The organism is Paraburkholderia phytofirmans, assembly GCF_046028095.1.
Taxonomy (GTDB): domain Bacteria; phylum Pseudomonadota; class Gammaproteobacteria; order Burkholderiales; family Burkholderiaceae; genus Paraburkholderia; species Paraburkholderia phytofirmans_A.
The window spans coordinates 514,518-571,374 of the sequence record NZ_JAQQDJ010000003.1 but is presented as its reverse complement, the minus strand read 5'-3'; the positions used below and the strand labels follow the sequence as shown (position 1 = coordinate 571,374).

The following is a 56,857-nucleotide window of genomic DNA, read 5'->3' as shown; positions in this document are numbered from 1 at the left end:
TTCCTGCGTGGTCGGCTTATGATTCAGCGCATTGAACACCTGCGTGGTCGCGTCGATCCCCTGCCCGACCGCCTCCTGCAAAAAGATGCCCTGAATCGCGCCGTCGCGCAGCAGCTTGATCGTCGTCGGGCTGCCGTCGGCCGTGACGACCGCCACCTTGCCAATGGCACCGCGCGTTTGCAGCGCCTTGGCGGCGCCCGTCGCGGCTTCGTCGTACATGCCGTAGATGGCTTTGACATCGGGGTGAGCGGTCAGCACGTCGTTGGCCTGCTGCACCGCTTCGTTGACCGTGAGTCCGTGCGTCTCGAGCACCTGCACGAGATCGCAGCCATCGGCCTTGAACGACTCCTGCGCGCCCTTCATGTACTTCTGCGCATTCTCGCGATCCTGCGGCAGGGACAGCATCGCCACCTTGTTGCTGCCGCGTTCTTTCGCGAGCTTGCACACATAAGCGCCCTGGGCCTTGCCCGTATCGTAGTTATTCGCCGTGACGGCCGACGTATAGTCCGTCTGCCCCGCTTGCGGCCCGATGCCCGTGAAAGCGACCGGCACGGACTTCGACTTCAGAAGACGCAGCACGGGTGGCGTGCTGGTCGAACTAACCGGCCCGATGACGATCGCGTTGACGCCGCGCGTCATGGCCGTGCGCACGTTGTCCATCTGTTTGGCCGGCGAGTTTTCCGAGGTGAATTCGACGTAGTCCATGCCGAGTTCATGCGCCCGTTGTTTGACGCCATACGCGACCCACTGCCAGTACGAAATATCCAGCGACGGCGCGATATACGCGACCGTCTGCTTGTCCGCCGCCCCCGCCATCTGCGAGGCGAATGCCGAGGCGAGCGCGACGATCGACGCCATTGCGATCCGTGCAACCGGCTGCTTCGTATAGGCGCCGGCCGACCTGAATATGCGCTTGTTCATGAGGTGTCTCCTTCCTGATAGTTTTAGCGAACCCGTGCTCAACGCCGGGCTTTGGTAACACGGTCCACGAGAACCGCAATGAGAATCACGACACCGGTCACGGTGCCTTGCCAGAAACTGTTCACGCCGATCAGATTCGCGCCGTTCTGAATGATCGTGATCATCAGCGCGCCGAGCAGCGCGCCAATGGCCGAACCCGTCCCGCCGAACAGACTCGCGCCGCCGATCACCACGGCCGCGATGGCCTGCAGCATCAGGCTCGATCCCGCGGTGGCCTCGGCATTGCTGATGTACGACACGCTGACGATGCTCGCGAACGAAGCCAGCAAACCCGAGAGCACATACGCGCCGAGCCGCACGCGATTGACCGGAATTCCGATCACCCGCGCCGACGAACTGCTGCTGCCGATCGCATAGAGCCAGCGGCCCGCCACCACCTTGCGCAAACAGAATTCGATCGCGACGAGCAGCAGCACGCACCACAGCGCGTAGTTCGGCAGGCCGGGAATCAGCGTTCCTGAATCGAGCAAGTAGTAGTCGGGATTGGAGATCGGCAGCGAGTGGCCGTCGGTCACGATGAACGAAAGGCTGCCCGCAATCGCATACGTACTGAGCGTCACGACGAAGGGCGCGAGTCCGACGAACGTCACGAGCGCACCGTTGAGCGCGCCGATCCCGACGCCGACCGCGAGTCCGGCGACACTGCTTGCCACCGCGCCGTAGCCATGCGCCATCGCCAAGCCGGTAACCATGCCCGTCAACGAAAACACCGAACCGACCGACAGATCGATGCCGCCGGTAATGATCACCAGCAGCACGCCGAACGCCATGATGACGAGCGGAGCGGCAGCCTGCGTCACGTTGGAGATATTGCCGGCCGACAGCGCCGCCGGCACGATCATGCCGACCGCGAGTTCGATCACGATGATCGCAATGGCAATCGCGATTTCAGTGCGATATGCCGACAGCAAACGGCGTCCCGCGCCGCTGCGTTTCGGCTTCGCCTCCGCGATCGGATGAGTGGCTGATTTCATGACTGTCTCCAGATTGATGATGTTTTGGCGCGACGCGGCGCTAACCGACGTCAGGCGGCCATGCCCGTTGCGGCGGCGAGTTGTGTTTCGTTGACGTCGGCGTGACGCAAGACTTCGGTCGGTTTGCCGTCCAGATCGAACGCGAGCACGGTGTCGCACAACTCGACCAGTTCGATGTATTCGGTGGACCACCAGACGATCGTCGTGCCCTGCTGCGCCATCTTGCGAATCAGCGCGTAGATTTCGCGCTTCGTGCGGATGTCCACGCCGCGGGTCGGCTCTTCGAGCACCAGCAGCCTCGGCCGCAACAAAAGCCAGCGGGCGATCAGCAGTTTTTGCTGCGTGCCGCCGCTGAGTGTGGCCGGCAAGTCCCAGAGTGAACCGGCGCGAATCTTCAGGGCTTCGAGCAACCGCGTGCTCTGCTCGATCTCGTCGCGCTTCACGATACTGCGCCGGTTGACGACGCGTGCCGCGGCGACGAGGTTGTCCACGATCGGCAGCGTAGCGAGCACGCCCTTGTTCGAGCGGTCGCCCGAGACGAAGCCGACGCCGTCGCGCGCGCCTGCCGACGGATGCGAATAGCTGACACGAGCGCCGTCGCGCGTAATGGCCCACGCACCGGCGGGCGCGATACCGGTCAGCGCATCGATCAGCGAAGACGGGCCGACCGGCGCACCCGCGAGACCGACAATCGCGCCGGCCGGCACCTCGATCGCCACACCGTCGCGTTCGATCCGCAATGCGCCTGCGTGGATGCGATCGCCGCCGTCACCGATCTCCTGCTCCCCCGCCGGGTTCGCCTGCCCCAATTCCGCTGACTCCGCGACGCGTGCCGCCGCTTCATCTACCACGACGCTCTGCCCCATGCATTCGATAATCTCGCGGTCCGTGATCGCATCGAGCGCGACGCGATCGACGGCCGTCTTGCCGTCGCGAATGATCGTGCAGACATCGGCGATCTGGCGAATCTCGCGCATGCGGTGCGAAACGAACAGCACCGCGAGTCCCGTATCGGCGATGAGACGCCGTAGTACCGCGAAGAGCCGGATCGTTTCCGCAGCGGTCAGATTGGCGGTCGGTTCGTCGAGCAACAACAGCTTCGCGCCCGAACCGAGCGCGCGAGCGATCTCCACCAGTTGGCGCTCGTGCAAGGTCAGATCGCCGACCAGCCGTCCCGACGATTCACGCGCGAACTGCGGATCGATCAGCGACAGCGCTTCGACCGCAATGTCCATCGACGCGCGTTCGCTATATTTCGCCGCCCCGCGCCGCAGCCGCGGCATCGCGATGTTCTCGGCCACGGACAGATGCGGCAGCAGCGCGAGTTCCTGATTGACGACCGCGATGGTGCCGGCGGCAAGGTGCCCGCCTACGGAGGCGCCAATCGCTTGCCCGTCGAATTCGAGCGCGCCGCCGTCGCGTTCGAACTGACCGGAGATGATCTTGATCAGCGTCGACTTGCCCGCGCCGTTGCCACCGAGGAAAGCGTGTACTTCACCGGGTGCGATCGAAATATCGAAGCCCTTCAATACGCTGGTCGGTCCAAAGCTCTTGACGATTGCGCACGCCGTCAACAAGTAACGCTGCTCAGCCATGTCCTTTCTCCTTTCGCGTTTTCCGCGCATCGCGCATGTTTTGCGAGTGCGTGGTACGACGTTCACCAGTGCGCCGCATAGGCGTTAACCAGTGAAATGCCTTTACTCGATATGGAAGCGAACAGGACGAGAGCGCTGCGTGTGAGCGTTTGCTGTTCGCGCGCTCACCGGGAAAGTCGGATAATCCATTACTGTCTCCTGCGCAGTTGTTGCACTGCGCAACCTATGTTTATGATTAGCCGCCTGGCGGCAGTGAAACTGCCGGGTTAGTACCGAGAGGACTTCATGCATCCCTGGCTGCGCGGCTTGTCGACAGAATGGCAGTGCGAATGGCGTGCGAACAAGGCGGTTTCATTCAACTGCATCTGAAAAAAATTTCACTATGCGCATACCACCGGTCAAGGCCATCGTCGCGTTCGAGAGCGTGGCCAGAACGAAAAGCGTCAACCGGGCCTCGGAAGAGCTCGGGCTGACCGCGTCGGCAGTCAGTCACCAGATCAGCAATCTGGAGTCGGTGATCGGCCAGCCGCTCTTCTATCGCTCGGGCCGCGGACTTGTCCTCACGCCAACCGGCGAGCGTTATCTGTCCGATGTGACGGGCTCGCTCGCGGATCTGAGCCGCGCCACTGAGCGCGCGTCGAGCCGCACCGACGTCGATATCCTGCGAGTGCATTCGAGTCCCAGCTTCGGGCTCATGTGGCTGTTGCCGCGGCTTGCGTCGTTTCAGGAGGCCAATGACGATATCCAGTTGAATCTCGCCTGCTCATACGAGGACGTCTCGTTTACCAGCGGTTATTACGACATCGATCTGCGCCACGGCTACGCGAATTGGCGCGACCTCGAAGTCAGAACGCTGCGCGGCGAATTCATCGCGCCGCTCGCGTCGCCGAAATATCTGGAGAGCAATCCGGTCAATACGCCTGAGGATTTGCTGCAACATCGGCTGATCTACTCGGAGACGCCGCTCGTGCAGTGGAAGCAGTGGTTCGGGCGCACCGGCGTGTCGGCCGCCCACAAGACCTTCGACTTCTCGTTCGACCGCTCGTACATGTCGCTGGAAACGGCGGCGCTCGGCCTCGGCATCGCGCTCGAAAGCGTCATGCTTGCCTCGGTCCGCATCAAGGAGGGCGCGCTCGTGCCGGTCTTCGACGATACGCACGCCGTGGAGGTCGGCGCGCATCATCTGGTCTATCCGCCGCAAAACGCCGAACTGCCGCGCGTCGCGCGCTTTATCGCGTGGATCGAGCGCGAAGTTGGACGTATGGAACGCAAAGCCTGAGAGCCGCTTCGGTCCTTGCCAGGGTTTTCCAGCACCACGCTCGCACGTGATTCCGAATGCGGCGTCGCACCATGCAGCAGCGGCTTTTGAAGCAGCACGTCACCTGAAAATTTCTCAAACATAGTTGAGCAGTACGTCGTTGATGCGACCGGCCGCGCAGTAGACACTTCGGCCATCACATCAACACTCAGGAGACAATCATGCTGCTCGAGAACAAAGTCGTCATCGTGACCGGGGCCGCTTCACCGCGCGGAATCGGCAAGGCAACCGCTAAAGCAATGGCCGCCCAAGGCGCCCGCATCGTCATTCTCGATCTGCGCGAAGAAGACGCGCAGCGTGCCGCTGCCGATCTCGGCGACGAGCATCTGGGCCTCGCCTGCGACGTCACCGACAAAGACGCGTGCGTCTCGGCCGCCAAAGCGACACTCGAGCGCTACGGCCGCATCGACGGCCTGATCAACAACGCCGGCATCACGCAGCCGGTGCGCACGCTGGACATCACGTCCGATAACTTCAACGCGATCATCGACGTCAATCTGCGCGGCACGCTCTACATGTCGCAAGCTGTACTGCCGGCGATGAAAGAACAGAAAAGCGGCAGCATCGTCTGCATGTCGTCGGTTTCCGCGCAACGTGGCGGCGGCATCTTCGGCGGCCCGCATTACAGCGCGGCCAAAGCCGGCGTGCTCGGTCTCGCGCGCGCAATGGCCCGCGAGTTCGGCGGCGACAGCATTCGCGTGAACTCGATCACACCTGGCCTGATTCAGACCGACATTACCGGCGACAAGCTCACCACGGAAATGCGCGCCGACATCATCAAGGGCATTCCGCTCGGCCGGCTCGGCGATGCGAGCGACGTGGCGAACGCGTGCCTGTTCCTCGTCAGCGGCCTGTCGACCTATCTCACGGGCATTACGCTCGACGTGAACGGCGGCATGCTCATTCATTGATTGATCGTGACGCGGGGCTGCTCGCTGGGAGCGGCCGCGTGACCGGCATCCGGGCCAACCCGGAGCCATGGAAGGAGACACACATGAAACCAAAATACCCCGCGGCATCCATTGCCGCCGACATGCTGCCGCAAACCGACTCGACGAGCTTAGAGTCGAAGACCTACGCGAAAGTGAGCCGTCGCCTCATCCCATTCCTGATGCTGTGTTATCTCGGCGCTTATTTGGACCGCGTCAACGTCGGCTTCGCGAAGCTGCAGATGCTCAACGACCTGCGCTTCAGCGAAACCGTGTATGGCATGGGCGCGGGGATTTTCTTTCTCGGCTATTTCCTCTTCGAGGTGCCGAGCAACCTGGTGCTGCATCGAGTCGGCGCGCGCAAGTGGCTCGCGCGGATCATGCTGACGTGGGCGGTGATCTCCGCTTCGTTCATCTTCGTGAAGTCGCCTACCACCTTCTATGTGCTGCGCTTTCTGCTCGGCGTCGCGGAAGCGGGCTTCGCGCCCGGTGTGATTCTCTACCTGACCTACTGGTTTCCCGCTGCGCGCCGCGCCAAAGCGTTGTCGCTGTTCTTCATGGCGATTCCGCTGGCCGGCATTATCGGCGGCCCGCTGTCGGGCTGGATCATGCACTCGCTGCAAGGCGCGATGGACATGGCCGGATGGAAGTGGCTGTTCCTGCTGGAAGCGGTGCCTTCGCTCGTGCTCGGCGTCGCGATCCTGCTCTATCTCGACGACGGCATCACGAAAGCGAAGTGGCTGACGGACTCCGAAAAGACGCTGCTCGCCCGCAATGTGGCCGGCGACAACGCGCATAAGATCGCCCACGTCTCGGTCAAGTCGTTCATCGGCGACCGCCGCTTGTGGCTGATGGCGGCCATCTACTTCTGCGTGGTACTCGGCCAGTACGGCCTGACGTTCTGGCTGCCCACCATCATCCGCAAATCCGGCGTGGCCGATCCGCTGTGGATCGGCGTGTTTACCGCGATTCCTTATCTGTGCGCCATCATCGCGCTGCCGCTGCTCGGCATGAGTGCGGACCGTCATCGCGAACGCCGTCTGCATCTGGCGATTCCGATGCTGATCGCCGCAGCGGGCTTCATTCTGCTGCCGGCCATCGGCAGTGTGCCGGCCTCCATCGTTTGTCTGAGTATCGCCGCCGCCGGCATTCTCGCGTCGTCTTCACAGTTCTGGTCGTTGCCGACCGCGTTGCTCGGCGGCATGTCGGCCGCGGCCGGGATCGCGGCGGTGAACTGCGTCGCCAATCTCGCGGGCTTCTTTTCTCCGGCGATCGTCGGCTGGCTGAACGATCTGACTGGCAAATCGACCGCTGGACTGATCTTCATCTCGGTGGCCGTTACGTTCGGCGCCTGCCTCGTGTTCCTCGTGCCCGCCAAGTCGGTGAACCGTTGAACACTTTCTATTCTTCACGACTGATCACAGGAGACAACATGAACAGTCCAGAACACGTACCGACGGCAACCCTCGCCGAACACGCATACCGTATCCGTAGAAACGCGCTGTTGATGGGTGAAGTGCAGGGCCAGGGTTATATCGGCCAGGCGCTCGACATCGCCGATGTGCTCGCTGTCGCTTACTTCGGCGCGATGCGTTATCGGCCGGAAGATCCCGATTGGGAAGAGCGCGACCGCTTTCTCCTGTCGAACGGGCATTACGCGATTGCACTGTATGCGGCGCTCTTCGAAGCCGGCATTCTGCCGCCCGAAGAACTCGAAACCTACGGCAGCGACGACAGCCGCTTGCCGATGTCAGGCATGGCGAGCTACACGCCCGGCATGGAGATGTCCGGCGGTTCGCTCGGCCAGGGTTTGACGATCGCGGTGGGCCGCTGCCTTGGATTGAAGCGCAAAGGGTCGAAGTCTTTCGTGTACACGCTGTTCTCCGACGGCGAACTGGATGAAGGCGCGATCTGGGAAGGCTTGATGTCGGCGAGTCACTGGAAGCTCGACAACCTGATCGCCGTGATCGACGTGAACAACCAGCAGGCCGATGGTCCGTCGACGCAGATCATGGCGTTCGAGCCGCTCGTCGAAAAACTCGAGGCATTCGGCTGGTTCACGCAACGCGTGGACGGCAACGATATCGCCGCCGTGGCCGCCGCGTTCGATGCGGCTCGCACCCATCCTGAAGCGCAGCCGCGCATCATCATCGCCGACACGCGCATGGGTTGCGGTGTGCCGTTCCTCGAACAGCGCGAGAAGAACCACTTTATCCGCGTCGATGCCGATGAATGGCAATTGGCGCTGCAAGCACTCAAAGAAGGGAGACAAGCATGAGCAACGCAACCGCGAGCAAACCGCGCCTGAAGACCTCCGCGATGATCGCGTCGATCGCGAGCGAAGGACAGGTCACACGTTCCGCGCCCTTCGGCCACGCGTTGGTGGAACTGGCTCGGCAAAAGCAGAACGTGATCGGCATGACGGCCGACCTTGGCAAATACACCGACCTGCACATCTTCGCCAAGGAATTCCCGGAGCGTTTCTACCAGATGGGCATGGCCGAGCAATTGCTGATGGGCGCGGCAGCGGGATTCGCGCATGAAGGCGCGCAGCCTTTCGTCACCACTTATGCGGTGTTCGCCACGCGCCGCGCGTACGACTTCATGCATCAGGCGATCGCCGAAGACAATCTCGACGTGAAGATCGTCTGCGCGCTGCCGGGCCTGACGACCGGCTACGGTCCGAGTCACCAGGCCGCGGAAGATCTCGCCGTGATGCGCGCGATGCCCAATATGACCGTGATCGATCCGTGCGACGCGCTCGACATCGAGCAGATGGTGCCCGCGATCGCCGCACATAAGGGTCCCGTCTATGCCCGCCTGTTGCGCGGCAACGTGCCCGCCGTACTCGACGAATACGACTACACCTTCGAGCTCGGGAAAGCGAAGCTGCTGCGCGACGGCGCCGAAGTGCTGGTCATCTCGTCGGGCATCGTGACGATGCGCGCACTCGAAGTGGCGAAGGCATTGGAGAGCGACAAGATCGGCGTAGCCGTGCTGCATGTGCCGACCATCAAACCGCTCGACACGGAAACGATTGTGCGCGAAGCGAAGCGCTCGGGACGTCTCGTGGTGGTGGCCGAGAACCATACGGTGATCGGCGGCTTGGGCGAAGCAGTCGCTGCGGAGTTGATGCGCGCGGGCGTAGCGTGCCACTTCCGGCAAGTGGGATTGCCCGATGCGTTCCTCGATGCCGGCGCGTTGCCGACACTGCACGACCGCTACGGCATTTCGACCGCCACGATGTCCGAGGCGATCAAGGGCTGGCTGAACTGAGCGTGTCTTGATGGACGACGCCGGCATGCTGCCGGCGTCGTCTCATCGGTACGGCGCGACCGAGCCGACCGACTCGCCCACAGCGCCACGCCGATGATAAACAACTAACTTCAGCCGGCGGAGACCACATCGATCCGCAAAGCTTCCCCACCCGCGGCAATCGCGAGCAGGATGTCGACGTTCGGATGCGCGCCCGGACGGTTACGCGCATCGGCCGTGTGCTCGGCGAACACGACGAGGCCGTGCTCGGCCGCTTTGGCGTCGAGCGTGCCGAAGGTCTGCTGCAGGTAGTTGTACACCGCGAGCGATCCCTGCTTGCCCGGTTTGTTCTCGATGCTGGCCACCACGGCGCCCTTGCCGTCCACCAGATCGATACGCGCGATTGCGTCGATGCCCGGCATCTGCGCGAGGTTGTCCTTGAATACGTTGCCCGGTTGAATCATTGAAACCACTCCTTGTGTTCGAAAAATTGCGGCGCGGGCCGTATCTTATCCGATAGGGTGGCATGGCAAGCCTGAGCGCACGGCCGTCACGGCGTCCAGCGATACACCACGATGCTCGACCCGTTGTAGTTGTCTTTCGTGATCACGTACTCGCCCGCTGCCCTCAGATACGCGCGCAGGCCGTACATCGAATCGACGTCGTTGCCGACATCCACGGTGCCGGGACTCGAATTGATCAGCGTAGTAACGAGCTGGCCCGTGGTGAGATTGAAGGCGTCGATATTGGGCACCGTGTGCACGTAGCCGACGAACAGATAATTGCCCGCCGCCGTGATCGACTTGGGATTGGCGCTGGTGAGCGTGATTACCGGATCGGGCCGCGTGGTGTTGCCCGCGCTCCAGCCGTGATAGACCTCGATGCGCGACTGCATGGCGGTCCAGTCCCAGCTTCCGGCAATGCCTTGCGCGAGGATCATGGTGTCGCTCTCCGCGAGGTAGAGGATGCGCGTGAGCGGCCGGATGCTCTGCGGTATGGAGATCGTGACCGCCGGTCCCCATGACGGTTTGCCGTTGCCGTCGAAGCCGGTGAGCGGATAGTGGTAGATGTGATTCGTCCGGTCCAAACCGGCCCACACGTCGCCCCGGCTGTCGATACTGAAGCCGCCCGTGACCTGCAGGTTCGTATTGAAGGCCGTCCCCGGAATCGACGCGTCCGGAATCGCTATGTAGCCGCTCGCGGGGTTGAAATGAAAAAAGTAGAAGATGCCCGGGTTCTGTCCGGACGCCACCAGAATCCGGTTGCCGCCAACCGTGACGAGTTGGCCGAAGTGTTGGCCGCGTTGCGTGTCGTTCATGTTCAGGCGCGGATCGGACGGATACGTGAACGGATCGACCGTGTTCGCGACGAAGGTGCCGCCTGCTGTGCCGGTGTAAATGTGCATGCCGCTGTAGAAGTAGGCGGCGTCCGTCGACGGATCCGGCGCGGCGATCGCCTCGAAGTTGAGCGACTGCAGCTTCCATTCGAGGTTGCCGGCGCTATCGTACGCGTGAAGGTCGGTGGCGCCGTTGCGGCCGAGATCCCAGCCGCCGCCCCACGGATTGTTGAGCACGTACAGATTGCCGGCGACGTCCCTGCCGATGCCGACCACGCGTGTGAAGCGCTTGTCGCCCACCTGCCCTTTGATGCCGCTGGTGGTGTCGAGATAGCCGCCCTGAATGCCGAACGTGCCGGCGAGCGTCGGCGTGCCCGCGATCGTGTAGCGCTTGACGTTCATGTCCGGCCCCTGGTCGCCGACCATGAGTTGCCCGGACGCGGCATCGAAATACAACGCGGAAGGCCGCGACGCCGCCGGCATCTGGATCGTATTCAGCAGCGCGCCGGCCGGGCTGAATTCGACGATCGTGCCCGCGCTCTGCTGCGCGACCCAGAGGTTGCCGGCGCTATCCAATGCCAGTGCACCAGGACTGGATACCTTGATGTCCTGCTGCCAGACGCCGTCGGTCGTGAAAACGCGCACGCGATTGCCGAAAAAGTCGCTTGCATACAGCAATGAGCCCGCGGTCGCGAGTCCGGTGATGACATCGGCATGCGGTATCGACGTCCACACGCTGACGGGGATGATCAGGTCGCGCGTCTGCGTGGCGCGGTTGTAGCGTCCCACTGAGCCGCTGCCGAACGACCTGTTGTATTGCAACGCTGCGAAGATCGACGTGGCATTGCCGGTAATGGCGCTGCCCTGGAAGTCGGCGTGCGTGCCGATCGAGCCGAGGCTCTGGCCGTTCTGATAGATCGCGACGCCGCCCTCGTTTTCGTCCCACAACGAAGCCGTGTAGATCACGCCTTCGGGCGCGACCCACAGCGAACGCGCGGTGTTGCCCACGTGCGCGGCGAGCGTGCCGAACGTATTGCCCAGCCAGTCGGTGGTGTATTGCGCGTAGCAGGTTTGCGCGAACATGGTGATCGCCGCGCATAGAAGCGCGGCATGGAGGCGGTGCCTGACCATGGATGATGCTCCCCGAACAATCGTCCTCGACAATGTACCTCGCCAGATATGAAATGTTGGTGATTAGTATGAAGATATGGTTGGCGCACAGTGATTGAACGATGCAGCGTGCATGTAAAACGAAAACGGGCCACCCGCTAGCACGCGGAACACCCCTGTTTTTCGCACTTTACCGACCACTAATCTCAGGCGCACAATCTCTGCGGACAGGACGGTCCGCCGTCTTTTCCGATCATTCGAATCGTTCGCGCCGATACCGCATCCGGCCGCGAGTTCACCCCAGCGCGCAATACGCGCGCTCCATTCGGAACGCTCCATGGGCAACAAATCGTCAAGCAGACCCGAAGACCTGGTGGCGGGCGGCAGCCGTCATCATCAGATTTTCCCAAGGCTCAATGAAAAGCAGTTTGCCGTGCTCGAACGATATGGCGAACGCCGGCGGCTAAAGGCAGGCGATGTCCTGTTCACCGAAGGCGATCGGCACATTCCCATGTTTACCGTTGTCTCCGGCTCGATCGAGGCGACCCGGGGCATCGGCGACAAGCACCATGTTTTGGGCACGCACGGCCCCGGTTGCTTCACCGGCGAAGTGGGAACACTCGCGGGTCGCGGCGCGGTCGCAACGGCACGCGCCACCAGCGACTGCGAAGTGATCGTCATCGACGAGGAATCGCTGCGGGCGCTCGTCGTCGCGGAAGCGGAACTGAGCGAAACGATCATGCGCGCCTTCATCCTGCGGCGCGTCGCGTTCATTCAGGATCAGCACGGCGGCACTCTGGTGATCGGCAGTTCGGCTTCGTGGAGCACGCTAGTGTTGCGGCATTTCCTGAGCCGCAACGCACAGCCTTTCGCCTACTTCGATATCGTCGAGCACGAGGAAGCCAAGGGCTTGCTCGAACGTTATGACGCAACCGAAGCCGACATACCGGTGATCGTCACCCTGCAAGGCAATGTGCTGAAGCAGCCGACCAACCGCGCGGTGGCCGATGCGATCGGTCTGAGCCCCGACCGGCTGAACGGCGAACGGTTCGACGTGGTCGTGGTCGGCGCGGGACCGGGAGGCCTCGCGGCCGCGGTGTACGCGGCCTCAGAAGGGCTGCGAGTCGCGGTGGTCGACACCAAGGCGCCCGGCGGCCAGGCCGGCACCAGCTCGAAGATCGAAAATTACTTTGGATTCCCGACCGGCATTTCGGGGCAAGCGCTTGCCGGCCGTGGACTGTCTCAATGCCGCAAGTTCGGCGCGGAAGTCGGCGTACCGATCGAAGTGCTCGGCATCGAATGCGAGAACGCGCCGCCCTTTCACTTGCGCCTCAACTACGACGAGCACGTGTATGCCAACGCGGTCGTCATTGCGACCGGCGCGCGCTATCGGAAACCGCAGTTGCCGCGCCTCGAAGAGTTCGAGGGAAGCGGCATCTATTACAGCGCGACCTATATGGAAGCCGCGTTTTGCAACAACCAGGAATTGATCATCGTCGGCGGGGGAAATTCGGCTGGGCAGGCCGCGGTGTTCCTGTCGGGATTCGCGCGTCATGTGCATATCGTGATTCGCGGCGACGGACTCAGCGCGAGCATGTCGAACTATCTCATCCGGCGCATCGAAGCGGCGGCGAACATCAGCGTCCATGTGCGCACGCAAATCGTCGAACTGAACGGCGAGACGCAGCTCGAATCGATCAAGTGGGACAGTCAAGGCCGCATCGAAGAGAAGCCGATCCGCCACGTGTTCCTGTTTCTCGGCGCACAGCCGAGTACCGGCTGGCTTGGCGATTGCGTCGCGCTCGACAAACACGGCTTCGTGCTCACGGGTCCTGATGCGATTCCGCAGTGGTCGTCGGACCGGCCGCCGCATTATCTGGAGACGAGCCGGCCCGGCATCTTCGCCGTGGGCGACGTGCGCAGCGGCTCGGTCAAGCGGGTCGCCGCCGCCGTCGGCGAAGGAGCGGCCGCGATTCAGTCGCTGCATCAATATCTGGCGCTGAACCGCTGAACCGCTGCACAAGGCGCCTGGCGGTCCGCGACGGCCGCTACGCCTTGCGCAGATTCCTCAACGTCAAGCGGGCTTCCAGACCGCCGCCGGAACGGTTGTGCAGCGTGAGGGTCGCGTCCATCGCCATGGCCAGTTGCCGCGCGATGGCGAGGCCCAGCCCCGTGCCGCCCGTATCGCGATTGCGTGACGCTTCGAGCCGGTAGAACGGCTCGAACACCGCTTCCAGCGACTCGGCCGGTATGCCGGGACCGCGGTCGAGCACGGCGATCGCTGTCTCGCCGTTGGGCAAAGTAGCTGCCGTGATCTCGGCCGCGCCGCTGAACTTCAGCGCGTTGTCCACCAGGTTGCCGAGTATGCGGCGCAAGGCCTGCGGACGCGTCACCAGCGAATCGCCGAGCCGCCCTTCCAGGCTGACCGCCTGGCCGGCGTCGACATAGTCGCAGACAAGACTGTCGAGGAGCGCGTCGGGATCGACACGGCAAGGAACTTCCGTCGCGCCGTGCAGCGTACGCGCGTACGTCACGCCCTCCTTCACCAGGCTTTCCATTTCCTGCAGGTCCTGGCGCAGCTTCGCGCCCTGGGCGTCGTCGTCCATCACGTCGACGCGCAGGCGCATGCGCGTGATCGGCGTTTGCAGATCGTGTGAAATCGCCGCCAGAATCTGCATGCGTTCGGTCATGTAAGTGGCGATGCGATCCTGCATCGCGTTGAAGGCGCGCGCGGCGCGCGATACTTCGGACGGCCCGTCCTCCGGCAAGCGCGCCGCCTTCAGGTCGGGGCCGAGCGTATCCGCGGCGAGCGCCAGTTGATGCAACGGCCGCGTGGCGACCCGCACCGCCAGCCAGCAGCATGCGACCAGCACCGCCAGTTGCAACGCCAGCACGAGCGGCAGCCAGCGCGACAGCGGCGCGCCCGACATGGGGCGCATATCGATGGTCAGCGGCGTGCCGTCGCTCAGTTGCAGATGCACCTGCAGGCGCTCATTGTCGCCGGGAACGGCATTCACCGTCAGCGGATAGTGCCTGCCGATGCCGTCCGCGATGGACTGCGCCACACGCTCGGACAGATGCGCATCGATCGGGGTGCCCGTGATGCCCGGCCCCAGGATGAACTCATAGCTGCGCCGCGCGAGCTGCGGCAACCACTGCGCGCGTTCGTTCGGCGGCAGATGATCGAGCAGCGCCACCGAGCTGCTCACTTCGCGCTCGATGTAACCCATCATCACGTTGGTCATGGTCTGGTCGCGCTCGGTCAGCGTGAGCCAGAACGACAAGGTCTGCGCCAACGCGAGGCCGACGAACAGAATCAGCGCGAGCCGCGCGAACAGCGTGCGCGGCCAGTGCAGCCAGGACCAGCGGTTCATTGCGGATCCTCGATGGCCGTCACCGCCGCGGAAAACACGTAACCCTCGCTGCGCAGCGTCTTGATGTAACGCGGCTCGCGCGCGACATCGCGCAAGCGTTGACGCAGACGGCTCACCATCAGATCGATCGAACGGTCGAACTGATCGGCCTGGCGGCCCTGCGTGAGATTGAGCAGTTGATCGCGCGTCAGCACCCGCTGCGGATTGTCGAGAAACACGCGCAGCAAGCGGTATTCGGCACCGCTCAGCGCGACCATGGTGCCTTCGGCGTCCAGCAGATGACGCGCGGTGGTGTCGAGGCGCCAGTCGCCGAAGGCCAGCATCGGCGCCGATTCCGTCACTTGCATGCCGGGCGGCAGCATGCGCGCGCGCCGCAGCACGGCGCGGATGCGCGCGAGCAACTCGCGCACGGCGAAGGGCTTGGGCAGGTAGTCGTCCGCGCCCATTTCCAGCCCGACGATGCGGTCCGCCTCTTCGTTGCGGGCCGTCAGCATCAATACCGGCACAGCGCGGAATTTGCCGGCGCGCAGTTCGCGGCACAGCACCAGACCGTCCTCGCCGGGCATCATCAGATCCAGCACGATCAGATCGGGCGCGCCCTGCTCCAGCGCCGCGCGCATCTGGCGCCCGTTCGCCGCGAGCGAGACGCGCATGCCGTTTTTCTCGAGATAACCGGCCAGCAATTCGCGGATGCCACGGTCGTCGTCGACAATCAGTACGTGATCGATGGTTTCCATCAATGCATCATCTCTTTTGGCGTTTCAACTGCACCCGGCTCGCAACCATCAATGAACACTGCACCGGATGCGCCAGTTCGGCGGCAAGGCCGCCGGTCAGGAATACGACGATAGCCAGCAGGCGTTTCATGCGTCCTCCAATACGGAGAGGCTCGCGCCGTCCGCGACTCCCGCTTCCAGACTATACGGATCGACGCCTTCCAGGCAACCGATGTTGACTCGCCACGACTGCGGGTCTTTACGCGTCTGATGAAACGGATAGACGCCGCAATGTTTGCAGAAATAGTGCCGGGCTACCCGCGTGTTGAACTGGTAAAGCGTCAATGAGTCTTCGCCGCTCAGGATCTTCAACTGGCTTGCCGGGAACAATGGCGTCATCAACGCGCCTTTACGGCGGCACAGGCTGCAATTGCAACGACCAGCCGGCGTGATCGAGGTACGCACTTCGAATTTGACAGCCCCGCAATGGCAGGATCCGTGCAGCAAGTCGGCGCTCATGGTGCTCTCCGTGTTTTGGCAATGCCTGCTTTATAGCCTGGCTCGCACGGGGAATTGTGTCGCAGTGTATCTGGACCTCGTACAGATACACAACATTGCACCCACACGGCTTGGGCGACACATGCCAGATACCTGCGGACGCTTCAATACAGTCATTCGCGGCTGATACGCGAATTGCCGTTTCTAGCCTCTTCCTGAAAGGACCCTGACATGCTCTCCGCATCCAAGATCAAAACGCTTGCCGTCGCAACCGTGATCGCCGCCGCAGCCGCGAGCGGTATCGCCGCTTTCGCGGGGTCGCCCGAACCGGGCGCGAGTGTGCCCGCGCTCGGGACCAACGCGGCGGCTCCCGACTTCACCGGCATTTCACAATGGCTCAACAGCGATCCGCTCACCTTGCAGCAACTGCGCGGCAAGGTGGTGCTGGTCGATTTCTGGACGTACACCTGCGGCAACTGCATCAACACGCTGCCTTACGTGAAAAGCTGGAACCAGAAATACAAGGACCAGGGGCTGACGGTTATCGGTGTGCATACACCCGAATATCCGTTCGAGCGCGACACCGACAACGTGAAGACCGCCATCAAGCGCTTCGGCATCACTTACCCGGTCGCGCAGGACAATCGCTATGCGACCTGGAACGCGTACAACAATCAGTACTGGCCGGCCTTCTATCTGCTCGACAAGCAAGGCCGCATCGTCTACACGCATTTCGGCGAAGGCGACTATGCGAAGACGGAAGCGAAGATTCAAGCCCTGCTCGCGCAGCAAGGATAGCCGCGCGTTCGTATCGGAATGTATCCGCGGATTGCGGCGATACACGACGTTGCAATTCGCCGCTTTTCCGACACATGCCAGATACGCCCGCGCGGTTCAATACGTCAACGCCGCTTCTCTGACCAAGAATCCCATCGCAGCAAGTCCTGGTCGACCTCTGCTCATGCATTCAGATTCGCGGACGTCTCTTATCCAACCGTTCAAGGAGAACGATATGAAAGTTTCCATGATTGCTTTGACCTTTGCTGCCTGCGTGATCGGAAGTGCTGCTCACGCTGCGGTTCCGGCGCCCTCGAACGCTAGCGTCGATTCTTCGCAGATCGCACAGGCAGCGCAGCCGCTATGGTCCGCGAGCACGGCCAGTGCCGCACAGAAAACGCGTGCACAGGTTCGCCAGGAACTCGTGCAAGCCGAGAAATATGGTCAACTTGCCAACCTGAATCGTTCGCTTTATATGGGTAGCTGAGTGACCGTTTGGCGTCGACGTTGGCGTCACAAGGAGCGCTCCGGGCGCTCCTTGTGACGCGGGTGACCAATGATCTGCCGGGCCGATGCCCGTTTGAATTCACGCCAGCGAAGACCCGCGTTCGTCACGCAGCTTGAGTGGTTCGCGCGATGAGCGCTTCCACCGCACGAAGGTCCGCGGCTGAGGCCGGCGCAAAGACGACCAGGCTCAGACCGTCGCCGCCATCCACGGCGAAGGCCGAATACTCGAGCGTGATCGGTCCGGCCTGCGAGTGACGCAGACGCTTCGTTCCAATCCAGTGAGTGCGCACGTCGTTCTCCGCCCAGAGGCGCCGGAAATCCGCGCTGCTCGCCTGCAGTTCGGCGACAAGCGCCGCGGCTTCCACAGACCCGCCGATGCGCGCGATATCGATGCGAAACACGGCCAGCGCGGCACGCGCGCTTTCCTCCCAGTCCGGCTGGCTTTCACGCACTGCCGGGCCGCCGAACAGGCGTCTGAGCACGTTGCGCTCGCGCGCCGGCACAGCGGCGTAGTCGCCGAGCACCGCGACCGCGGCCGCGTTCCAGGCCACGACGTCCCACGTCGGCGTCTTCACAATGGCGGGACTGCTGGGCATGCCATCGAGTACTCTCTGCAAAGCCGGCGTGACCTGCCGCGGCGCGAGCGGGGTGAGCGGCGGCGGCCGCTGCTGGGCCAGCAGGAACAGCATCTCGCGGCTCGCGGCGTCGAGTTCGAGTGCGCGGACGAGCCGCTCCAGCACCTCGTTCGATGGCAAGCCGCCACGCCCCTGCTCCAGCCACGTGTACCACGCGACGCTGACGTTAGCCCGCGCCGCCACTTCTTCGCGCCGCAGACCCGGCGTACGACGACGGCTCGGCGCGTCCGGTCCCGGTTGCAAACGCGAGCGGCGATCGCGCAGGAAACTGCCCAATGAAGTGCATGCAGCGCCGAGCGGATCAGGCGGAGTGTTGACAGGCATAAGGGATCTCGACAATTTTCTCGTGCGTCGGAATCCGTGTCATTGCGGCGACGCTACTGTCGATACTCTAGCGCGAAATGAATGCCTGGATGCTTCGGGTCCTGCTTTGGGCCTTCCTCCGCCCGCGTCAACTCAGTACTCGACGAGAATCGTCACGCGACGATTCGCGGCGCGCGCCGCCGCGTCGTCGCCGATGATCAAGGGAAAATTGTCGGCCCGGCCGATCGCGGCCATTCGGTGCGCTTCGATGCCTTTGTCCGCGAAAAAGCGAACCACAGCGCCGGCCCTTGCGGAAGACAGCTCCCAATTGGATTCGTATTTCGCCGTTGAAATAGGCACATTGTCTGTATGCCCTTCAACGAGAATGTTGTGCTTCGATCGGTCGCGCAGCACGCCGGCAATCTGAGTCAGCACGTCGAATGATTCCGGCAACAAACGCGCATCGCCCGAGTTGAACAGAATTTTGGCGTTGATGGCGATCTCCACGCCTTGAGCCGCGTTTGAAATCGTGATCTGGCGATTGTCTCGAAGCGGCTCCAGCAGAGAAAGGAGCTGCTTCTTCGAGGCATCCGGCGTAGCGGGCGCCGCCTCTGTCGTCACATGACGCTCCAGCGCCTTGATTTCGAGCTCCCTCGTTTTGGCCAACTGCAGCACATAGAGCGCAAGGAACAACACCATCAGCGTGGTGATGAGGTCGGAGTAAGAGATCAGCCAGCGCCCGGACTGCGCCTCGCCTTCATCGTCGGCGTCGTAGCCGGTCTTGTCCGCCGTGAGGCGCTTGTTACCCGAGGAGGTGTTCATATCCGAAAAGTTTGCGCCCGAAATTACCTGTGATTGCCGTCAAAGCACATTAGCCCAGCAACTCGGCCGATCTTTCCCGCACGTCACCCGCGAGCCGCGTCTCGATGGTGTGAGGCGACTCTTTGCGCGAAATCGCGAGCAGGCCGTCGAGATATAAACGCCTGAAGCGCAATTCGCTGTCCACCTGCGCCCTGATCTTTCCATACAACGGCAGAAAGACCAGATTGGCCAATGCAAGACCGTATAGCGTCGCGACAAAAGCCACCGCGATACCTTGCCCGAGTTGCGCGGGCTCGAGCATATGGCCAGTCACCTGAATCAGACCGAGCACCGCGCCGAGAATGCCGAACGTCGGTGCGTAACCGCCGGCCTGTTGCCAGATCCGCGCGGCCAACATGTGATTGCGCTCATACGCATCCAGCTCCCGCTGCAAGGCGTCTTCCAGCACGGCCGTCGACACACCGTTTGCCAGCAACTCCAAGCCTCGTTTGGCAAACGGATTGATGCCGCCCGCCTCGATCGACTCGAACACCAGCATGCCATTCAATTTGGCTTGATCGCCCCATTCGAGCAGGACGGACAGGCTCTCGCGATCGACCTGCCGCGCCTTCACAAAAGCAAGGCGCAATTGCTTGATGCCATCGAAAAACCTTGCCCAGGTGTTCTGAATCATCACCGCGCCGAAAGTGCCGCCCAGAACGATGACGAATGCCTCCAACTGAAACAGCGAAGTAAAGTGCCCGCCCTCGAGCGAGAAACCCGCGACGATCGCCGTCACGCCGAACACCGCGCCAAATAGCGTCAACAGATCCATATGTCCTCTCGAATGGCCGGCCGCGACTTCGAACCTCGAAGCCGACGCGGCCTGCCGTTTGCGTGTCGCGCGTCAGGCGTCCAGATTGGAAAGCGGCGCAGCCGTGGCGGCCGGAGCTTTGATTGCTCGCACGATCTCGAGAAAGCGCTCTTCGATCTCGGCGATTTCGAGTGGATCGATCTTGATCTCCCGACGCATGACCCACGAGACTTCTTTCTTTCTCGCCTCGGTCATCACCGAGAGCAGCCGCTCGGCGATCGGCTGGCCCGTCACGGCGGAAAGCAGTTTCGCGAGGTCGTATGTATCGAACGCGCTCACCGCTTCGAACAAGGTTCGCTGGTCGACAAACTCCAGATCGTCGAGCGACTTCAGGTCGGTCAAACCGCGGGTACTGCGGCGCGAGAAATAGCTGATGCCTTTTTCCTCGACGTAATTCAACACCTTGGTCTTGCGAAACGCAAAAAGGTCTTCCGCGATTTCCGCGTGGGACAGCTTGTTGAGAATCACCTTCTTCTCGACGCCGATCAAAGCTTCCAGGTCGTCCAGTTCGATCAGTTCCAGTTCGCTGCTGATGGAGAGATCGAGATCGTGGTCCGCTACCTGTTGCGCACGCTCGGTGATTCGCACGGGATCGAACGTGACCAGTTGCCGGCTCGTTGCGCCGTCCTGCGCGGAATAGCGCGCCGAGGTGGTGCTCGGGCGATCGGACCGGCCCGGTTCGAGCGAAACGAGATTGAGTTTCTCCATTCGTTTGAGCATGGCCATCACATGCGGACGCGAATGGCCGGCAATGGCATGGCACTTTCTGATTACGTCAGGCAGAGGCACCGAGAATTCCTCGCTTTGCGCGCGACGCATGCGGCCGTCCGGCCTGTCGGCATTCTCGCCGCCCGCCATCAACGAAAGGACGTGCGCGTAGGACACGACGCCCGGCAGAAAGTCCGCGTGCGTATTGGTGGCGAGGACATCGTCCTTCTTTTTCACCCGCCGGATCAGCGTGCGTACGATATGGCGAAGCAACGGCGAGACACGTTCTAGCTCCTCCTCCACTACGCCCGCCGCGATGACGGTCAACTGGCAGAAGCTCAGTGCTTTCGCGGTGTGCGCTCGCGGTTCGGGCGGCAGCAAAGCCGCCTCGCCAAAAAACTCACCTTTGCCCAGCGTGGCGAGAATCACCTTCTTCTCGTCGCACTGGGTGGAGATTTCGACTTTGCCATCCGCAATGACGTAGACGACGGCGTCGCCCGCAAAGCCTTCGGAATAGATGACTTCGCCCGGAGCCGCTGTACGCGACCATGGCGATCGTTGGTGATTCAAGATGATTCCCCCGAAGAGCGATTTCCTCGTCAGCGCTTGCCGTGCAGAAGGCTTGCGCATGTCGATGGTCCTGATTATTTGACTGGATAACGACATGCAAAACGCAAAGCTTTAATAAATGTAATCGTCAGACTTAACGCCGCAAACGTTTGGGAGCCTGACTGGATAAGGCTTTGCGCGATGCTGGTTTCTTCGTTCCATGGCGGCAGCGCGAGCCGCATGCGCGTCAAACGTTCATGAAAATGTAAGGTCAAAAATTCTTTTTGGCAGTCGCGAAAAAAATTTGGAATAAGAGGAAACCCGATGTGTTCGCCCCTACATGACAGCGACAAACGCTGCAAGGTAGTGACGAAACAGGCATGTACGCGCGGCTCTCATTGCAAGCGGGTCATGTCGGTGGATAAGCAAAGAGGTAGCTTCACTTAATTCACAAGGCATCTTCAATCTCTAACTATTTAGGCATCCCGATGAAACGCAAACTCTCTCTCATTTTCTCGCTGATCGTTCTCGCTTCAGCAGGTTTCGCTACCCAAGCCTCGGCGAAGGAACATATGCACACGAACACGCAGCAGTGTGTCGGCCCCGCAGGTTTCTGCACGCCGTACTTCGGCAGCTAAATCGGCACGCTTCAGGCAATCGTTGCCTCTCTACTCATCGCATTGATCAAGGAATTTTTATCATGAAAAAAGCTCTCGTTTGTTTCGCTCTCGCCGTCGGCACGTTGGCCGCCCCTGTTGTGAGCTTCGCACAATCGAATGGCCCCGTCACACGTGCTGAAGTGCGTGCCGATCTGGTGCGCCTCGAACAGGCTGGCTACAACCCTTCGCTTGGCGACGACGCTAATTATCCGGCCGCCATTCAGGCAGCCGAAGCAAAGGTCGCCGCGCAGACCGCTCCGCAGACGACGCAGTCGTCGTACGGTGGCGTGGCGCAAAACGGCAACTCTTCGTCCGGCATGCGCAAGAACGCGTCGACCGATTCCAGCTGCGTCGGCCCCGTCAGTTTCTGCAATGTCTTCTTCGGCAGCTGAATGACACGTATCGGGAATCCTGTTTCGCCATTTATATCAACAGGATTCCTACTTTTATCAAGCAATTTGAAAACATCTTTTTAAGAATAGTTACTTACTTATAAACCGGAGTGTGTCATGAAAGTTTTGCCTCTCGTCGCCACGGCCTTGTCGTTGTCTGCCGCCCTTTTCGCCTCTACTGCCGCGATGGCGCAAGACGCTAAACCGCAAACCGCGCCCGTCCACAACATTGTTCTCGTACACGGCGCATGGGTGGACGGCTCCGGCTGGAAGCCGGTCTATGACAAGCTGACCAGGGACGGTTATCACGTCACCATCGTGCAGGAGCCTCTGACATCGCTCGACGACGACGTCGCCGCCACGAAACGCGTGCTCGATCAGCAGAACGGCCCGACGATTCTCGTGGCTCACAGCTACGGCGGCTCGGTCATCACTGAAGCAGGTGTGCATCCGAACGTCGTGGGCCTGGTGTATGTGGCCGCGCACGCACCGGCCGTCGGCGAAGATGAAAGCGATCTTGGCAAAGGCATGCCGAGCTATACATCGAAGCAACCGGGCGCCATCGTGAAGACCGGCGACGGATACACTTATCTGAATCCCGCGGATTTCCCTAAGGATTTCGCTGCCGATCTGCCACTCAAGCAAGCGCAGTTCGAATCGCACTCGCAAATTCTGACGGCCGCGAAAGTCTTTTCGGCGCCGATGACGGTCGCCGCCTGGACGAGCAAGCCAAGCTGGGGCATCGTGGCAGCCGACGACAAGATCATCAACCCCGATCTCGAACGCTGGTATTACGCACGCGCGCACAGCCATACGACAGTGATCCCGGGCGCAAGCCACTCGGTCTATGAATCGCGGCCGAAGGAAGTAGCAGCCGTCATCGAAGACGCGGCGAAGCACGCACAGTCTTGAACTGGCATGTAGACAATCCGGAGCGATGCGAAGAGCGTCATTCACAAGGCAATCGCTCTCTGCCCGCCACGCTGCTCTCAGCGTGGCGACGCTCGTGGCTCGTCAACAAGCCACAACTTGAACTTTGGCGCCCACGGCTGCAACTTCATCGCATCTGAAATGAACCGCGTCGTCAGCGAGAGCAACAGCTGCCTGGTCGAATCCACAAAAGCGTTCGACACGCGATCAAAACTGCCTTCCCGCCGCATTAGCCGGCACACGAAACCTACAGCCAGTAATACGCACTGCACTACGCCAGCTGCCCAAAACCGGGCAACCGCGCAGCCGTGAATTGCGCTCGTCATCTCATCCCACGCATCAAAACCAACGCGCCATCAACTTGTCATTGTTTTCCACGAATGTAATGATATAACATTCTCTAGGCGGTACAAAAGACTTTCGCGACCGAAAGGGATCCACGCCGCGAGTCGCAGCAGCACACGTCAGCCTCAGGAAAACCGTCGACCAAAACAGAACAACGCATTCACCCAGTCGCCAACACACTCGAATACATAACGATGAAAATCCGCACGCGCGTCTCTTCTGCAGCTTTGCTGCTGTTCGCCATGGCCGCCCACGCCCACGCCGCGACTGACGAAAGTTCAGTAACCGGCGCAGTCACAGACGCCGCTGGCCAACCCGTCAACAACGCCACAGTAATCGTGCAGAACGCGAGCGGCACCGCTGTCAGTGAGGCGAAAACGAACGCCGAAGGCCGCTTCGCCATCGCGCACGTGACACCGGGTACCTACGCGGTCGTCGTCACCGCACCGGGATTTGCGAGTGGCAACAGCATCACCACTACGAGTGCCGGCGCGGAAAGCACCGTCAGCGTGAGTCTTGCGAAGAGCGGCACACTCGACGTTCAGGTGAACGCGAAGCGGCTGGACAGAGCGCGCAATGGGCTGTTGCCCGAGACCGGCAGCAGCGTGTACCGCTTCAGCCAGGCCGATATCGAAGCGCTACCCGCGGGCCAGGACACACCGCTGAATCAGGTGCTGCTGCAGGCGCCAGGCGTGGCCAGCGATTCATACGGACAACTGCACGTTCGCGGAGACCACGCCAATCTGCAGTACCGCATCAACGGCATCATCATTCCTGAACCGATCAGCGGTTTTGGGCAAGCGCTCGACACGCGCATCATCGACCAGGTCAATCTGCTGACCGGAGCGCTGCCGGCGCAGTACGGCTACCGGACTGCCGGTGTCGTGGACATCCGCACGAAGACGGGTGACGCGGGCAACGGTGGCACCATCGACGTATTCGGCGGCAGCCACCAGACCCTCAAAACCAGCGCCGACGTGTTCGGCACGCAAGGTCCGTTCAGCTATTACTTCAGCGGCTCGCTCGGCGTCAACAACCTCGGCATCGAGAATCCGACTGCGAGCGCGAACGCGCTGCATGACCACACCCGTCAGGGCGATGCGTTCGGTTATATGTCATACATCATCAATCCGCTCACGCGAGTGAGCCTGATGTTCGGCACCACGAGCAACCAGTTTGAAATTCCCAACGCGCCCGGACTGCAGACCAATTTCAAGCTCAACGGCAACAACACGTTCGATTCGAGTCAGTTGAACGAAACGCAATCGGAGTTGAACAATTTTGCGGTGCTGGCGCTTCAAGGCACCAACGGCGGCGCACTGGACTACCAGGTCGCGCTATTCACCCGTTACACGCGAACGCAATTCAATCCCGATCCGGTGGGCGACCTGCTTTTCAACGGCGTCGCGTCCCAGGACTTTCACAGCAACTCGGCCAACGGTGCGCAAGTCGATACCACGTGGCGACTCAACGAGAAGCATACGATTCGCGCCGGCCTCTTTTTCCAGCAGGAACACGCTGTATTCGACGACAGCGTCAACGTGTTTGCAACGGACGCCGACGGTAATCAGTTATCCGACCAGCCTTTCAACATCCACGACTCGAGCAGCAAAACCGGCTACCTGTACAGCGCATACGTGCAGGACGAATGGAAAATCACCGACAAACTCACGTTCAACTATGGGCTCCGCTACGACAAGATGGATGAGTACGTCAGTGCGAGCCAGTTGAGCCCTCGCATCGGACTGGTCTATGCGCTGACACCGACCACCACCTTTCACGCCGGCTACGCGCGCTACTTCACACCGCCTGCATTCGAACTGGTGTCGGGCTCGACCATCAGCCGCTTTAACGGAACCACCAACCAGAGTCCGTCGAGTCAGAACGATCAGGTGCAACCGGAACGCAGTCACTATTTCGACCTCGGCGTCACGCAGCGTCTCGGTTCGAACGTGACGGTCGGCATCGACGCCTACTACAAGAAATCCACTAACCTGCTCGACGAAGGTCAGTTCGGCTCCGCCCTCATCTTCACACCGTTCAACTATCAGTACGGACGTGTGTACGGACTCGAGTTCACCGCGAACTACAAGCAGGACAACGTGTCCGCCTATCTGAACTTCGCCTACAGCCGCGCGCAAGGCAAACAGATCGACTCGGCTCAGTTCAATTTCGAAGCGGACGAACTCGCCTACATCAACGACCATTGGGTTTATCTTGATCACGACCAACGCATCACCGCGTCATTCGGCGGCACGTACGACCTCGGCAGAACGACGTTCACCTTCGACGGCCTGGTGGGCAGCGGCTTGCGAAGCGGCTTTGCCAACACCGATCGCCTGCCCGTCTATGCGCAGATCAACCTCGGCGTGATCCAGCATTTCAACCAGCCTCTAGTGGGCAAGTTCGATGCGCGTTTGCTGGTCGTCAATGCATTCAATCGTGTTTATGAGTTGCGCGACGGCTCGGGCATCGGAGTGGGCGCGCCGCAATACGGTCCGCATTTCGCCGTCTACGCCGGTATCACCAAGCATTTCTAAATCTGTCACGCAGCAACGAGGTCGGTCATGCAAGATTGGACGAATATTCTGGCGGCGGTACGCGTGGGTGGATGGGTGATCTATCCGCTCACGGCACTCGCTGTTCTGGCGCTTGCGATCGTCCTCGATCGCGCCTATGTATTTTTGCGTTTTGGCCGTCTGCCGCCGGGCACGGACAACGCACATGAAATGCACATGCCTGAATCTTCCACCGGCATGGACAACGGATTACATCATGCACCACGTCAGAACGCATTCAAACGTATGAGTACCTCGTGGCGCCCCGATGCGTCCGTTCCGCTATGGCTGCGCGAAGCCAATGCGCAATCGATCGCCTCGCAGATCGAGCGCGACATGAGCAAGGGTTTCTGGGTGCTGGAGACGATCGTCACGGCCGCGCCACTGTTGGGCTTGCTCGGCACCATCGTCGGCATGATGCATTCGTTTCAGTTGTTCGGCGGCACGGGGCTCGTCGATCCGGCCGGCGTCACCGGCGGCGTCGCGCAGTCGTTGGTGGCGACGGCGATCGGTCTCGTCGTCGCGCTATTCGCACTCTTCGCGTTCAACTATTTTTCCCGTCGGCTTGAACGCTTGATGGATGAACTCGAATCGTTCGCGACTGCGCGGCTCGGTGAAATACGTCTTGCCACGAGCGTCGCGGGAGCGCAGTCGTGAAGTTCAAACGTTCGCGCGCGGCCAGACGTGGCCGCATCGAAATCATTCCGATGATCGACGTGATGTTCTTTCTGCTCGCGACGTTCATGCTCGCATCGCTCGCCATGCAGCGGCTCGATACTGTCAAGCTGACATTGCCCGCGGGTCGCGCGCAGCAGATGGCCGCGCATGAGCCGCTAACCATCTCGGTCAATAGTCGCAATGAGATCTTCGTGAACCATCTGCCGGTGCGCCCCGATCAGATCGAGCCGACGGTAAAACGACTGCTTCAGCCCGACGCCAATGTCGTCATTGCCGCCGACGACGCAGCGGGCCACGGCGCAGTCGTGCAGGCCATGCTCGCCGCACGCCGTGCCGGTGCGGCGCGGTTTCTGATCGCCGTGCGTCGCGAATAGCCCGATGCGTCCGACCACTTCAATCGATGATTCGCCGACGCTTCGGATCGTACTGGCGATCGTCGTCGCGCTCGTAGTCTGGGTCGTGTTTCTGTTCGCGCTCGGACATTGGCTCGACGCAGCGACATCCGGGCGGGCACCAGACAAGCCGCTGGAGATGCGCGTGGTGGAACTCGAGCCGCCGCCGGCAATGCATCCTGAACCGGCGCCTGCGGTCAAGCCACCGCGACCGGTCGAGCCACGTCAGCATGCTGTGCCGAAACTCGCTCCACCAAATCCAACGCCGAACGCTCACCCTGCCCCCATCCCTGCTCCCAATGAGCCCAGCGCGCCCGCCGAATCCCCCGCGCGCTCAACCAGCTCATCCGAGGAGAAACAAAGCACATCATCACCCGCCATCTCTCCCGGCGACACGGCCGCGCGCTCTATCACGCAACCGTTACCCGAATTACCCGACGATCTACGTGAGCAAGCCTATCAAACCGTCGCGACGGCACGCTTCGTGATTCATGTCGACGGCTCGGTCGATGTCGAACTGCTCAAGCCGACACAAAATCCACGCCTCAACCAACTTCTCCTCGAAGCCCTACGCAAATGGCGCTTTTTCCCGGCATTGCAGGGCGGCCGTCCCGTCGAAAGCAGGCAGGACGTCCGCGTGCATTTCAATGTGAGCTAGCGCGTCGAGGCATCGTGCCCGCCGACGCGCCATCACCCCCGGCAACTACTGCGCACTGGCGGTCGTCGCATTCGCAACGGACTCGCCCTTCATCTTCCGAACCGCATCAGCGGCGGAAGGCGCGAGGTTCTGCCCGGCCAGCGACGCGTCGAACGCTTCGCGGCGCGCCTGCTTCGCCTGCACGTAGTCGGCGTCCAGTTCGGCGATACGGCGGTCGTACCAGCTCTTCACGCAAGCCTCATCTGTACAGTTGTGCTGGCGCCAGAGCCATTGATGCGTACGTGCCGCTTCGAGCGCCGCCGTGTCGAGCGTTGCCTCTTTCGCGCGTTGCCACGCGGCAGCAAGACGATCGTCGAGCGCCGACAGCGACGGCTCCTTACAGACGATCTTTTCCGATGCGGACGACTTGCTCGTGCACTTGAAGCTTGCCGCGGACGCGTCCACAGCAAGCGTGGCGCCTGCGACCAGCATGCTGATCGACAGCAAGGTGGACGGCGTCGCGAGACGTTGAAAAGCGCGGGACAAAACGATGTTCAAGGTAGACATACCGGGCCTCTGTTCAGGGAAATAACCAGGCTCAGGCGTGACAAGACTATGTCGCGCCTGCTGCCAGCCAATCAGGGGTTGCGCTAGCTGTGACAGCAGAATAGCGCCCGCGATCTGCCGCGATGATGGGAGAACACGCCGTGAATCAAAAGTGCTTACACGATATTTCCACGTAGCTCCGATGATATCGATGACGGTGTCGATCAAAGCAGCGCGATTGCGAAGGTAATGAAATCCAATCTATTTTTCTTATCGCACAAGCCGACACTCGCGACGGAACTGCTCGACTCGCCGCCTCGCATGACCGCGCGACACCACACACTACCTCATTGATTATGCGGCGTTTTTCTAATTAATGAAGCGCTTCAGATCGCCTTCGTAATTCGCCGCAACAGGCAGAAAGTTTCGGATAGCTGATTTTGATCGTCCTTCCGGTAACTGTGCCATGCCTTCTTTCCCACACTACGCCCGCCTATATTGAACCCGCGCACCGAGGTCGACAGCGGTGCGCTTCAACCGGCCCTATTCAGACGGCTGCGAACACCGTCCGCCCCGCATTAATCGACGACAACAACAGGAGACAAAGATGCCTGGTCTTTTCAAAACAGGATGTGCAGCACGAGGCTGGCTGCCGGCAGTACGGGCCTGGCTTCTTCAACGGACCGTCAGCGGCAGATCGATTGCCGCGCTAATGGGCGCCGCGCTCATTGCGCTGCTCGGCATGCCTATCAATGCGAGCGCTGCCACCACTGGCTTGGCCAATTTGCCCGCCGTCATGCCCGCCATGAACTGCGCCGCCGTGATGAGCATGGACCTCAGCGGCGTCACCGACGGAACGGTCACCATTACCTCGGCCACGGTGCTTCCCGCGGGCACCGTCGTGGGACAGAACACATTGCCGGCAGCAGTGTGCGACGTAAAAGGGACGATCGGACCTGGCGCCTCGCTGTTCGAGTTGCAATTGCCGACGCAAGGCTGGACGCAACGCTACCTGCAAGCCGGTTGCGGCGGCCTGTGCGGCAACCTCTCTGTCAATGCGCCGATGGCCTCGACCTGCGTGCCCGTCACCAACGGACAGATCGCGATGGCCGCGACCGACATGGGTCACGAAGGTGGCAACGACGGCTCGTGGGCGCTCAATCCGCAGACCAAGATCGATTTCGCGTACCGCGCGGAGCATGCCACTGCACAGGTATCCAAAGCAATTATCAACAAGTTCTACGCGCGGCCGGCGAAGTATTCGTACTTCGACGGTTGTTCCGATGGGGGCCGTGAAGCGTTGATGGAAGCACAGCGTTTCCCGGACGACTTCGACGGTATCGCAGCGGGCGCGCCGGCGAACGACCTCATCGTGCAAAACACGTTCCATCACGCGTGGCCAGCGGTGATCAACGTCGATCCGAAGACCGGCAAATACATTCTGCTCGCGAGCAAACTGCCGTTGATCCACGCGGCCGTGCTGCAAGCGTGCGATAGCATCGACGGCGTGGCGGACGGCGTGATCGACAATCCGCAGGTATGCCACTTCAATCCGCAATCCATGCTGTGCGCAAAGGGCCAGGCGGCATCCACCTGCCTCTCGCAGGCTGAAGTGAATGTCGTACGCCAGATTCATGACGGCGCGACCGATGCGAACGGCGTCCACCTCGAGCAAGTGGTCTCGCGCGAATGGGGCGGCGAATTGAACTGGAGTCTGTTCGTGCCGGCCACCGACGCCGGGCCGAGCGGGAGCATCAACTTCGTTTTGCCGTTCCTGCAGTACCTCGACTATTTCAACGGTTCGAATCCTTCCGCCACCTTGAGCAACCTCAAGTTCACGATCGAAGGCTTCCTGAAAACCGTGCCGGTGTCGAGCTATCTCGCGGCAACCGATCCGGACCTGAGCCCGTTCGCGCGTCGCGGCGGCAAGCTGATTTTGTGGCACGGCCTCGAAGATCAGCACATCACGCCGCGCGGCACCATCGAGTACTACGAGCAGATGAAGTACTACATGGGTAGCGACAAGGTGGATCAATTCACCAAGCTCTATCTGTTCCCCGGCGTCGCGCACTGCGGTGGCGGCAATGGCCCGAACACGTTCGACATCGTGACGTCGGTGATGGCGTGGGCGGAGACCGGCACCAAGCCGGGCAAGATCGTCGCCTCGATCGTGGATGCGAATGGTCAAACGACGCGCACGCGTCCGGTGTTCCCGTATCCGTCGGTGGCTCATTACACGGGCTCGGGCAGCACCGACGACGCCGCCAACTTCGTAGCCTCCACGCCGTCGTCGGACCCGCGCGTCGATCTGCACTGGATCGGTGAGTGGCTCTACTCGCCGGGCTACGAAGCCTGGTGCCAAACGCACGGTTCGGATCTGATCTGCAAAGGCGGCAATAACTGGAGCAGCTATCGCAAGGTTCCGACTCACTGGGACAATAACTGACGTCAGGCAAGCACCATTGAATTGAACTGCCTACGCTCCTGCTATCCGCACCTCTTGCGAGGCAATGCGGATAGCAGCATCTTCAACCACAAAAAAAAGCCCGCTTTCGCGGGCAACCCTTCTCAACACGACACACAACCACTTCAACCCTTCGTCGCCCCAAACGTCAAACCGGCGACAAAATGCTTCTGCATCGCAAAGAACATTGCCACCGAAGGCAACGCCGCGAGAATCGACCCCGCCGATACGAGATTCCACGCCGTGGTCCACTGCCCTTTCAGCGCGGCTACGCCCACGGTAATCGGCGCGGCATCGTCACCTTGAGTCAGACACAGCGCCCAGAAGTAGTCGTTCCAGACGAACGTGAACACGAGAATCGCCAATGCCGCGAGCGCCGGTCTAATCAACGGCAGCACGATCTTGAAGAACACCGTCCATTCATTCGCACCCTCGATGCGCGCCGCCTCGACCAGTTCGAACGGCAACTGCTTGATGAAGTTGCGCAGAAATAGTGCGCAAAAACCGGTCTGAAACGAAACATGAAACAGAATCAGCGCACTGACGGTATTGAACAGACCGAGTTGCAGCGACAGATCTCGCACCGGAATCATCAACACCTGCACCGGCACGAAATTGCCCGCCACGAAGGTCGCGAACAAAGTCGAATTACCGCGGAACCGGTAGATTGCCAGAGCGAAGCCCGCCATCGCCGCCAATGCAATCGAGCCCACCACGGCAGGCACCGTGATCAACACGCTGTTCCAGAAGTAATGCAGCATGGGCGACGTGGTCAGCGCCTCGCGATAGTTATCGAACATCGCGAAGTGCTTCGGCCATCCCCAGTAGTTGCCCTCGCTCAACTCTTCCGTCGAACGCACGGACGTGACGAGCACGGCGATCATCGGCAGCAGCCAGATCAGCAGCGCGACCGGCAGCGTCAATTTGTACATGCGGCGAGTGGCCGGCTTCCATTTGTCGATGGGAATCGGAAACATGGTCGGCTCCTTATTGCTCGGCGCGCAGCATCCGCCGCAAGTGATAAACGATGTACACCAGCATGATGGCGAACAGCACGACCGCCACCGCCGCCGAATAGCCGATGCGGTAGTACTTGATCGCCTGGTCGTACATGTAATACGCGAGCACGGTCGAGCTTTCGAACGGACCGCCGCTCGTCATCACCGAGATCAGATCGAAACTGCGCAGCGCGCCGATGATCGTCACGACGATCGCCATGAACGTGGTCGGCCGCAGTTGCGGCAGGATCACGTGCCACAGCATCGACCAGCCGCGCGCGCCTTCCATGCGCGCGGCCTCGATCTGCTCGGCGTTCAGCGAGGTCAGCCCGGTCAGATAGAGAATCATGCAATAAGCGGTTTGCGGCCACAGTGCCGCGAACACGATCCCGAACGTCGCATAGCGCGGGTCGCCGAGTACCGGCACGCCGTGGCCGAGAATCATCGCGAGCAGGCCGAAGGTCGGGTCGTAAAACCACGAGAAGATCAAGCCGACCACCACGCCCGACAAGACGAACGGCGCGAAGAATAGCGATTTGACGATACGGATGCCGGCGACCGCCTGATTCAGATACAACGCGACGGCGAGTCCCGTCGGCGGAGCGAGCAGAAACAGCAGCAGCCAGATGACGTTGTTCTTCAGCGCGGTGTAGAAGGTTTGCGCATGAAACAACTCGACGTAGTTCGCGAGTCCGACGAACGACGGCTCGCTCATTCCGTCCCAGTTGAAAAAGCTCAGGCGGATGGTGGAGAGGATCGGCCACACCACGTAAATGGCTACCATCACGCAGGCCGGCGCGAGGAACAGAAAAGCGGCGCGCCGCTGCCGGCGCGCGGTGGGCGACGGACCGCGCCGCCGCGAACTGGCCGGCTTGCCGCCGCGCACGGCGCCGCCCGGTGCGGGCAAGCCCGGGCCACCGGGCTCAGCGGGACCGCTCACAGTGTGGCGGGTGACGGAATGCGACACGATCGTTCTCCAGATCCAAATCCTGAGTCAATACAACGGAAGGCGGCCTCGCGGCCGCCACCGCTCACTTCTTGTAGATCCGCTTGCGCGTCTGCTCGAGTTGCGCGAGCACGTCGTCGAGCTTCGCGGGGTCGGAGATGAACTGCTGCATCCCCTTCATGCCTTCGTCGGCCATTTCCTTGGTCATGTCGCGATCATAGAACTGCGCAATGCCGCCCTTGGTGTTCGCAAGAATCTGGAAGCCGATCCTGGAGATCGGATCTTCCGGTTCCGGCGACTTGCTGTTCGCCGACAGAGAGCCCAGACCAGTCGCCAGCTTCGCGCCGATTTCCGGCGTTTCGACGAACGCCAGGAACGTGTGCGCATCCGCCTTGTTCTTCGCCTTCGACGGGATATGCAGCGACTCCACCGGGCCGTCTTCAGCAGTCGGCACCTTCGCGTCGATGATCGGGAACTGGAAGTAGCCCATTTCCGGCTTCACGTTCGGCGGGAAACCCGCGGTGATGAACGTGCCCATCAGCATCATCGCGGCCTTGCCCTGGAACAGGAACGGCTGCACCGAATCGAGATCGTAGGAGAGCGAGTTGTCGATGAAATAGCCCGCGTCGATCAATTGCTTCCACGTCGTGTAAACCTTCTTCACGCGCGGATCGGTGTACGGAATTTCGCCCGCCATCAGCTTCTGGTGAAACGCGTTGCCGTTCAAACGCAAGTCGAGATAATCGAACCAGCCGGCAAGCGTCCACGAATCACGCCCTGCCACGGCGATCGGCGTGATGCCGGCGGCCTTCAGCTTCTTGCAGTCTTCGAGAAACTGATCCCACGTCTTCGGCTCGCCGCTAATACCTGCCTTTTGAAACAGATCCTTGCGATAGAACATGCCCCACGAGTAGTACACGGTCGGCGCGGCGTACTGCTTGCCCTTATACGACGACGCTTCCTTGGTCGACGCATACATGTCGTTCCAGCCGTTCTTCGCCCAGTCGCCGCTCAGATCTTCGAACAGGCCGCGCTGCGCGTAATAAGCCATGCGTTCGCCGTCATGCCAGTTGACGATGTCGGGCGCGACGGTCGTCAGCCAGCCGGGCAATTGCACCTTGTACGCTTCTTCGTCGACGAACGACACTTTCACGTCGATGCCGGGATGCGCCTTCTTGAAGTCGTCGATCACCGACTGCCAGACCGCGCGCTGGCTCGCGCCCTTGAACGCGATATTGGCCGTGAGCGTACCCGCCTGCGCCGTGCTGACGGCAGACGTCCCCACCGCCGCGGCGGCCAGCGCGAGTGCCAACAGAATCTTGCGTGGTTTCATTTTCATGTTGCCTGTCTCCTTGATTCCTTGATTTTGCGTCGTTGTCGTTACTGCATGGAATTTCGTTGGACACTGCGTCGGTGCATCAGGTCGTCATTGTGTTCGATAGACGGCCACGCCTTGCGGTTCGACCGCTTGCGAACCGAACACGAAAGCGTCGTCGGCTACGTCGGTGAGCGTGTGCGTTTCGTTGCCGTAGTTGAACACGTAGGTCAGCGCGCCGCGGCGGCTCACTCGCACGCCGTCGCCCAATGCGAAAGTTTCGAGTCCCGCTTCCTGTGCGATCCGCGCGAACAGACGCACCGTGAGCGCGTCGTCGAACAGACTCGCCAGGTAGTGGAACGCGCCGCCTTGTACATACGCGGGATGGCCGTCCGCGAATCGAGCTCGCACGTCGAGCGATTCCGTCGCGTCGGTGTCGATGAAATCACGCCAGTGACGGGCGAAACCGTCTGCTTCGCCAGCACCATCGCCAGCACCATCGCCGTCGGCAAGCCGCACTGCTTCCGTCACATTCGGACGCATCGATTCGACGCGCCACACGCGCAACGGCAACACCGAAGCCAGCGCGCCGGGCGGCAGGTTCGCGGGAATCTGCAAATCTTTGGTCTTCGAACCCGTGCGCGGTCCGAGCACGACCTGCGCACCCGAACACGCGAGACGCTCCGCAAACGCCACAGGCACGACCGGCAACGGCGGCACGACGATCAGGCTGTAACCATCCAGCGGCGCGTCGACCGGCACGATATCCACATCGAGCCCAAGCGCACGCAACGCCGAGTAATACTCGAAGGCGAAGCGCGGATAGTGAAAGTCCGCTCCCTGCGGATGAATCTCGAACAGCCACTTCGCCTCGTAGTCGTAGACGAGCGCGACTTTCGAACGAACCGCGGCGTTGGCGTCGGCATTCGCGGCAAGCACCGTGCGAATCTCGCCGGCGACTTGCGACGCTTCGTTGCCGCCCACGTCCAGCCGATTGTCCGGCGTGTTCAAGCCCGCATGCATCTGTTCCTGCGCGAACGGCGCCTGACGCCAGCGGAAGTACGACACGCAACCCGCGCCATGCGCGAACGCCTCCCAACTCCACAGCCGCACCATGCCCGGCAACGGCGCCGGATTCCACAGCGCCCAGTTCACCGGACCCGGCTGCTGCTCCATCACCCAGAACGGCAGCTTCGACATGCCACGATAAACGTCGTGATTGAACGACGCGAAGTCCGGATGCCCGCTGCGCAGCCAACGCGCTTTCACTTCCGGCGCGAACCATTGCTCTTCGAGCGCGCCGAGCGGATAGCTGTCCCACGTGGCCACGTCGAGATCGGCGGCGACCTTGTAGTGATCGAACTCGGTGAAGAGTTGCATGAAGTTGTGCGCAACCGGCCGGCCCGGCGAATGCGCGCGGATGATCTCGACCTGCATGCGGTTATAGCGCGCCACTTCGTCGGAGGCAAAACGCCGGTAGTCGAGGCGATGCGAAGGATGCGCTTCCGTCACGGTCGCCACCGGCGCGTCGATCTCGTCGAAGCTGCGGTACTCCATGCTCCAGAACACCGTGCCCCAAGCGCGGTTCAACGCGTCGATGGTTTGATAGCGCGCCTTGAGCCACTCGCGAAAGCGCCCCACGGCCGCCGGCGAATAACTGACCACCGTGCTATGGCAACCGAACTCATTGTCGGTTTGCCAGTAAGCGACAGCCGGATGCTTGCCATAGCGCTCGGCCACCGCCGTGCAAATCTTCTGCGAAGCGGCGAAATACGAAGGCGACGAAAAGTCATAGTGACGCCGCGAGCCGAACGCACGCGGACGGCCATCGGCGCCGATCGGCAGAATGTCGGGATGGCGGTCGATCAGCCACTTCGGCGGCGTCGCGGTCGGCGTGCACATCACCACTTGCAGGCCGGCCGCGCCGAGCACATCGATCGAACGGTCGAGCCAGCCCCAATCGTATTCGCCCGGCGTCGGCTCAATGCGGCTCCAGGCAAATTCGGCGATCCGCACCTGTTCGATGCCGAGGGCTTTCATCCGGCGAGCGTCGTCTTCCCACATCGACTCCGGCCAGTGTTCCGGGTAATAACAGACTCCAAGGCGCATCCGAATGTCCTCTATGCGTAATGTTCGACGGATTCCAGCGAAGCGGCGGCAAAGCCGTCTTCGGTAAATAAATGGCAGGCGGAACGGGGCACGCGCAAGCTCGCGCGCTCGCCGGGCGCGAGGCGCGTATTGCCCGGCGCTTTGGCGATCAGCGCGGCGCCGCCGGGCTGATCGAGGTGGACATAGCTGTGTTCGCCGAGTTGTTCGACGAGCGAGACGCTGCGTGTCAGCACCGCATCGTCCGGTGCGACGGAAGACGGATCGACAAATTCCAGGTGCTCAGGGCGCACGCCGAGCGTGACCGCTTGCGAGGTTTGCAGCCCCGCGCCGTTCACCGGTACGCGCGCAGTCTCCTGCGTGTGATCGAGCGTGACGGTGACGCCTTGCGCATCGACCGAGGCCACTCTTCCGGGCAGAAAATTCATGCGCGGCGAGCCGATGAAACCCGCGACGAAGCGGCTCTTCGGACGGTGGTACAACTCGAGCGGCGCGCCGATCTGCGCGATGCTGCCGTAGCGCTCGGTGTCCTTGCCGGCATGCAGCAGCACGATCTTGTCGGCGAGCGTCATCGCCTCGATCTGGTCGTGCGTCACGTAGACCACGCTGGCTTTGGCGAACTGCTTGTGCAGCCTCGCGATCTCGATGCGAGTCTGGCCACGCAGCGTGGCGTCGAGATTGGAGAGCGGCTCGTCGAACAGAAATACACCCGGCTCGCGCACGATCGCGCGGCCAATCGCCACCCGCTGCCGCTGGCCGCCCGACAACGCCTTGGGCTTGCGTTCGAGCAGCGCTTCCAGTTGCAGGATGCGCGCGGCTTCGCGCACCTTGCGATCGATTTCGTCCTTCGGGGTTTTCGCGAGCTTCAGGCCGAACGCCATGTTCTCGAACACGCTCATGTGCGGAAACAGCGCGTAACTCTGGAACACCATCGCCACGCCGCGTTGCGCGGCCGGCACGTCGTTCATGAGTTTGCCGCCGATCGAGAGGTCGCCGTCCGTGAGGTCTTCGAGTCCGGCGATCATGCGCAGCAAGGTGGACTTGCCGCAGCCGGACGGACCGAGAAACACGCAGAACTCGTTTTCGCCGATCTCGAGATCCACGTCGCGGATCACCGGCGCGCCGTCGCCATACGCCTTCTGCACGCCTCTTAACGAAATGCTCGCCATTGCATCGACTCCGTGATTTAATCGGCTCGAAGTCGGAGATTAAGCGCTTAATCAGCACGGCCGAAAAAATCGATCGCTTGGGATCGTTTGGGCCTTGCCTGTCTCCGAGATCGTTTTGTCTGTGCGACAGATGGTGCCGCGCCTTGGCGCGCGATGCAAATGTCGGGCAGCCATCCCAAATAATGAAAACATTATGCCCACACTCAGCGAAGTCGCGCGTCATGCCGGCGTCACCCCGGCCACGGTATCCAATGTGCTGCGCAATCGCGGCCGGGTCGGCGCGACCACCCGGCAGCGCGTGCTCGAAGCCGTCGAGGCGCTCGGCTACCGCCCGCATCTCGCCGCTCGCGCGCTCGCCGAAGGCCGCGCGCCGACGCTCGCGCTGATGGTGTCGAGCATCGCCAATCCGTTCTATCCGGAGTTCGCGCTCGCCGTGGAACGCGCGGCGCGCACGAGCGGCCACTTCGTGATCATCTGCAATACGAACGAAGATCCGCACACCGGCCGCGCGTATCTCGACCAGATCGCCGGCACGCTTTCCGAAGGCGTGCTCGTGACGAACGCGAACCTCGATTTCGCGGATCTTCATACGACCGAATCACGCGGCACGCCGGTCGTGCTGTGCATGTGGGAACGGCCTAACGAGCCGCCGGGGTTGCCGTGCGTCGCGGTCGATTTCCGGCGTGCCGGCGAACTGGCGGGCGCACATTTGCTGGAGCTCGGTCATAGACGGATCGGCGCGATTGTCGGCAGCAAAGCGTCGGGCATTCATGCGGCCCGTTACGAAGGTTTCGTCGATGCACTGCGCGCCGGCGGCGCACCGAAAGGCCGTGTCAAACATGCGGCCGATACGATCCAGGGCGGCTACGAAGCAGCACGCGCGCTGCTCGAAAGCGATCCGAAGCTCACCGCGATCTTCGTGACCAACGACCTGCCCGCGCTCGGCGCGATGCACGCCGCCGCCGACCTCGGCCTGAACGTGCCAACGGACCTGTCCGTGATCGGCATCACCGACATTCAACTCGCTCGCGAATCGCGCCCCGCCTTGACGACGGTCGCCGTGCCGACGGTCGAAGTCGCCGGGCTCGCGGTATCGCTGTTGCGTGAGCTGATCGAGTCGTCGTATGGACAGGCGGGTCGCCCAACGACCAGCGTGCCGATGCGCATCGCCTCGCCGCCCGAACTGGTTGTGCGTGCGTCCACGGGCGTGCCGCGTTCGCGCTGATGTGGCCGTAACAGCATCGCGTACGTTACGTAGCGAATCCTCGCTACGCGCGCGCCGCCTTCCTTACACGCCGTCCGCAAACGCCCGTCGCAAGCGGTCTCGCAGACTGCGCACGGCATTCATCCAGCGATCCATGCAGTTGGCACGGTCCCTGCAATAACTGAGGGAAAGGCCGAGCGCCGCGACGACCCACAGGCCGTCCGCGCTCTCCAACCGGCCGGGCCAAGGCCGTAACACGCATGGATATTCGAATGATTGCCGATCTCTCGCTGGATGCTGACGTCGCCGAACAAACCCAAGAAACCCTCGGTGCCGACTCGAGCTTCGCACAGCGCCACCCCTTGCGAATCGCCGTGTGTCTGCGCCAACTGGTGGCCGGACAGGACTTCGTCACGGTCGAGTTCGACGGCCGGCAAATCGTCACGCAGATACTCGATGTCGACTCGCGCAATGCGCGTTTCGTCTTCGATGCCGGCAGCGTGGCCGATGACAACGCTGCACTGCCCGCTGCGCGGCAACTGACGTTCCGCAGCCTGCCCGGCGGCATCCGCACCGAGTTCACGACGTTCGATGCCACACCGACTCAGTTCGACGGTTTGCCGGCTTTCGAAGCGCCCTTCCCTGCGTTGCTCTACTACGTTCAACGGCGCGAATTCTTCCGCGTGCAAACGCCCGTGCTCGATCCGTACATCGCGAGCGGCGCATATCTGGATGGCGGCTCGTTTCGGCTGGAGTTGCAGGATCTGTCGCTGGGCGGCATCGCGTTGAACACCGCCGACGAACGCTTCGGCTCGCTCGAACGCGGCACGGTGCTGCGCGACGTCGCATTGCAACTCGGCGGCTTCGGCATGCTGCGACTCGATCTGGAAATCGTCGCGCCTCGGCAGGTAACCACGGCGAAGGGCGACCGGCGCTTTGTGATCGGCTGCAAGTTCGTCGCGACGCCGGGCCCTGCCGAGCGGACCTTGCAACGCGTCGTCACGCAACTCGAAACGAAGCGGCAAGCGCTCGCGCCGCGTCGCTAATCGGCTCGTCACGGACATCGTGGATAACCACGATGTCCGCGCACTTAAGGGTTCGCTGAATACCCTCGCGACGCCAACGATTTAGCGTCTGGAAAACCTCAATCAGCTTTCAGTTCGCCTTCATTCGAGCCAGGACTTTCCCCAAGCCCGATCGGTCGATCTCGCACCGCACTACTCCACCGAATCCCCGCCACATAAGGCGCTCAGCCCGCAGGCAGCTTTCCGCGCGCAATCTTCCATTCCGATGATTTCCTTGACGCGCGTCGACGCGCCTGCTGTACTAAATCAACCAGAGTGATTTAAGCGGCACGAATCGACCCAGCTACAAGTCGTTTCGAACCGCCTTCATCTCGCAGCAGATTGCAAAACCAGGTTGTCAGCACGCAGCGTTCGCGCAGGCAACCGCCAGTACCACAACGTCGTTGCCAAAAACCGGAGGAGCGTCCCATGAATCTGAATTCCCGCAGGCTTCCTGTCGCCAGGAAAATCGTGTCGATGTGCGTCGCCGCATCGGCGGTTTGGTGTGCGAGCGCGAGCCAGGCGGCTGACCAGCCTGTCGTCGGCCTCATCACCAAGACCGACACCAACCCGTTCTTCGTGAAAATGAAACAGGGCGCCGAAGCGGCCGCCTCGAAAGACGGCGCGAAGTTGATCACCGCGGCCGGCAAGTTCGACGGCGACAACGCGAGCCAGGTCACCGCCATCGAAAACATGATGACGGCCGGCGCGAAGGCGATTCTGATCACGCCGAGCGACACCAAGGCGATCGTGCCGAGCATCAAGAAAGCGCGCGCCGCCGGCGTGATGGTCGTCGCGCTCGACACACCCACCGATCCGCAAGACGCCACCGACGCCCTCTTCGCCACCGACAACTTCAAGGCCGGCGTGCTGATCGGCAAATACGCGAAAGCCGCGCTCAACGGCAAGCCCGCGAAGATCGCCACGCTCGATCTCGCGCCCGGCGTCTCGGTCGGCGTGCTGCGTCACAACGGCTTCCTGGAAGGTTTCGGCGTGAAGGAAGGCGACCCGTCCGTGGTGTGCAGCCAGGACACGCGCGGCGATCAGGCCAAGGGCCAGACGGCGATGGAAAACTGCCTGCAGAAGTCGCCCGACATCAACGTGGTCTACACCATCAACGAACCGGCGGCAGCGGGCGCTTACCGCGCGCTGAAAGCAGCGGGCAAGGACAAGAGCGTGATGATCGTCTCGATCGACGGCGGCTGTGAAGGCGTGCGCAACGTCAAGGCCGGCGCCATCGCCGCGACCTCGCAGCAGTATCCGCTGAAGATGGCCTCGCTCGGCGTGACGGCCGGCGTCGAATACGCGAAGACCGGCAAGAAAGTCTCCGGCTATCAGGACACCGGCGTGACGCTGATCACCGACAAACCGATGTCCGGCAGCGACAGCAAGGACACCAAGTTCGGCCTCGACAACTGTTGGGGCAACAAGTAACGCGCACTGAACAGCGGCCCGCTTCGCCGGGCCGCCATCGGATTTGCCGCGTGGCCAAAGCGCCACGCTCCTGCATCGAGGTCATCCATCATGTCGACTCCTTCCGCGCCCGCCAGCCACTCGCGTTCGTTCGCCGAGCGCATGCCATCGCTTGCCGAGGTCGGGCCACTCATCGCGCTGGTACTGGCATGCGGCTTCTTCATTTCGCAGAGCAGCCGCTTCCTGTCGTTCCAGAACCTCTCGCTGATCCTGCAGCAAACCATGGTGGTCGCGGTCATCGCCATCGGCCAGACGCTGATCGTGCTGACCGGCGGCATCGATCTTTCGTGCGGCATGGTGATGGCGTTCGGCTCGATCATCATGACCAAATTCGCGGTGACGCTCGGCGTACCGCCGGCCCTCGCGATTCTCTGCGGGGTCGGCGCGAGCACGCTGTTCGGCGCGCTCAACGGTGTGCTGATCACGCGCATCAAACTGCCGGCCTTCATCGTTACATTGGGTACGCTGAATATCGCTTTCGCGCTCACGCAGATCTATTCGAACGCCGAGAGCGTGTCGAACCTGCCGGACGCGATCATGTTCTTCGGCAACACCTTCAAGCTCGGCCCCGCGGATGTCACGTACGGCACCGTGCTCACCTTGCTGATGTATCTGGCCACCTGGTTCGTGTTGCGCGACACCGTGCCCGGCCGGCATCTGTACGCGCTCGGCAATAACCCCGAGGCCGCGCGCCTGATGGGTCTGTCGTCGCAGAAGATCTTGCTGACCGTGTACTCGCTGGCCGGCGCGATCTACGGCATCGCCGCGCTGTTGTCCGTATCGCGTACCGGTGTAGGCGATCCGCAGGCGGGGCAAACCGAGAATCTCGACAGTATTACCGCGGTCGTGCTCGGCGGCACGAGTCTGTTCGGCGGACGCGGCTCGATTGTCGGCACGCTGCTCGGTGCGTTGATCGTCGGCGTGTTTCGCAATGGGTTGACGTTGATCGGCGTTTCCTCGGTCTACCAGGTGTTGATCACCGGCATGCTGGTGATTCTCGCGGTGGCCGCGGACAAACTCTCCCATCGTCGCGGTTGAACAGCCAGAGGAATCCGTCATGTCTACCCCAACTTCAGCTTCTTCCGCGATGCCCGTTCTGCAGGCGCGCGGACTCATCAAACGCTACGGCAATGTGACCGCGCTCGACGGTTGCGACTTCGAAGTGCTGCCCGGCGAGATCATGGCCGTGATCGGCGATAACGGCGCGGGCAAATCGTCGTTGATCAAGGCCCTTTCCGGCGCCACGGTGCCGGACGAAGGCGAGATTCTGCTCGACGGCAAGCCGGTCAAATTTCGCAGCCCGCTCGATGCCCGCGCGCAAGGCATCGAAACGGTGTATCAGGAACTCGCGGTGGCGCCGGCCATGAGCATCGCCGAAAACCTGTTCCTTGCGCGCGAACTGCTGAAACCCGGCTGGCGCGGCTCGATCTTCAAGATGATTGACAAGCGCCGCATGCTGGACGAAGCGACCGCGCATATGAAGGACTTGCAGATCGGCATCCGCTCGATGCGCCAGGCCGTCGAAACACTCTCGGGCGGCCAGCGTCAGGGCGTGGCCGTGGCGCGCAGCGCGGCGTTCGCGCGGCACGTGGTGATTCTCGACGAGCCGACCGCCGCGCTCGGCGTGAAGGAAGGCAACATGGTGCTGGAACTGATCCGGCGCGTGCGCGATCGCGGCTTGCCGGTGATCCTGATCAGCCACAACATGCCGCACGTGTTCGAGATCGCGGACCGCATTCATATCCAGCGACTCGGCCGGCGCGCGGCGCTGGTGAACCGGGCGGACATCCATATGTCGGAGGCGGTGGCAATCATGACCGGCGCAAAGGAAGCAGACGTCAAGGCGATTGCATGATGCGCGCATCCTGCTGAGCGGGCGGCCGCCATGGAAACCACCGGCACCCGCTCGCCCCTCAAACGCACGGTCGGCTCGAATCAGGTCGGCATGCGGCAGTTCAACGAGCGCATCGTGTTGCAAACGATCCGCCTGCATGGGCCGCTGCCGAAAGCCGACGTGGGCCGCCTCACGCGTCTTTCGATGCAGACCGTGTCGATGATCGTCGAGCGTCTCATCGAGGACGGCCTGCTCGAAAAGCAGGCGCGCGTGCGCGGCAAGATCGGCCAGCCCTCGGTGCCGATCGCGTTGCGCGCGCAAGGCGCGTACACCATCGGCATCAAGGTGGGACGCCGCAGTCTCGACGTGCTGGCGATGGATTTTGCCGGCCACGTGGTGCACCGCGACGTCTTCGACTACGCCTATCCCGATCCACGCACGCTGTTTCCCGCGCTCGAAAATAAACTCGCGCGCGTGAATCAGACGCTCGGCGCGAAGGCCAGCCAGGTGGTCGGCGTGGGCGTTGCGGCGCCTTTGTGGCTCGGCGGCTGGCGTGATTTCCTCGGCGCGCCGCCCGACGCGCTCGAAGCATGGAACGAGATCGATCTGCGCTCGCGCATCGGCACCATGACGGGCTTGCCCGTCGAATTCGCCAAAGACACCACGGCCGCCTGCGCCGCCGAACTGGTAATGGGCCAGGGGCGCGGCATCCACAATTTTCTGTATCTGTTCGTCGGCACGTTTATCGGCGGCGGTCTTGTGATCGACGGCCGTCTGCATGGCGGCCCGCACGACAACGCGGGCGCGGTCGGCTCGATTCCGCTGCGTGAAGGTGGCGCGCGCAAACCCGGCCGTCAACTGCTACACGCGGCGTCGGGCTTCGTGCTCGAAAAGCTGTTGACCGATGCGGGCGCGCCGGCCGCGGCCGCGCACGATCATCGCGCGTTGTCGCCGGAAATGTGGCGGCATACCGAGCAATGGCTCGACGGCGCGTGCCCCGCGATCGCCAATGCGTTGACCAATGCAGCCGCCCTGCTCGATCTCGAAGCGATCGTGATCGACGGCGAACTCGACCGGCAACTGTTGCGCGAAATCATTCGCCGCACTGAGCGCGTGCTCGATCGTTTCGAATGGGAAGGCATGGTGCGTCCGCAATTGCTGGAAGGCGCGATCGGCGCCGACGCGCGTGCAATGGGCGGCGCGATTCTGCCGCTCTATGCGCATTTCGCGCCGGTGCATGAGTTGTTCCTGAAGCCGGCGGTGGAGACGGTTTATTAGGCGCTGCGGGTGTGGCTCATCGGCGTCAACATCAACACCGGCACGCTGCGCCCGATGCTCATTGCGCGGCAACCTTCGTAACCGAAGCCGTCTTCACAGGCGTCTCATTCAGCAACGGCTGCAACACCGGCGCCAACGACTTCAGCAATTGCACCGACAGCGCGCTCGTGAACTCGTAATGCGCGGCATACGGTTCATGCACCCATGCGGTCAAGGTGCCGTAGAACCGGTCGCCCATCGCGAACACGAAGGTCGCGCTGCGGTTCACCTTGCGCGACTCGATCAGCCGAGCGCCTTTGGCGAACACATTGAAGCGCTGATCGCCGGTTCCGGTCTTGCCGTACACCTCGAGCGTCTGGCCATCGGGGAACGTCATGCCTTGCGCGAGACGCTTCGCCGTGCCGCCCGTCACGACATCGCGTAACAACACTTTCACCGTGCTCGCGATTTCCGGCGACAACTGCTGCTCCGGAGCAACCGCAGCACGCTTGAAGTGCGTTTCGTAAGGCGTGTCTTTCGCGAAGTCGAGCTGCGTGAGACTTTCGGTCGGCACCTTGTTGCCGTTGTTGGCGATCACGCCGATCAGTTGCGCGAGCGCGGCCGGCCGGTCGCCCGACGCGCCGATTGCCGCGGCATACGAAGGCGTAAGCGTCGCGAACGGATAGCCGAGCGCCTGCCATGATTTGCCGATCGCATCGTAGGCACGCAGTTCGACCATGCGTTTGATGCGGCGGTCTTGCGTCGCGTGATAGCGCGTCTTGAAGAGCCACGAATAAGTCGACAGACGCACGTCGCGGCTCGCGATCTGGATCTGTTCGAGCGTGGCGTCGGGATGCTCGCGCAGATAGTTGAGCGTCCACAATTCGAGCGGATGCACGCTCGAGATATAGCCGCGATCGTTCAGATTGAAGCGGTCGATGGCGTATTTGGCGTACAGGTTCGCCAGATCTTCGTCGTCGAGCACGGAGGCGGCCGGCGTATTTTTCAGCGCCGCGCGCATCTTGACGTTGAACCACGCATTCGACTCGTTCGGCGCAACGCTGCGCAGCACCGTCGCCACCTTGGGCGGCGATTTGCGCACACCGAGCAGCAGCAGCGCCAAGGCCTGATCGGGTGTCTTGCCGTGATACTTCGTGTAGAAACGGTTCATGTACACGCGGCTTTCCTGATCGGCGAAGCGCGTCAGATACATCTTGCGCGTCTCGGGATCGCCCAGCCATTGCGCCGACGGCCCGGTGGTCTGCACCATTTCGTAGTGGACGATGTCGCGCATCAGCCGCACGAACACCAGGTTCACCGAATGCTGGAACGCGCGGTGCACGGTCAGGATGCGGCCGTTGTCGTCGGATTCGAAATTGTTGAAGGTCTGCGCGCCGCCGCCCGTGTAGAACGTTTCACCGGGACTAGCCGAGTATTTGCGCTCCACGGCCGCGTCGAGCATGGCTTGCAGCGAACGGTCCGAGGTGTGCGCGAAATAATCGAGCGACCAGCGCGTGAGCTGATCGTTCGGATCGTACTTCACGGCTTTCAGCTCCGCTGTGCTCAGCGGTGCATAACGCTTGTGCAGATCGGAGACGATCTGCAAATACGTCACCACGGTACGCAGTTTCGCCGTCGAACCGAGATTCAGCCGCGCGCCGGAATTGATGTCGAAAGGCTGGTTGACGCTGTCGGTTTGCACGCGCACGAGGTTGGCGCCGTCGCGCCGCTCGAACAGTGTGAAGCTATAGGCGATCCTCGAAGGATCGTCCGACGCGCGCAGCATTTCGAAGCCGACCAGACCCGCGGCTTTCGCGCCGTCGCGCGTGGCGGCAGCGGCGAGCCGATCGCTCACGGCTTGCTGAACGGCGTTGTTGAGCGTGCCCTTCGCCTGCAGATCGAGGCGGTCGAGTTCGTAGAAGCTCGGAATGTTGAGCGCGGCCAGCAGATGCGAACGCATGGACGTCACCGCTTTACGCGACACGAAAGAATCCGTACTAGCGGTTTTAGCGGGCGCGCGATGCAAATCGACCACCGCGGAAAGCGCGGCGTCGCGCAACGGGATCGACACGATGCCGCCGTTCGCCAGCAGCCGCAGATAACTGTCGGTCAGCCGTTCGAGTTCCTTATAGCCGTGATGCAGGAAATACGACGGCGCGCGTTGCGCGATCATCAACGAGAGCACCTGCCGGAATGCAACGCCCTGCTCCGGCAGATTCTGTTCGGTCGACGGCGCTGTGAGGATGCGGTTGACGTCGTTGAAATCGCGGCCATACCAGGCGGCGAGACCGTCGCCGATACCGTTGATTTCGCCGATGCCCGGCTGCGCGGCCAGCGGCACCGAGTTGAGATAGTGGACCACGATCTGCTGGCGCGCCGGCATGGTTTGCGGGCCGTTCAGATAAGCGCGCACCGAAGCCGACGCGATCTGCCGCAACTTCTCCGGCGGCGTCGCCGTGCGGCCGCCGGCGGAGTGGCGGAATTTTTCGATCTGCGTGGCGAGCGTGCTACCGCCGGGCTGCGACTGATGGTGATTGAACACGCGCACGCCCTGATCGGCCAACGCGCGGCTAAAGCGCCCCCAGTCGATTGCCGGATTGCGGTTCGGCTGGTTCGGATCGAGCAGATAGCGGTCTTCGATAAACAGCAGCGAATTCACGAGCAGCGGCGGAATTGCCTCGAAGTCGTCGTACACGCGGCCGGGAAACTGCGCGGCGAAGAGCGGCGCGCCGGTGCCGTCGAAGAGTTGCAGGCCCGCGCGATCTTTTTCTTCGTACGGTAGAAAGAGGCCGTTATCCGCCAGCGACAGCATCCGCTCGGAATCGCGCGCCTGGGTGGTGATTTCAAAGCCGCGTTGCAGCAGACGCTGCTGGATCGACGGCAGCAACGCGTAACCCAGACGGCTGTCGTAAGGACCTTTGTCGGCTTCGGGAAAACGGATGGAATGGCTGGGACCGTCGGCGACGGAAAAACCCACGTCGCGAGTCAATTCGGAGAGATAGTGCGCCTGCAATCGCGAGGTTTCGATCTCGTTCTGGCAAAAGCGTGCCGCCAATGCCAGCGCGAGCAACAATGCCGCGACCAGCGCCCATTTGAACCATTTGCGCACAGACGCCGTGCCTGCCGCGCGAAACGGTAACCGAACCAGCGGCCGATTCATGGTGCTCTCCCCGAGCGGACGCCGGTTTCTTCTGGCCCGGCGCACCTTCGAAGCAGTGTAGCGCGGAACGTGAACTCGCCATCGGTTCGGATTTACCCGAGAGTGTCGCGGCTACAACACCCGTTCGCGAAGCATGGCGCGGCGTGATTTGCCATGCGATATTGAGCGTCTTGCCCGTGATGAAAAACCGCCGCTTCAGGCGGTTTTTTGCTTTCTCGCCGGGCGTTCCTGCAACCGTCCTTGCGCCTGTTCGATCGGCTGCGCGCACAGCAATTCGATGAACTGTTCCGCCGGCGGCGACAACACACCACCCTTGCGCGTCACGATGCCAAAAGTCTGCGAAGGCGACTTGAGCTTCACCGGCACGAGGCGCAGCATTTTTTGCCGAACAAATAAGGCGGCAATCGCCGTGGGCAACAGCGAAACCAGATCGTGACTGCTTTGCAGGAGCGCCACCGTCACGAATGTCGAGGCCGTGGAAACCGGGTTATCCGGCATCTGCAGACCGGCCAGATCCATCTCACGTTCGAGCAGCGCGTGCAGCGGCATATGCGACGGATACATCACCCAACGGTGGCCGGCCAGATCGCGCAGTTTCACCTCTTTCTTCGACAACGGCGGATGGCCGTAGCCGACCACCACCGAGAGCGGTTCATCGCCGAGCGGACGATAGTGATATTTCGACGGATCGGCCGCCACCGCCGCGCGGCCGATCACCAGATCGAGCCGGCCGTCGTCGAGTTGCCGCAGCATGCGCGCGCTCGTGTCTTCCACCACTTCGACGGAAAGACTCGGTTGCGTGGCATGCAGTTGATTCAGCGCCGGCACCACGCACTCCGGAATCGCGCCCATGATCGCGCCGATCGCGAGCCGCCCGCCGCGCCCGGAACGTATCTCGGCGACGTCCTGGCAGAGCGCGGTGAGATCGGTCGTCATGAGGCGCGCGTAGCGGATCACGCAATGGCCGAGCTGGTTCGGGATCATGCCGCTTTTCGAGCGCTCGAAGAGCGGCGCCTCGAGCATCGACTCCAGTTCCTGCAAGGCCTTGCTGGCGGCCGACTGCGTCATGGACATCGCGCCGGCGGCTTTGTGCAGCGACTTCAGGTCGTCGAGGGCGATCAGCAATTGAAGTTGCTTCATGCGCAGCTTCGACAGCAGGACGTTGAGGGTGTCTTTCATGGCGGATCGAATTGCAGCTTAGGTGAGTCGCAAAAGCGATCACAGGATGGAAACAATTCAATATACCTGCCGTGTTCAGCGCCGTATAGTCGCCTCAGTTGCATGGGACCAGAGTAAGCGCCAAAGCGCCAACTCTGTCGACATGCCGACATTCCAACGCCAACGAGACACCCATCACCATGACGCAGTCATCTCATCCTGCCGCAATGCGCGGCGTGTTCCCCGTCGCGCCGACCATCTTCGACGACGCCGGCCGGCTCGATCTGGAAGGCCAGAAACGCTGCATCGACTTCATGATCGACGCGGGTTCGAACGGGCTGTGCATTCTGGCGAACTTCTCCGAGCAGTTCGCGCTCTCCGACGACGAGCGCAACACGCTCATGCACGCCGTTCTCGAACACGTCGCGGGCCGCGTGCCGGTGATCGTCACGACCACGCACTTCAGCTCGTACCAGTGTGCCGAGCGCAGCCGCAGCGCGCAGGCCGCGGGCGCCGCCATGGTGATGGTCATGCCGCCGTATCACGGCGCGACGATCCGCATCGGCGAACGTGGCATCTACGAGTTTTACCGCACGGTGTCCGACGCGATCGGCATCCCGATCATGATTCAGGACGCGCCGGTGAGCGGCACCCCATTGTCCGCGCCGTTTCTCGCCCGCATGGCGCGCGAGATCGACAACGTGTCGTACTTCAAGATCGAAGTGCCGCAGGCAGCGAACAAGCTGCGCGAGCTCATCGAACTGGGCGGCGATGCAATCGTGGGTCCGTGGGACGGCGAAGAGGCGATCACGCTGATGGCCGATCTGGATGCGGGCGCAACCGGTTCGATGACAGGCGGCGGCTACGCCGACGGCATCCGTCTGATCATCGACGCCTATGCGACCGGCGACACCGAGGCGGCCGCCGCGCACTATCAACAGTGGCTGCCGCTGATCAATTACGAAAATCGCCAGGGCGGCCTTGCATCGTGCAAGGCGCTGATGAAGGAAGGCGGCGTGATCCGCTCGGATGCGGTGCGCCATCCGTTGCCGCAAATGCATCCGGCCACGCGCGAAGGGCTGTTGAAGGTTGCGCGGCGGCTCGATCCCCTGGTGCTGCGCTGGGGTCGTTAAAGCGCGCTTCGAAAGAGCCAGGCGCAAACTGAACCGACAAAAACCGCACGAACAAACAAGCCCATTCCGGTCCGGGCGATTGCCGACGAATCGTCAACCGCCCGGACCTGATCTCTGGAATGAGCCGTGCACCCCGTACTTCGTGATACCGCCCGCGACGCCTTATTTCCTCCTGCATCGCTTGGCTCCGTTGCCGGCCTCTGGTTTCGTCAGGCTAGCGCAACGGCCCTGCTCCCACTCACACGCACCCCGTGTCCTGATTGCCTGAAAGCGCGGCGCGGCGCGCCCTTTCGTCATGGCGCGAGCACGCGCAACGCCGGGCTCTGCAGCCAGATACGCAAACCGCTTCCTAACGGATGCAGGCCGACGAAAAAAAACCACATGCAAGCTGGCGGAGAAGTTGAGTAACATAGGCGCGCAAGCTCACCCTAACTCCCTCCATGACCGCCAATCCTCGAGAACTGACGCCGGAAACGCTCGCCGAGCTGCTCGAACGTGTCGCCAAACAAGACGGCGCGGCGTTGCGCGAGCTTTATGATCTCGCCGGCCCGAAACTGTTCGGCCTCGCGCTCCGTATATTGAGCAAGCACGAGTGGGCCGAAGAAGTTTTGCAGGACAGCTTCGTCAATATCTGGCGCTTTGCCGGCGACTATCGCCGCGCATTGTCCGCGCCGATGACGTGGATGTCGGCGATCGTCCGCAACCGTGCTCTCGATCACCTGCGGCGGGTCAACACGCAGGAAACGGAATGGAGCGATGCGTTGGACGATCTCGTGGCGACCGGCGACCCGGATCCGGAAGCGCTGACCGCGGTCAGCCTGCAGGCGCGTTTGTTGGCCGGCTGCATGCAGCAGCTCGAACCCGCGCAGCGCCAGGCGGTTGCCCTCGCGTATCTGCGCGATCAAAGCCATAGCGAGATCGCCGAAGTGCTGACCGTGCCGCTCGGCACTATCAAGTCGTGGATCCGGCGCGGCCTCGCCAAGCTGAAGACCTGCCTGGGAGGCGAGTGATGAATCTCCATCGCTATCCTCAGCTCGTCGATCTGCTGGCCGCCGAATATGTGCTCGGCACGCTGCGCGGCAGTGCGCGGCGCCGCTTCGAACGCTACGCGGACCACGACGTGACGATCCGCAAAGCCGTCGACGAATGGCAGCGGCGCATCTCGCCGATGGCCGAACTCGCCGAGCCGCGCATGCCGCCGGCCGCCGTCTGGGACGCCATCGAGCGGCGTCTCGGCCTTGCGGCCACGCGCGAGGCGGCACGTCCGCGCACCGTGGTGGAAACACCCGCGCGGCCGTCGCGCAGCATCTTCGAAAACCTGGCGTTCTGGCGCGGCTGGGCGCTTGGCGTCACGGGCCTCGCCGCGGTTGCCGTGGTGGTCGCGGTGCGCTCGCTGTTGCCGTCCGCCACGCCGCCCGTCACGGCGCCGACCGTTGCTCAGCAACCCGAAACGGCCGTGTCGCATGTCGCCGTGCTGAACAACAAGGACGCGCATCCGGTCATGCTGGTCGCGTGGGACGAAGCGCATTCGACCATGACCGTGCATCCGCTCGGCAAGGTCGAGTTGCCCGCCGGCCGGGCGATGGAACTGTGGGGCATTCCGGCGAGCGGCCATCCGGTCTCGCTCGGCATGCTGCCCGACAGCGCGAGCGGCAAGGTCACGGCCGGCCAGCAGAAGCCGGAGAATTACGCGGCGCTGGCCGTGTCGATCGAAGCGCCGGGCGGCTCGCCCGATCACAACGCGCCGAGCGGTCCGGTGGTCTTCACCGGCAAGCTGTTGCCGGTGTCCTAGGCGTTTCATGATCAGCCGGAGAAGGCCGGCATTCGCTCGACGCGAATGCCGGCCTTTGTTTTATACGCGCTTCGACACCGCGATCATGCGACGGCTGGACGCGAGCGCGCGATTGCCGCTACCCTAGTCGTATGCAAAGCTTTTACGAAGCCACTGTCACCCGTTCTTCCGCCTATGCGCCGCTGGCTGGCCGGCGTGCCGCCAATGTCTGCGTCATTGGCGGCGGCCTGGCGGGATTGTCCACGGCGCTGGGACTCGCCGAGCGGGGCGTCGCGGACGTCACCGTGCTCGAAGCCCGGCAAGTGGGCTTCGGCGCGTCCGGCCGCAACGGCGGGTTCGTGTTCGGCGGCTACAGCCTCGATTGCGCCGATCTGCTCAAAACCCTCGGCGCCGTGCGCGCCCGCGAACTCTATACGCTGACCACCGACGCAGTCGACCTGATGCGCAAGCGCATCGCGCGCTATCACATCGACTGCGACGCAACCGACGCCGGCGTGGTCCTCGCCAACTGGTTCGACGAACCGGCGCGGCTCGAATCGCAGCGGCGCCTGATGCGCGATTCGTTCGACGTCGAGTGGGAACCGGTGGCAGCGCAGCAGCTCGCTTCGCAACTGAAAACGCGCCGTTATCACGGCGGTCTGTTCGAGCGCAACGCGTTCCACTTTCATCCGTTGAAGTACGTGCTCGGCGTAGCTAACGCCGCGGCGCATGCCGGCGTGCAGATCCACGAGGATTCGCCGGTCGTGCGTCTCGAGCGCGACGGCGCCGGCTTCGTGGTGCACACGCAGCACGGCGCGCTCGACGCCCAACACGTGGTGATGGCGGGCGGCGGTTATGCGCGCCGCGTCTATCCGTTGGTCGAACGCGCGGTGCTGCCGATCGCCACTTATGTGATGGCGACCGAACCGCTCGGCGCCCGTCTGCAAGACGCAATCGATACGCGCGCCGCCATCTACGACACCCGCTTCGCCTTCGACTATTACCGCCCGCTGCCCGACACGCGCATTCTGTGGGGCGGCCGCATTTCGGTACGCGACCGCGAACCCGAGGTGATCGCGCGCCTGTTGCGGCGCGATCTGCTGAAGGTCTACCCGCAGTTGCACGACGTGCGGATCGAGTACGCGTGGGGCGGCCTGATGAGCTACGCGCGGCACAAGATGCCGCAGATCGGCCGCAGCGCGGATGGCGTCTGGTACGCGGTCGGCTTCGGCGGACACGGCATGGCGCCGACTACCGTGTCCGGCGAACTGCTGGCGGCGGCGATTGCGGGTGAGCGTCCGGTGCCCGAGGCGTTTGCGTCGTTCGGCCTGACGCCCGCTTACGGCGCGCTCGGCCTCGCCGCCGCGCAACTGACCTACACCGCCATGCAGACACGCGACGCGCTCGCCGCGCGTCGCCGGCCTGCCGTTTGACCTCGGCCGACACGTCGCCGCTCATGCCCGCGCGCCGGTTAAAAGGCCAATTTCGCCATGCTAGAATGCGCCGTCACTGCCGCTCGAATACACAATGAAAAAGGGAAGCAAGGCCGCCGAGCCTGATACCAACGGCATCCCGTCCGACAGTCCGCGTACCGACGCCCGGCGCAAGTACGATCCCGAACAGACGAAGCGCAACATCCTCGACGTCGCGACCCAGGAGTTCTCCGCGATGGGACTGACGGGCGCGCGCGTCGACGCGATCGCGGAGCGCACGAACACCACCAAGCGCATGCTGTACTACTACTTCGGCAGCAAGGAAGGGTTGTACCAGGCGGTGCTGGAAAAGGTGTATGGAGACATTCGCGCACTCGAACAGGATCTGCACGTCAGCGAACTCGATCCGATCGAGGGCATGCGCGCGCTCGTCGAGTTTACGTTCGACTATCACGACCGTCAGCGCGATTTCGTGCGGCTCGTCACCATCGAAAATATTCACGGCGCCAAGTACGTCGAGCAGGTCAAGACGTTCAAAGGCCGCAACGTCACCGTGATTCATACGATCGAGGATCTGCTCGCGCGCGGCATCGCGGCGGGACAGTTCCGCAGCGATATCGATCCGATCGATCTGCACTTGCTGATCAGCTCGCTGTGCTTTCATCGCGTGGGTAATCGCCATACTTTCGGCACGGCGTTCGGCCGCGATCCGTCGCATCCGCGTTTGCGCGCGCGGCATCGCGCGATGATCGTCGATGCCGTGCTGCGGTTCGTGCGCAAGGACGATTGAGGCAATCGAGCCTCAAAGTAAAAAACGGGACGCGGCTTTCGCCACGTCCCGTTTTTTTTCGTCTGGCTTCAGGCAGGCGCTTAATCCACCAGCACGATCCGCTTGATATCGCCGACGATGAAGATGTACGACAGCGCCCCGATCAGCGCGATCGCGCCGATGAACACCAGCGCGCCGACGAACGAACCGGTTGCCGCGACGATGAAACCCACCACCAGCGGCGTCACGATGCCGGCCAGGTTGGCCGCGAAGTTGAAGATGCCGCCGGTCACACCGAGCAGGCCGTCCGGCGCGATGTCGGACACCAGCGTCCAGCCCAGCGCGGCCATGCCCTGCGCGAAAAACGCCACCGACAGGATCGCGATCACCGCCACGTTGCTGTCCACATAGTTGGCGAGAATGATGGTCGACGCGAGCAGCAGGCCGGCGATGATCGGCAGCTTGCGCGCCACGTTCGGCGACTTGCCGCGGCGCAACAGCCAATCGGAAAAGAAGCCGCCGAACATGACGCCAATCGACGCGGCAATGAACGGCATGATCGCGAAGAAGCCGATCTTCAGCCAGGCCATATGGCGTTCGGTGGCGAGATACGTTGGGAACCAGGTGAGGAAGAACACCAGCGTCGAGTTGCCGGCGAACTGGCCGAGGCAAATGCCCGTCAGTTGACGATGCTTGAGCAGGCGTCCGATGGTGCGCCATTCGAAGCCGCTTTTCGCCGATGCCGCGCCCGTGCTGCCCGCCGCATCGGCATCCTTCTTCCGATGCGTGAGACCGCCGCCGGCTTCGATATAGTCGAGCTCCGCCTGATTCGCCGACGGATGGTCGCGCGGCTCGCGATAGAACATCCACCAGATCACGCCGAACACGATGCCCACGCCTCCCACCACGTAGAACAGCGAGCGCCAGCCGAAGGCGCCCATCAGCATGAACAGGAACGGGCTGAAAAAAGCGAGGCCGATATATTCGCCGACCGTGTACGTGCCGGTCGCCATCGCGCGTTCGCTCTGCGGGAACCATGTGGCAACGACGCGGCTATTGGTCGGAAAGCACGGCGCTTCCGAGACGCCGAGGCCGAGGCGGAACGCGAACAGCGCGCCGATACCATGCACCAGCCCTTGCGCGAGCGTGCAGAGCGACCAGAAGGTCATCGACAGGAAATACGTCACCTTGCTGCCGAAGCGGTCGAGAAACAGGCCGCCCGGAATCTGCGCGGCCACATAGCTCCACGAAAACACGGAGAACAGCAGCCCCATGAGCGCGGCGTTGATGCCGAGTTCCCTGGTCAACTGCGGCGCCGCGATGCCGAGCACCGTACGGTCGAGATAATTGATCATCGTCCCGACCGCGAGCAGCGCCAGAATCTGGAAGCGGGCTTTCGAGCGGCGCGTGGTGCTCACCGCGGCGCTGTTGGGCGTGGCGGCGTCGGCGGGACTGGATTGAATCGGTTGCTGCATGAAGTGTTCGTCTCCTCGATCTGGCTGTTACCGGTCGGCACGCTGCCGGTTAGCGTTGCAACAACGACTGAAAATGGGTGTAGACCCGTTCAGCGTCCGGTTCTAGACCGGTGAAAATGCGCATGGCGTCGACCGCCTGATACACCGCCATGCCGCCGCCGCTCAGCGTGCGGCAGCCGATCGCTTCAGCCGCCTGCAACAGCGCGGTGCGGATCGGGAAATAGACGATGTCGGCGACCCACAGATCGCGGTGCAGCAATTCAACTGGCAACGGCAAGCCGGGCAATTTCGCCATACCGGTAGGCGTAGCGTGAATCAGGCCGTTGGCGGCCGCGAGCGATTCGGCGAGCGAACTGCCGGCGCTGACGCTGGCGGCCGGAAAACGCTTCTGCAGTTCGTCGGCGAGCGACGCGGCGCGCGTGGCGTCCACGTCGAACAGCGTGAGCGATTTCGCGCCCATGTTCAACGCGGCGTGCGCGACTGCCGCGCCGGCGCCGCCCGCGCCGAGTTGCACGACACGTTCCAGCGACACGTCTGGCAAGCCGCGCTGGAACGCACGCGCGAAACCGGACCAGTCCGTGTTGTGGCCGATGCGTTTGCCGTCCTTGAACAGCACCGTGTTGACGGCGCCGAGTGCGCGCGCGTCGTCGGAAAGCTCGTCGAGCAGCGGAATCACGGCCTGCTTGCACGGGTACGTGATGTTCAGACCGTTGAAGCCCATGCGTTCGGCGGCCATCAGCAGGTCGGGCAGTGCAGCGACGTCGAGTTTCAGCGCTTCCAGGTCGATACGGCGGTACACATAGTGCAGACCGAGCTTGCTGCCCTCTTCCTCGTGCATGGCCGGCGTCAACGATCCGCCGATGCCCGCGCCGATCAGGCCGACCAGATAGGAATGAGGCGTTGCCTGTGAGCTCGTTTGTGCGTTTGCTTGTACGTTCGCTTGTACGTCCGCTTGTGAGTTCATTTCGCCGCCCTATTCTTAAGAATGGTCGCCATCCGCTCCAAAGCCAGTACATAGCCTTGCGTGCCGCAACCGACGATGATCGCGTCCGCCACCGCCGACACGTACGAGTGATGACGGAACGCCTCGCGGCGATGCACGTTTGAAATATGCACTTCGATGACCGGCTTTTCGATCGCGGTAAGCGCATCGGCGATGGCCACCGACGTATGCGTGTAAGCCGCCGGATTGATCACGATGCCGTCGACCTTGGTGCGCGCCGCGTGCAGCCAGTCGATCAGTTGATGCTCGGCGTTCGACTGACAGAAGTCGATCGACAGATTCAGGCGCTCTGCCGCATCGCGGCAAAGTCTCGCGACGTCGTCGAGCGTTTCCGAGCCGTAGAAGGTCGGCTCGCGCGTGCCGAGCAGATTGAGATTCGGTCCGTTGAGGACCAGTACTGACGCAAAACTCATGACAACCACTCCTGCTAGATAAGGCAAGAAGCCAGCCACGGCAAGCGCCGTGGTTTTGCAACGTGAGCGAAGTGTGCGCGCATTGGGCGTCGCCGTCATTCGGGGTTTCTACGAATTTGTACCATCTAGTTAGTTTGTATAAACTGTCGAGAATTTCGGTTAGTGTGGGTGATTGCGGCTTGCGTCTTGCTGACGCATGTAACGAACTGGTCCATTTTCCGCATTGCAGCATGCCCGTTCCGGATCTGCGAGCGTCGCGCGCCGGCTGTTGCGCGCCTTATTCAACATCCGTTTGATTGTTTTTGCAGGAGCCGTCCATGCAACGTTCGATTGCC

General features: G+C 62.3%; 52 protein-coding genes (2 of these 52 only partly in view). 28 read left to right on the top strand and 24 right to left on the bottom strand.

Annotation, left to right across the window (positions count from 1 at the left end; translation table 11 throughout):
* The 3 genes in view from PQR54_RS11480 to PQR54_RS11470 are tightly spaced (at most 50 nt apart) and all read right to left on the bottom strand, a layout consistent with a single transcriptional unit that may run on beyond the window.
* Positions 1–921: the 5' portion of a substrate-binding domain-containing protein gene (locus PQR54_RS11480; protein WP_408245601.1), read on the bottom strand. It extends 102 nt beyond the left edge of the window; the window shows 921 of its 1,023 coding nt (coding positions 1–921); the start codon lies at positions 919–921; its stop codon lies off the left edge, out of view.
* A 38-nt stretch (positions 922–959) separates the two neighbouring features.
* Complete coding sequence (locus PQR54_RS11475) at positions 960–1,955, bottom strand: ABC transporter permease (protein WP_408245599.1); 996 nt, start codon at positions 1,953–1,955, stop codon at positions 960–962.
* A 50-nt stretch (positions 1,956–2,005) separates the two neighbouring features.
* Complete coding sequence (locus PQR54_RS11470) at positions 2,006–3,550, bottom strand: ATP-binding cassette domain-containing protein (protein ID WP_408245597.1); 1,545 nt, start codon at positions 3,548–3,550, stop codon at positions 2,006–2,008.
* Positions 3,551–3,932: 382 nt separating this feature from the next.
* On the opposite strand from PQR54_RS11470, the gene PQR54_RS11465 reads away from it, so the two are divergent.
* From PQR54_RS11465 to PQR54_RS11445, 5 genes are all read left to right on the top strand, one after another.
* The gene (locus PQR54_RS11465) at positions 3,933–4,829 is read left to right on the top strand and encodes a LysR substrate-binding domain-containing protein (protein ID WP_408245595.1); all 897 of its coding nucleotides are present in this window, start codon (positions 3,933–3,935) and stop codon (positions 4,827–4,829) included.
* Positions 4,830–5,029: 200 nt separating this feature from the next.
* Positions 5,030–5,779 (top strand): SDR family NAD(P)-dependent oxidoreductase, encoded by a 750-nt coding sequence (locus PQR54_RS11460; RefSeq protein ID WP_408245593.1) that lies wholly within the window; start codon positions 5,030–5,032, stop codon positions 5,777–5,779.
* An 83-nt stretch (positions 5,780–5,862) separates the two neighbouring features.
* Positions 5,863–7,191, top strand: coding sequence for an MFS transporter (locus PQR54_RS11455; protein WP_408245592.1), 1,329 nt, complete (start codon positions 5,863–5,865; stop codon positions 7,189–7,191).
* 38 nt (positions 7,192–7,229) lie between these two features.
* Positions 7,230–8,075 (top strand): transketolase, encoded by an 846-nt coding sequence (locus PQR54_RS11450; protein ID WP_408245590.1) that lies wholly within the window; start codon positions 7,230–7,232, stop codon positions 8,073–8,075.
* Positions 8,072–9,073: a transketolase family protein gene (locus PQR54_RS11445; RefSeq protein WP_408245588.1), complete on the top strand. Its 1,002-nt coding sequence runs from the start codon at positions 8,072–8,074 to the stop codon at positions 9,071–9,073. The genes PQR54_RS11450 and PQR54_RS11445 overlap by 4 nt, the downstream gene beginning before the upstream one ends.
* 110 nt (positions 9,074–9,183) lie before the next feature.
* Here PQR54_RS11445 and PQR54_RS11440 read toward each other — a convergent pair whose 3' ends face one another.
* Positions 9,184–9,516: a DUF2322 family protein gene (locus PQR54_RS11440; RefSeq protein ID WP_408245586.1), complete on the bottom strand. Its 333-nt coding sequence runs from the start codon at positions 9,514–9,516 to the stop codon at positions 9,184–9,186.
* 86 nt (positions 9,517–9,602) lie between these two features.
* Positions 9,603–11,519, bottom strand: coding sequence for an SMP-30/gluconolactonase/LRE family protein (locus tag PQR54_RS11435; protein WP_408245584.1), 1,917 nt, complete (start codon positions 11,517–11,519; stop codon positions 9,603–9,605).
* A gap of 316 nt (positions 11,520–11,835) precedes the next feature.
* Here PQR54_RS11435 and PQR54_RS11430 point away from each other — a divergent pair, with 316 nt between their 5' ends.
* The gene (locus tag PQR54_RS11430; RefSeq protein ID WP_408245582.1) at positions 11,836–13,509 is read left to right on the top strand and encodes an FAD-dependent oxidoreductase; all 1,674 of its coding nucleotides are present in this window, start codon (positions 11,836–11,838) and stop codon (positions 13,507–13,509) included.
* Positions 13,510–13,546: 37 nt separating this feature from the next.
* Here the strand turns inward: PQR54_RS11430 and PQR54_RS11425 are convergent, their stop codons facing one another.
* The 4 genes from PQR54_RS11425 to PQR54_RS11410 are packed head-to-tail and all read right to left on the bottom strand — an operon-like array spanning position 13,547 to position 16,107.
* Positions 13,547–14,872: a sensor histidine kinase gene (locus tag PQR54_RS11425; RefSeq protein ID WP_408245580.1), complete on the bottom strand. Its 1,326-nt coding sequence runs from the start codon at positions 14,870–14,872 to the stop codon at positions 13,547–13,549.
* Positions 14,869–15,609 (bottom strand): response regulator, encoded by a 741-nt coding sequence (locus PQR54_RS11420; protein ID WP_408216698.1) that lies wholly within the window; start codon positions 15,607–15,609, stop codon positions 14,869–14,871. Before PQR54_RS11420 ends, PQR54_RS11425 begins: the two co-directional genes overlap by 4 nt.
* 7 nt (positions 15,610–15,616) lie before the next feature.
* Complete coding sequence (locus PQR54_RS11415; protein WP_274378474.1) at positions 15,617–15,739, bottom strand: hypothetical protein; 123 nt, start codon at positions 15,737–15,739, stop codon at positions 15,617–15,619.
* Positions 15,736–16,107: a GFA family protein gene (locus PQR54_RS11410; protein ID WP_408245577.1), complete on the bottom strand. Its 372-nt coding sequence runs from the start codon at positions 16,105–16,107 to the stop codon at positions 15,736–15,738. Before PQR54_RS11410 ends, PQR54_RS11415 begins: the two co-directional genes overlap by 4 nt.
* Positions 16,108–16,317: 210 nt before the next feature.
* Between PQR54_RS11410 and PQR54_RS11405 the strand changes: the two genes are divergently transcribed.
* Positions 16,318–16,884 (top strand): thioredoxin family protein, encoded by a 567-nt coding sequence (locus PQR54_RS11405; RefSeq protein ID WP_106301150.1) that lies wholly within the window; start codon positions 16,318–16,320, stop codon positions 16,882–16,884.
* 163 nt (positions 16,885–17,047) lie between these two features.
* Positions 17,048–17,350 carry a DUF4148 domain-containing protein gene (locus tag PQR54_RS11400; protein ID WP_408245575.1) on the top strand — a complete coding sequence of 101 codons (303 nt, stop codon included), beginning with the start codon at positions 17,048–17,050 and terminating at the stop codon, positions 17,348–17,350.
* A 124-nt stretch (positions 17,351–17,474) separates the two neighbouring features.
* Here the strand turns inward: PQR54_RS11400 and PQR54_RS11395 are convergent, their stop codons facing one another.
* The 4 genes from PQR54_RS11395 to PQR54_RS11380 all read right to left on the bottom strand — a co-directional run bounded on the left by PQR54_RS11395 (position 17,475) and on the right by PQR54_RS11380 (position 21,261).
* Positions 17,475–18,329, bottom strand: a complete 855-nt coding sequence (locus PQR54_RS11395) for a helix-turn-helix transcriptional regulator (RefSeq protein WP_408245573.1) — start codon at positions 18,327–18,329, stop codon at positions 17,475–17,477.
* A gap of 132 nt (positions 18,330–18,461) precedes the next feature.
* A complete protein-coding gene (locus PQR54_RS11390; RefSeq protein ID WP_408245571.1) occupies positions 18,462–19,130 on the bottom strand; it encodes an OmpA family protein in 669 nt (222 codons plus the stop codon).
* A 49-nt stretch (positions 19,131–19,179) separates the two neighbouring features.
* A complete protein-coding gene (locus tag PQR54_RS11385; protein ID WP_012426485.1) occupies positions 19,180–19,944 on the bottom strand; it encodes a flagellar motor protein in 765 nt (254 codons plus the stop codon).
* A gap of 72 nt (positions 19,945–20,016) precedes the next feature.
* Positions 20,017–21,261, bottom strand: coding sequence for a Crp/Fnr family transcriptional regulator (locus PQR54_RS11380; RefSeq protein WP_408245569.1), 1,245 nt, complete (start codon positions 21,259–21,261; stop codon positions 20,017–20,019).
* 467 nt (positions 21,262–21,728) lie between these two features.
* On the opposite strand from PQR54_RS11380, the gene PQR54_RS11375 reads away from it, so the two are divergent.
* The 7 genes from PQR54_RS11375 to PQR54_RS11345 all read left to right on the top strand — a co-directional run bounded on the left by PQR54_RS11375 (position 21,729) and on the right by PQR54_RS11345 (position 27,852).
* Positions 21,729–21,878, top strand: a complete 150-nt coding sequence (locus PQR54_RS11375) for a hypothetical protein (RefSeq protein ID WP_408245567.1) — start codon at positions 21,729–21,731, stop codon at positions 21,876–21,878.
* Between the two features lie 62 nt (positions 21,879–21,940).
* Entirely contained in the window at positions 21,941–22,291 is a 351-nt protein-coding gene (locus PQR54_RS11370; RefSeq protein WP_408245565.1) for a DUF4148 domain-containing protein, read from the top strand.
* A 117-nt stretch (positions 22,292–22,408) separates the two neighbouring features.
* Positions 22,409–23,203, top strand: coding sequence for an alpha/beta hydrolase (locus PQR54_RS11365; RefSeq protein ID WP_408245563.1), 795 nt, complete (start codon positions 22,409–22,411; stop codon positions 23,201–23,203).
* Between the two features lie 557 nt (positions 23,204–23,760).
* Positions 23,761–26,106, top strand: coding sequence for a TonB-dependent receptor (locus PQR54_RS11360; RefSeq protein WP_408245561.1), 2,346 nt, complete (start codon positions 23,761–23,763; stop codon positions 26,104–26,106).
* A gap of 27 nt (positions 26,107–26,133) precedes the next feature.
* Positions 26,134–26,781, top strand: coding sequence for a MotA/TolQ/ExbB proton channel family protein (locus tag PQR54_RS11355; protein WP_408245560.1), 648 nt, complete (start codon positions 26,134–26,136; stop codon positions 26,779–26,781).
* Positions 26,778–27,176 carry an ExbD/TolR family protein gene (locus PQR54_RS11350; RefSeq protein ID WP_408245558.1) on the top strand — a complete coding sequence of 133 codons (399 nt, stop codon included), beginning with the start codon at positions 26,778–26,780 and terminating at the stop codon, positions 27,174–27,176. The genes PQR54_RS11355 and PQR54_RS11350 overlap by 4 nt, the downstream gene beginning before the upstream one ends.
* A 4-nt stretch (positions 27,177–27,180) precedes the next feature.
* Positions 27,181–27,852, top strand: coding sequence for an energy transducer TonB (locus tag PQR54_RS11345; protein ID WP_408245556.1), 672 nt, complete (start codon positions 27,181–27,183; stop codon positions 27,850–27,852).
* Between the two features lie 45 nt (positions 27,853–27,897).
* Here PQR54_RS11345 and PQR54_RS11340 read toward each other — a convergent pair whose 3' ends face one another.
* Positions 27,898–28,398, bottom strand: coding sequence for a lysozyme inhibitor LprI family protein (locus tag PQR54_RS11340; protein WP_408245554.1), 501 nt, complete (start codon positions 28,396–28,398; stop codon positions 27,898–27,900).
* 586 nt (positions 28,399–28,984) lie between these two features.
* Between PQR54_RS11340 and PQR54_RS11335 the strand changes: the two genes are divergently transcribed.
* A complete protein-coding gene (locus PQR54_RS11335) occupies positions 28,985–30,823 on the top strand; it encodes a tannase/feruloyl esterase family alpha/beta hydrolase (RefSeq protein WP_408245552.1) in 1,839 nt (612 codons plus the stop codon).
* Positions 30,824–30,966: 143 nt separating this feature from the next.
* Here PQR54_RS11335 and PQR54_RS11330 read toward each other — a convergent pair whose 3' ends face one another.
* From PQR54_RS11330 to PQR54_RS11310, 5 genes are all read right to left on the bottom strand, one after another.
* On the bottom strand, positions 30,967–31,818 hold the full coding sequence (locus PQR54_RS11330) for a carbohydrate ABC transporter permease (protein WP_012426475.1): 852 nt from the start codon (positions 31,816–31,818) through the stop codon (positions 30,967–30,969).
* A gap of 10 nt (positions 31,819–31,828) precedes the next feature.
* Positions 31,829–32,806 (bottom strand): carbohydrate ABC transporter permease, encoded by a 978-nt coding sequence (locus tag PQR54_RS11325; protein WP_408245550.1) that lies wholly within the window; start codon positions 32,804–32,806, stop codon positions 31,829–31,831.
* 64 nt (positions 32,807–32,870) lie between these two features.
* Positions 32,871–34,124 carry an ABC transporter substrate-binding protein gene (locus PQR54_RS11320; protein WP_408245548.1) on the bottom strand — a complete coding sequence of 418 codons (1,254 nt, stop codon included), beginning with the start codon at positions 34,122–34,124 and terminating at the stop codon, positions 32,871–32,873.
* A gap of 87 nt (positions 34,125–34,211) precedes the next feature.
* Complete coding sequence (locus PQR54_RS11315; RefSeq protein WP_408245546.1) at positions 34,212–36,209, bottom strand: beta-galactosidase; 1,998 nt, start codon at positions 36,207–36,209, stop codon at positions 34,212–34,214.
* A gap of 11 nt (positions 36,210–36,220) precedes the next feature.
* Positions 36,221–37,375, bottom strand: coding sequence for an ABC transporter ATP-binding protein (locus tag PQR54_RS11310; RefSeq protein WP_408245544.1), 1,155 nt, complete (start codon positions 37,373–37,375; stop codon positions 36,221–36,223).
* 193 nt (positions 37,376–37,568) lie between these two features.
* On the opposite strand from PQR54_RS11310, the gene PQR54_RS11305 reads away from it, so the two are divergent.
* From PQR54_RS11305 to PQR54_RS11280, 6 genes are all read left to right on the top strand, one after another.
* Positions 37,569–38,600 (top strand): LacI family DNA-binding transcriptional regulator, encoded by a 1,032-nt coding sequence (locus PQR54_RS11305; protein ID WP_408245542.1) that lies wholly within the window; start codon positions 37,569–37,571, stop codon positions 38,598–38,600.
* Positions 38,601–38,851: 251 nt separating this feature from the next.
* On the top strand, positions 38,852–39,625 hold the full coding sequence (locus tag PQR54_RS11300; RefSeq protein ID WP_408246058.1) for a flagellar brake protein: 774 nt from the start codon (positions 38,852–38,854) through the stop codon (positions 39,623–39,625).
* A 447-nt stretch (positions 39,626–40,072) separates the two neighbouring features.
* Positions 40,073–41,077, top strand: a complete 1,005-nt coding sequence (locus PQR54_RS11295) for a sugar ABC transporter substrate-binding protein (RefSeq protein WP_408245540.1) — start codon at positions 40,073–40,075, stop codon at positions 41,075–41,077.
* Positions 41,078–41,167: 90 nt separating this feature from the next.
* On the top strand, positions 41,168–42,154 hold the full coding sequence (locus PQR54_RS11290) for an ABC transporter permease (RefSeq protein ID WP_408245538.1): 987 nt from the start codon (positions 41,168–41,170) through the stop codon (positions 42,152–42,154).
* A gap of 19 nt (positions 42,155–42,173) precedes the next feature.
* Entirely contained in the window at positions 42,174–42,971 is a 798-nt protein-coding gene (locus PQR54_RS11285; RefSeq protein WP_408245536.1) for an ATP-binding cassette domain-containing protein, read from the top strand.
* A 30-nt stretch (positions 42,972–43,001) separates the two neighbouring features.
* Positions 43,002–44,228, top strand: a complete 1,227-nt coding sequence (locus PQR54_RS11280; protein WP_408245534.1) for an ROK family transcriptional regulator — start codon at positions 43,002–43,004, stop codon at positions 44,226–44,228.
* A gap of 58 nt (positions 44,229–44,286) precedes the next feature.
* Here PQR54_RS11280 and PQR54_RS11275 read toward each other — a convergent pair whose 3' ends face one another.
* Together PQR54_RS11275 and PQR54_RS11270 are read right to left on the bottom strand one after the other, a co-directional pair.
* A complete protein-coding gene (locus PQR54_RS11275) occupies positions 44,287–47,367 on the bottom strand; it encodes a transglycosylase domain-containing protein (protein WP_408245532.1) in 3,081 nt (1,026 codons plus the stop codon).
* Positions 47,368–47,562: 195 nt separating this feature from the next.
* On the bottom strand, positions 47,563–48,546 hold the full coding sequence (locus tag PQR54_RS11270) for a LysR family transcriptional regulator (protein WP_408245530.1): 984 nt from the start codon (positions 48,544–48,546) through the stop codon (positions 47,563–47,565).
* A gap of 179 nt (positions 48,547–48,725) precedes the next feature.
* Between PQR54_RS11270 and PQR54_RS11265 the strand changes: the two genes are divergently transcribed.
* From PQR54_RS11265 to PQR54_RS11245, 5 genes are all read left to right on the top strand, one after another.
* Positions 48,726–49,658 (top strand): dihydrodipicolinate synthase family protein, encoded by a 933-nt coding sequence (locus PQR54_RS11265; protein ID WP_408245528.1) that lies wholly within the window; start codon positions 48,726–48,728, stop codon positions 49,656–49,658.
* A 440-nt stretch (positions 49,659–50,098) separates the two neighbouring features.
* A complete protein-coding gene (locus tag PQR54_RS11260; RefSeq protein WP_408245526.1) occupies positions 50,099–50,668 on the top strand; it encodes an RNA polymerase sigma factor in 570 nt (189 codons plus the stop codon).
* Positions 50,668–51,450, top strand: a complete 783-nt coding sequence (locus PQR54_RS11255) for an anti-sigma factor (protein WP_408245524.1) — start codon at positions 50,668–50,670, stop codon at positions 51,448–51,450. The genes PQR54_RS11260 and PQR54_RS11255 overlap by 1 nt, the downstream gene beginning before the upstream one ends.
* A gap of 131 nt (positions 51,451–51,581) precedes the next feature.
* The gene (locus PQR54_RS11250) at positions 51,582–52,862 is read left to right on the top strand and encodes an NAD(P)/FAD-dependent oxidoreductase (RefSeq protein ID WP_408245522.1); all 1,281 of its coding nucleotides are present in this window, start codon (positions 51,582–51,584) and stop codon (positions 52,860–52,862) included.
* A 94-nt stretch (positions 52,863–52,956) separates the two neighbouring features.
* Complete coding sequence (locus PQR54_RS11245; protein ID WP_408245520.1) at positions 52,957–53,652, top strand: TetR/AcrR family transcriptional regulator; 696 nt, start codon at positions 52,957–52,959, stop codon at positions 53,650–53,652.
* Between the two features lie 80 nt (positions 53,653–53,732).
* On the opposite strand, the gene PQR54_RS11240 is transcribed toward PQR54_RS11245, so the two are convergent.
* The 3 genes from PQR54_RS11240 to aroQ are packed head-to-tail and all read right to left on the bottom strand — an operon-like array spanning position 53,733 to position 56,522.
* Positions 53,733–55,106: an MFS transporter gene (locus PQR54_RS11240; RefSeq protein ID WP_408245518.1), complete on the bottom strand. Its 1,374-nt coding sequence runs from the start codon at positions 55,104–55,106 to the stop codon at positions 53,733–53,735.
* A gap of 49 nt (positions 55,107–55,155) precedes the next feature.
* A complete protein-coding gene (locus PQR54_RS11235) occupies positions 55,156–56,070 on the bottom strand; it encodes a shikimate dehydrogenase (protein WP_408245516.1) in 915 nt (304 codons plus the stop codon).
* Positions 56,067–56,522 carry a type II 3-dehydroquinate dehydratase gene (gene aroQ / locus PQR54_RS11230; protein ID WP_408245514.1) on the bottom strand — a complete coding sequence of 152 codons (456 nt, stop codon included), beginning with the start codon at positions 56,520–56,522 and terminating at the stop codon, positions 56,067–56,069. Before aroQ ends, PQR54_RS11235 begins: the two co-directional genes overlap by 4 nt.
* A gap of 317 nt (positions 56,523–56,839) precedes the next feature.
* Here aroQ and PQR54_RS11225 point away from each other — a divergent pair, with 317 nt between their 5' ends.
* A protein-coding gene (locus PQR54_RS11225) for a bifunctional sugar phosphate isomerase/epimerase/4-hydroxyphenylpyruvate dioxygenase family protein (protein WP_408245512.1) crosses the window boundary here: on the top strand, positions 56,840–56,857 show its beginning. Its footprint extends 1,866 nt past the window's final position; the window shows 18 of its 1,884 coding nt (coding positions 1–18); its start codon is at positions 56,840–56,842; the stop codon falls past the right edge of the window.

Bases quoted from the DNA above. Each gene is read 5' to 3' on its own strand.
- PQR54_RS11395 (WP_408245573.1), bottom strand. From the start codon at position 18,329: ATGCCTGTCAACACTCCGCCTGATCCGCTCGGCGCTGCATGCACTTCA.
- PQR54_RS11280 (WP_408245534.1), top strand. From the start codon at position 43,002: ATGGAAACCACCGGCACCCGCTCGCCCCTCAAACGCACGGTCGGCTCG.
- PQR54_RS11340 (WP_408245554.1), bottom strand. From the start codon at position 28,398: ATGTCTACCTTGAACATCGTTTTGTCCCGCGCTTTTCAACGTCTCGCG.
- PQR54_RS11260 (WP_408245526.1), top strand. From the start codon at position 50,099: ATGACCGCCAATCCTCGAGAACTGACGCCGGAAACGCTCGCCGAGCTG.
- PQR54_RS11295 (WP_408245540.1), top strand. From the start codon at position 40,073: ATGAATCTGAATTCCCGCAGGCTTCCTGTCGCCAGGAAAATCGTGTCG.
- PQR54_RS11335 (WP_408245552.1), top strand. From the start codon at position 28,985: ATGCCTGGTCTTTTCAAAACAGGATGTGCAGCACGAGGCTGGCTGCCG.
- aroQ (WP_408245514.1), bottom strand. From the start codon at position 56,522: ATGAGTTTTGCGTCAGTACTGGTCCTCAACGGACCGAATCTCAATCTG.
- PQR54_RS11415 (WP_274378474.1), bottom strand. From the start codon at position 15,739: ATGAAACGCCTGCTGGCTATCGTCGTATTCCTGACCGGCGGCCTTGCC.
- PQR54_RS11355 (WP_408245560.1), top strand. From the start codon at position 26,134: ATGCAAGATTGGACGAATATTCTGGCGGCGGTACGCGTGGGTGGATGG.
- PQR54_RS11360 (WP_408245561.1), top strand. From the start codon at position 23,761: ATGAAAATCCGCACGCGCGTCTCTTCTGCAGCTTTGCTGCTGTTCGCC.
- PQR54_RS11370 (WP_408245565.1), top strand. From the start codon at position 21,941: ATGAAAAAAGCTCTCGTTTGTTTCGCTCTCGCCGTCGGCACGTTGGCC.
- PQR54_RS11345 (WP_408245556.1), top strand. From the start codon at position 27,181: ATGCGTCCGACCACTTCAATCGATGATTCGCCGACGCTTCGGATCGTA.
- PQR54_RS11375 (WP_408245567.1), top strand. From the start codon at position 21,729: ATGAAACGCAAACTCTCTCTCATTTTCTCGCTGATCGTTCTCGCTTCA.
- PQR54_RS11235 (WP_408245516.1), bottom strand. From the start codon at position 56,070: ATGAACTCACAAGCGGACGTACAAGCGAACGTACAAGCAAACGCACAA.
- PQR54_RS11440 (WP_408245586.1), bottom strand. From the start codon at position 9,516: ATGATTCAACCGGGCAACGTATTCAAGGACAACCTCGCGCAGATGCCG.
- PQR54_RS11435 (WP_408245584.1), bottom strand. From the start codon at position 11,519: ATGGTCAGGCACCGCCTCCATGCCGCGCTTCTATGCGCGGCGATCACC.
- PQR54_RS11425 (WP_408245580.1), bottom strand. From the start codon at position 14,872: ATGAACCGCTGGTCCTGGCTGCACTGGCCGCGCACGCTGTTCGCGCGG.
- PQR54_RS11245 (WP_408245520.1), top strand. From the start codon at position 52,957: ATGAAAAAGGGAAGCAAGGCCGCCGAGCCTGATACCAACGGCATCCCG.
- PQR54_RS11455 (WP_408245592.1), top strand. From the start codon at position 5,863: ATGAAACCAAAATACCCCGCGGCATCCATTGCCGCCGACATGCTGCCG.
- PQR54_RS11275 (WP_408245532.1), bottom strand. From the start codon at position 47,367: ATGAATCGGCCGCTGGTTCGGTTACCGTTTCGCGCGGCAGGCACGGCG.
- PQR54_RS11445 (WP_408245588.1), top strand. From the start codon at position 8,072: ATGAGCAACGCAACCGCGAGCAAACCGCGCCTGAAGACCTCCGCGATG.
- PQR54_RS11285 (WP_408245536.1), top strand. From the start codon at position 42,174: ATGTCTACCCCAACTTCAGCTTCTTCCGCGATGCCCGTTCTGCAGGCG.
- PQR54_RS11460 (WP_408245593.1), top strand. From the start codon at position 5,030: ATGCTGCTCGAGAACAAAGTCGTCATCGTGACCGGGGCCGCTTCACCG.
- PQR54_RS11310 (WP_408245544.1), bottom strand. From the start codon at position 37,375: ATGGCGAGCATTTCGTTAAGAGGCGTGCAGAAGGCGTATGGCGACGGC.
- PQR54_RS11250 (WP_408245522.1), top strand. From the start codon at position 51,582: ATGCAAAGCTTTTACGAAGCCACTGTCACCCGTTCTTCCGCCTATGCG.
- PQR54_RS11475 (WP_408245599.1), bottom strand. From the start codon at position 1,955: ATGAAATCAGCCACTCATCCGATCGCGGAGGCGAAGCCGAAACGCAGC.
- PQR54_RS11450 (WP_408245590.1), top strand. From the start codon at position 7,230: ATGAACAGTCCAGAACACGTACCGACGGCAACCCTCGCCGAACACGCA.
- PQR54_RS11320 (WP_408245548.1), bottom strand. From the start codon at position 34,124: ATGAAAATGAAACCACGCAAGATTCTGTTGGCACTCGCGCTGGCCGCC.
- PQR54_RS11405 (WP_106301150.1), top strand. From the start codon at position 16,318: ATGCTCTCCGCATCCAAGATCAAAACGCTTGCCGTCGCAACCGTGATC.
- PQR54_RS11255 (WP_408245524.1), top strand. From the start codon at position 50,668: ATGAATCTCCATCGCTATCCTCAGCTCGTCGATCTGCTGGCCGCCGAA.
- PQR54_RS11365 (WP_408245563.1), top strand. From the start codon at position 22,409: ATGAAAGTTTTGCCTCTCGTCGCCACGGCCTTGTCGTTGTCTGCCGCC.
- PQR54_RS11305 (WP_408245542.1), top strand. From the start codon at position 37,569: ATGCCCACACTCAGCGAAGTCGCGCGTCATGCCGGCGTCACCCCGGCC.
- PQR54_RS11400 (WP_408245575.1), top strand. From the start codon at position 17,048: ATGCATTCAGATTCGCGGACGTCTCTTATCCAACCGTTCAAGGAGAAC.
- PQR54_RS11290 (WP_408245538.1), top strand. From the start codon at position 41,168: ATGTCGACTCCTTCCGCGCCCGCCAGCCACTCGCGTTCGTTCGCCGAG.
- PQR54_RS11300 (WP_408246058.1), top strand. From the start codon at position 38,852: ATGATTGCCGATCTCTCGCTGGATGCTGACGTCGCCGAACAAACCCAA.
- PQR54_RS11420 (WP_408216698.1), bottom strand. From the start codon at position 15,609: ATGGAAACCATCGATCACGTACTGATTGTCGACGACGACCGTGGCATC.
- PQR54_RS11470 (WP_408245597.1), bottom strand. From the start codon at position 3,550: ATGGCTGAGCAGCGTTACTTGTTGACGGCGTGCGCAATCGTCAAGAGC.
- PQR54_RS11410 (WP_408245577.1), bottom strand. From the start codon at position 16,107: ATGAGCGCCGACTTGCTGCACGGATCCTGCCATTGCGGGGCTGTCAAA.
- PQR54_RS11330 (WP_012426475.1), bottom strand. From the start codon at position 31,818: ATGTTTCCGATTCCCATCGACAAATGGAAGCCGGCCACTCGCCGCATG.
- PQR54_RS11240 (WP_408245518.1), bottom strand. From the start codon at position 55,106: ATGCAGCAACCGATTCAATCCAGTCCCGCCGACGCCGCCACGCCCAAC.
- PQR54_RS11465 (WP_408245595.1), top strand. From the start codon at position 3,933: ATGCGCATACCACCGGTCAAGGCCATCGTCGCGTTCGAGAGCGTGGCC.
- PQR54_RS11430 (WP_408245582.1), top strand. From the start codon at position 11,836: ATGGGCAACAAATCGTCAAGCAGACCCGAAGACCTGGTGGCGGGCGGC.
- PQR54_RS11265 (WP_408245528.1), top strand. From the start codon at position 48,726: ATGACGCAGTCATCTCATCCTGCCGCAATGCGCGGCGTGTTCCCCGTC.
- PQR54_RS11390 (WP_408245571.1), bottom strand. From the start codon at position 19,130: ATGAACACCTCCTCGGGTAACAAGCGCCTCACGGCGGACAAGACCGGC.
- PQR54_RS11315 (WP_408245546.1), bottom strand. From the start codon at position 36,209: ATGCGCCTTGGAGTCTGTTATTACCCGGAACACTGGCCGGAGTCGATG.
- PQR54_RS11385 (WP_012426485.1), bottom strand. From the start codon at position 19,944: ATGGATCTGTTGACGCTATTTGGCGCGGTGTTCGGCGTGACGGCGATC.
- PQR54_RS11270 (WP_408245530.1), bottom strand. From the start codon at position 48,546: ATGAAAGACACCCTCAACGTCCTGCTGTCGAAGCTGCGCATGAAGCAA.